The sequence below is a fragment of the Streptomyces sp. NPDC043867 genome (assembly GCF_056435845.1).
Genome location: NZ_JBWKDS010000035.1, coordinates 1 through 55909, shown reverse-complemented (window position 1 = coordinate 55909; position 55909 = coordinate 1). Strand labels below are relative to the sequence as shown.

At 70.8% G+C, this 55909-nt stretch carries 55 protein-coding genes and 3 pseudogenes (1 of these 58 cut by a window edge); 29 read left to right on the top strand and 29 right to left on the bottom strand.

Features of this window, described 5'->3' with window-relative positions; genetic code table 11:
* The 3 genes from AC069T_RS28885 to AC069T_RS28875 all read right to left on the bottom strand — a co-directional run.
* On the bottom strand, window positions 1-479 hold the beginning of the coding sequence (locus AC069T_RS28885) for a cysteine desulfurase-like protein (RefSeq protein WP_478785542.1). 733 nt of this gene lie to the left of the window's left edge; 479 of the gene's 1212 nt are visible here — the first part of the coding sequence; the start codon lies at window positions 477-479; the stop codon falls past the left edge of the window.
* Between the two features lie 176 nt (window positions 480-655).
* Window positions 656-2890 carry an MMPL family transporter gene (locus AC069T_RS28880; protein ID WP_478785541.1) on the bottom strand — a complete coding sequence of 745 codons (2235 nt, stop codon included), beginning with the start codon at window positions 2888-2890 and terminating at the stop codon, window positions 656-658.
* Between the two features lie 60 nt (window positions 2891-2950).
* Window positions 2951-3826: an alpha/beta fold hydrolase gene (locus tag AC069T_RS28875; RefSeq protein ID WP_478785540.1), complete on the bottom strand. Its 876-nt coding sequence runs from the start codon at window positions 3824-3826 to the stop codon at window positions 2951-2953.
* A 308-nt stretch (window positions 3827-4134) separates the two neighbouring features.
* On the opposite strand from AC069T_RS28875, the gene AC069T_RS28870 reads away from it, so the two are divergent.
* On the top strand, window positions 4135-4950 hold the full coding sequence (locus AC069T_RS28870) for an ABC transporter ATP-binding protein (RefSeq protein ID WP_478785539.1): 816 nt from the start codon (window positions 4135-4137) through the stop codon (window positions 4948-4950).
* An 18-nt stretch (window positions 4951-4968) separates the two neighbouring features.
* Here AC069T_RS28870 and AC069T_RS28865 read toward each other — a convergent pair whose 3' ends face one another.
* Complete coding sequence (locus AC069T_RS28865) at window positions 4969-6273, bottom strand: phytase (protein WP_478785538.1); 1305 nt, start codon at window positions 6271-6273, stop codon at window positions 4969-4971.
* A 765-nt stretch (window positions 6274-7038) separates the two neighbouring features.
* On the opposite strand from AC069T_RS28865, the gene AC069T_RS28860 reads away from it, so the two are divergent.
* Window positions 7039-7332, top strand: a complete 294-nt coding sequence (locus tag AC069T_RS28860) for a hypothetical protein (RefSeq protein WP_478785537.1) — start codon at window positions 7039-7041, stop codon at window positions 7330-7332.
* Window positions 7333-7423: 91 nt separating this feature from the next.
* On the opposite strand, the gene AC069T_RS28855 is transcribed toward AC069T_RS28860, so the two are convergent.
* On the bottom strand, window positions 7424-8365 hold the full coding sequence (locus AC069T_RS28855; protein WP_478785536.1) for a Rieske (2Fe-2S) protein: 942 nt from the start codon (window positions 8363-8365) through the stop codon (window positions 7424-7426).
* 263 nt (window positions 8366-8628) lie between these two features.
* Entirely contained in the window at window positions 8629-9006 is a 378-nt protein-coding gene (locus AC069T_RS28850) for an MBL fold metallo-hydrolase (protein WP_478785535.1), read from the bottom strand.
* Window positions 9007-9024: 18 nt separating this feature from the next.
* On the opposite strand from AC069T_RS28850, the gene AC069T_RS28845 reads away from it, so the two are divergent.
* Window positions 9025-9204 carry a hypothetical protein gene (locus tag AC069T_RS28845; RefSeq protein ID WP_478785534.1) on the top strand — a complete coding sequence of 60 codons (180 nt, stop codon included), beginning with the start codon at window positions 9025-9027 and terminating at the stop codon, window positions 9202-9204.
* A 213-nt stretch (window positions 9205-9417) separates the two neighbouring features.
* Window positions 9418-12699 carry an NACHT domain-containing protein gene (locus AC069T_RS28840; protein ID WP_478785533.1) on the top strand — a complete coding sequence of 1094 codons (3282 nt, stop codon included), beginning with the start codon at window positions 9418-9420 and terminating at the stop codon, window positions 12697-12699.
* Window positions 12700-12924: 225 nt separating this feature from the next.
* Here AC069T_RS28840 and AC069T_RS28835 read toward each other — a convergent pair whose 3' ends face one another.
* Entirely contained in the window at window positions 12925-14460 is a 1536-nt protein-coding gene (locus AC069T_RS28835) for an AMP-binding protein (RefSeq protein ID WP_478785532.1), read from the bottom strand.
* 173 nt (window positions 14461-14633) lie between these two features.
* On the opposite strand from AC069T_RS28835, the gene AC069T_RS28830 reads away from it, so the two are divergent.
* Both AC069T_RS28830 and AC069T_RS28825 read left to right on the top strand, forming a co-directional pair.
* On the top strand, window positions 14634-15563 hold the full coding sequence (locus AC069T_RS28830; RefSeq protein WP_478785531.1) for a carbohydrate kinase family protein: 930 nt from the start codon (window positions 14634-14636) through the stop codon (window positions 15561-15563).
* Window positions 15564-15783: 220 nt separating this feature from the next.
* Window positions 15784-16068: a hypothetical protein gene (locus AC069T_RS28825; RefSeq protein WP_478785530.1), complete on the top strand. Its 285-nt coding sequence runs from the start codon at window positions 15784-15786 to the stop codon at window positions 16066-16068.
* A 502-nt stretch (window positions 16069-16570) separates the two neighbouring features.
* Here the strand turns inward: AC069T_RS28825 and AC069T_RS28820 are convergent.
* The 3 genes from AC069T_RS28820 to AC069T_RS28810 form a co-directional block, all read right to left on the bottom strand.
* Window positions 16571-18955, bottom strand: a complete 2385-nt coding sequence (locus tag AC069T_RS28820) for a phosphoketolase family protein (protein ID WP_478785529.1) — start codon at window positions 18953-18955, stop codon at window positions 16571-16573.
* 248 nt (window positions 18956-19203) lie between these two features.
* Window positions 19204-19401 carry a hypothetical protein gene (locus tag AC069T_RS28815; protein ID WP_478785528.1) on the bottom strand — a complete coding sequence of 66 codons (198 nt, stop codon included), beginning with the start codon at window positions 19399-19401 and terminating at the stop codon, window positions 19204-19206.
* A gap of 192 nt (window positions 19402-19593) precedes the next feature.
* The gene (locus AC069T_RS28810; protein WP_478785527.1) at window positions 19594-20544 is read right to left on the bottom strand and encodes a DUF2382 domain-containing protein; all 951 of its coding nucleotides are present in this window, start codon (window positions 20542-20544) and stop codon (window positions 19594-19596) included.
* 208 nt (window positions 20545-20752) lie between these two features.
* Here AC069T_RS28810 and AC069T_RS28805 point away from each other — a divergent pair.
* The 3 genes and pseudogenes from AC069T_RS28805 to AC069T_RS28795 form a co-directional block, all read left to right on the top strand.
* Window positions 20753-21190 (top strand): annotated as a pseudogene (locus tag AC069T_RS28805) (NAD-dependent DNA ligase LigA); the annotation flags it as partial.
* A gap of 50 nt (window positions 21191-21240) precedes the next feature.
* A complete protein-coding gene (locus AC069T_RS28800; RefSeq protein WP_478785526.1) occupies window positions 21241-22533 on the top strand; it encodes a tyrosine-type recombinase/integrase in 1293 nt (430 codons plus the stop codon).
* A gap of 548 nt (window positions 22534-23081) precedes the next feature.
* Complete coding sequence (locus AC069T_RS28795) at window positions 23082-25010, top strand: tyrosine-type recombinase/integrase (protein WP_478785525.1); 1929 nt, start codon at window positions 23082-23084, stop codon at window positions 25008-25010.
* Between the two features lie 7 nt (window positions 25011-25017).
* On the opposite strand, the gene AC069T_RS28790 is transcribed toward AC069T_RS28795, so the two are convergent.
* A complete protein-coding gene (locus AC069T_RS28790) occupies window positions 25018-26022 on the bottom strand; it encodes a hypothetical protein (RefSeq protein WP_478785524.1) in 1005 nt (334 codons plus the stop codon).
* A 154-nt stretch (window positions 26023-26176) separates the two neighbouring features.
* Between AC069T_RS28790 and ligA the strand changes: the two are divergent.
* Both ligA and AC069T_RS28780 read left to right on the top strand, forming a co-directional pair.
* Window positions 26177-27844: pseudogene (gene ligA, locus AC069T_RS28785) on the top strand (NAD-dependent DNA ligase LigA); the annotation flags it as partial.
* A gap of 420 nt (window positions 27845-28264) precedes the next feature.
* Window positions 28265-28939, top strand: a complete 675-nt coding sequence (locus AC069T_RS28780) for a LysE family translocator (protein ID WP_478785523.1) — start codon at window positions 28265-28267, stop codon at window positions 28937-28939.
* 55 nt (window positions 28940-28994) lie between these two features.
* Here AC069T_RS28780 and AC069T_RS28775 read toward each other — a convergent pair whose 3' ends face one another.
* From AC069T_RS28775 to AC069T_RS28760, 4 genes and pseudogenes are all read right to left on the bottom strand, one after another.
* On the bottom strand, window positions 28995-29618 hold the full coding sequence (locus tag AC069T_RS28775; RefSeq protein ID WP_478785522.1) for a class I SAM-dependent methyltransferase: 624 nt from the start codon (window positions 29616-29618) through the stop codon (window positions 28995-28997).
* Between the two features lie 170 nt (window positions 29619-29788).
* Window positions 29789-30019 (bottom strand): hypothetical protein, encoded by a 231-nt coding sequence (locus AC069T_RS28770; RefSeq protein WP_478785521.1) that lies wholly within the window; start codon window positions 30017-30019, stop codon window positions 29789-29791.
* Window positions 30020-30377: 358 nt separating this feature from the next.
* Window positions 30378-30773 (bottom strand): annotated as a pseudogene (locus tag AC069T_RS28765) (DUF3662 domain-containing protein); the annotation flags it as partial.
* Between the two features lie 3 nt (window positions 30774-30776).
* Window positions 30777-30950 (bottom strand): hypothetical protein, encoded by a 174-nt coding sequence (locus tag AC069T_RS28760; protein ID WP_478785520.1) that lies wholly within the window; start codon window positions 30948-30950, stop codon window positions 30777-30779.
* A 241-nt stretch (window positions 30951-31191) separates the two neighbouring features.
* Here AC069T_RS28760 and AC069T_RS28755 point away from each other — a divergent pair, with 241 nt between their 5' ends.
* From AC069T_RS28755 to AC069T_RS28730, 6 genes are all read left to right on the top strand, one after another.
* Window positions 31192-31356, top strand: coding sequence for a hypothetical protein (locus AC069T_RS28755; RefSeq protein ID WP_478785519.1), 165 nt, complete (start codon window positions 31192-31194; stop codon window positions 31354-31356).
* 2 nt (window positions 31357-31358) lie between these two features.
* Window positions 31359-31631: a DUF4190 domain-containing protein gene (locus AC069T_RS28750; RefSeq protein WP_358855630.1), complete on the top strand. Its 273-nt coding sequence runs from the start codon at window positions 31359-31361 to the stop codon at window positions 31629-31631.
* 191 nt (window positions 31632-31822) lie between these two features.
* The gene (locus AC069T_RS28745; RefSeq protein ID WP_478785518.1) at window positions 31823-33430 is read left to right on the top strand and encodes a protein kinase domain-containing protein; all 1608 of its coding nucleotides are present in this window, start codon (window positions 31823-31825) and stop codon (window positions 33428-33430) included.
* Window positions 33427-34185: a hypothetical protein gene (locus tag AC069T_RS28740; protein ID WP_478785517.1), complete on the top strand. Its 759-nt coding sequence runs from the start codon at window positions 33427-33429 to the stop codon at window positions 34183-34185. Before AC069T_RS28745 ends, AC069T_RS28740 begins: the two co-directional genes overlap by 4 nt.
* Window positions 34186-34301: 116 nt before the next feature.
* Window positions 34302-34559, top strand: coding sequence for a WhiB family transcriptional regulator (locus AC069T_RS28735; protein ID WP_478785516.1), 258 nt, complete (start codon window positions 34302-34304; stop codon window positions 34557-34559).
* A 106-nt stretch (window positions 34560-34665) separates the two neighbouring features.
* The gene (locus AC069T_RS28730) at window positions 34666-35100 is read left to right on the top strand and encodes an ATP-binding protein (protein WP_478785515.1); all 435 of its coding nucleotides are present in this window, start codon (window positions 34666-34668) and stop codon (window positions 35098-35100) included.
* A gap of 92 nt (window positions 35101-35192) precedes the next feature.
* Here AC069T_RS28730 and AC069T_RS28725 read toward each other — a convergent pair whose 3' ends face one another.
* Entirely contained in the window at window positions 35193-35624 is a 432-nt protein-coding gene (locus tag AC069T_RS28725) for a hypothetical protein (RefSeq protein WP_478785514.1), read from the bottom strand.
* Between the two features lie 292 nt (window positions 35625-35916).
* Between AC069T_RS28725 and AC069T_RS28720 the strand changes: the two genes are divergently transcribed.
* Window positions 35917-36318 (top strand): SsgA family sporulation/cell division regulator, encoded by a 402-nt coding sequence (locus tag AC069T_RS28720; RefSeq protein ID WP_478785513.1) that lies wholly within the window; start codon window positions 35917-35919, stop codon window positions 36316-36318.
* A gap of 153 nt (window positions 36319-36471) precedes the next feature.
* Here the strand turns inward: AC069T_RS28720 and AC069T_RS28715 are convergent, their stop codons facing one another.
* The 4 genes from AC069T_RS28715 to AC069T_RS28700 all read right to left on the bottom strand — a co-directional run bounded on the left by AC069T_RS28715 (window position 36472) and on the right by AC069T_RS28700 (window position 38595).
* A complete protein-coding gene (locus AC069T_RS28715) occupies window positions 36472-36645 on the bottom strand; it encodes a CsbD family protein (protein ID WP_478785512.1) in 174 nt (57 codons plus the stop codon).
* 173 nt (window positions 36646-36818) lie between these two features.
* Window positions 36819-37160 (bottom strand): ANTAR domain-containing protein, encoded by a 342-nt coding sequence (locus AC069T_RS28710; protein WP_478785511.1) that lies wholly within the window; start codon window positions 37158-37160, stop codon window positions 36819-36821.
* A 148-nt stretch (window positions 37161-37308) separates the two neighbouring features.
* Entirely contained in the window at window positions 37309-38169 is an 861-nt protein-coding gene (locus AC069T_RS28705; protein WP_478785510.1) for an alpha/beta fold hydrolase, read from the bottom strand.
* Between the two features lie 33 nt (window positions 38170-38202).
* Window positions 38203-38595: a VOC family protein gene (locus AC069T_RS28700; RefSeq protein WP_478785509.1), complete on the bottom strand. Its 393-nt coding sequence runs from the start codon at window positions 38593-38595 to the stop codon at window positions 38203-38205.
* A 151-nt stretch (window positions 38596-38746) separates the two neighbouring features.
* Here AC069T_RS28700 and AC069T_RS28695 point away from each other — a divergent pair, with 151 nt between their 5' ends.
* On the top strand, window positions 38747-38938 hold the full coding sequence (locus AC069T_RS28695; RefSeq protein WP_478785508.1) for a CsbD family protein: 192 nt from the start codon (window positions 38747-38749) through the stop codon (window positions 38936-38938).
* A 257-nt stretch (window positions 38939-39195) separates the two neighbouring features.
* Here AC069T_RS28695 and AC069T_RS28690 read toward each other — a convergent pair whose 3' ends face one another.
* The 3 genes from AC069T_RS28690 to AC069T_RS28680 are packed head-to-tail and all read right to left on the bottom strand — an operon-like array spanning window position 39196 to window position 41647.
* The gene (locus AC069T_RS28690; protein WP_478785507.1) at window positions 39196-40254 is read right to left on the bottom strand and encodes an ArsO family NAD(P)H-dependent flavin-containing monooxygenase; all 1059 of its coding nucleotides are present in this window, start codon (window positions 40252-40254) and stop codon (window positions 39196-39198) included.
* Window positions 40251-41342, bottom strand: coding sequence for an ACR3 family arsenite efflux transporter (gene arsB / locus AC069T_RS28685; RefSeq protein ID WP_478785506.1), 1092 nt, complete (start codon window positions 41340-41342; stop codon window positions 40251-40253). The genes AC069T_RS28690 and arsB overlap by 4 nt, the downstream gene beginning before the upstream one ends.
* Window positions 41339-41647: an ArsR/SmtB family transcription factor gene (locus tag AC069T_RS28680; protein ID WP_478785505.1), complete on the bottom strand. Its 309-nt coding sequence runs from the start codon at window positions 41645-41647 to the stop codon at window positions 41339-41341. The genes arsB and AC069T_RS28680 overlap by 4 nt, the downstream gene beginning before the upstream one ends.
* Window positions 41648-42178: 531 nt before the next feature.
* Between AC069T_RS28680 and AC069T_RS28675 the strand changes: the two genes are divergently transcribed.
* Both AC069T_RS28675 and AC069T_RS28670 read left to right on the top strand, forming a co-directional pair.
* Window positions 42179-43495 carry a cytochrome P450 gene (locus AC069T_RS28675; RefSeq protein ID WP_478785504.1) on the top strand — a complete coding sequence of 439 codons (1317 nt, stop codon included), beginning with the start codon at window positions 42179-42181 and terminating at the stop codon, window positions 43493-43495.
* Window positions 43496-43562: 67 nt separating this feature from the next.
* Complete coding sequence (locus tag AC069T_RS28670) at window positions 43563-45221, top strand: catalase (RefSeq protein WP_478785503.1); 1659 nt, start codon at window positions 43563-43565, stop codon at window positions 45219-45221.
* Between the two features lie 227 nt (window positions 45222-45448).
* Here AC069T_RS28670 and AC069T_RS28665 read toward each other — a convergent pair whose 3' ends face one another.
* Entirely contained in the window at window positions 45449-46168 is a 720-nt protein-coding gene (locus tag AC069T_RS28665; RefSeq protein WP_478785502.1) for a GAF and ANTAR domain-containing protein, read from the bottom strand.
* Between the two features lie 498 nt (window positions 46169-46666).
* On the opposite strand from AC069T_RS28665, the gene AC069T_RS28660 reads away from it, so the two are divergent.
* Complete coding sequence (locus AC069T_RS28660; protein WP_478785501.1) at window positions 46667-47200, top strand: GNAT family N-acetyltransferase; 534 nt, start codon at window positions 46667-46669, stop codon at window positions 47198-47200.
* A gap of 157 nt (window positions 47201-47357) precedes the next feature.
* Window positions 47358-47507 (top strand): hypothetical protein, encoded by a 150-nt coding sequence (locus tag AC069T_RS28655; RefSeq protein WP_478785500.1) that lies wholly within the window; start codon window positions 47358-47360, stop codon window positions 47505-47507.
* A 36-nt stretch (window positions 47508-47543) separates the two neighbouring features.
* On the opposite strand, the gene AC069T_RS28650 is transcribed toward AC069T_RS28655, so the two are convergent.
* Complete coding sequence (locus tag AC069T_RS28650; RefSeq protein ID WP_478785499.1) at window positions 47544-48128, bottom strand: helix-turn-helix domain-containing protein; 585 nt, start codon at window positions 48126-48128, stop codon at window positions 47544-47546.
* Window positions 48129-48251: 123 nt separating this feature from the next.
* Between AC069T_RS28650 and AC069T_RS28645 the strand changes: the two genes are divergently transcribed.
* The 3 genes from AC069T_RS28645 to AC069T_RS28635 all read left to right on the top strand — a co-directional run bounded on the left by AC069T_RS28645 (window position 48252) and on the right by AC069T_RS28635 (window position 50247).
* Window positions 48252-49088, top strand: coding sequence for an EamA family transporter (locus tag AC069T_RS28645; protein ID WP_478785498.1), 837 nt, complete (start codon window positions 48252-48254; stop codon window positions 49086-49088).
* A 55-nt stretch (window positions 49089-49143) separates the two neighbouring features.
* The gene (locus tag AC069T_RS28640; RefSeq protein ID WP_478785497.1) at window positions 49144-49791 is read left to right on the top strand and encodes an FMN-binding negative transcriptional regulator; all 648 of its coding nucleotides are present in this window, start codon (window positions 49144-49146) and stop codon (window positions 49789-49791) included.
* Window positions 49792-49917: 126 nt separating this feature from the next.
* On the top strand, window positions 49918-50247 hold the full coding sequence (locus AC069T_RS28635; protein ID WP_478785496.1) for an ArsR/SmtB family transcription factor: 330 nt from the start codon (window positions 49918-49920) through the stop codon (window positions 50245-50247).
* A gap of 76 nt (window positions 50248-50323) precedes the next feature.
* Here the strand turns inward: AC069T_RS28635 and AC069T_RS28630 are convergent, their stop codons facing one another.
* From AC069T_RS28630 to AC069T_RS28620, 3 genes are all read right to left on the bottom strand, one after another.
* Window positions 50324-51337 carry a zinc-dependent alcohol dehydrogenase family protein gene (locus AC069T_RS28630; protein ID WP_478785495.1) on the bottom strand — a complete coding sequence of 338 codons (1014 nt, stop codon included), beginning with the start codon at window positions 51335-51337 and terminating at the stop codon, window positions 50324-50326.
* A 443-nt stretch (window positions 51338-51780) separates the two neighbouring features.
* On the bottom strand, window positions 51781-52053 hold the full coding sequence (locus AC069T_RS28625; protein WP_478785494.1) for a DUF3253 domain-containing protein: 273 nt from the start codon (window positions 52051-52053) through the stop codon (window positions 51781-51783).
* Window positions 52054-52144: 91 nt separating this feature from the next.
* Window positions 52145-52819 carry a DUF6629 family protein gene (locus tag AC069T_RS28620; protein WP_478785493.1) on the bottom strand — a complete coding sequence of 225 codons (675 nt, stop codon included), beginning with the start codon at window positions 52817-52819 and terminating at the stop codon, window positions 52145-52147.
* A 335-nt stretch (window positions 52820-53154) separates the two neighbouring features.
* Here AC069T_RS28620 and AC069T_RS28615 point away from each other — a divergent pair, with 335 nt between their 5' ends.
* Both AC069T_RS28615 and AC069T_RS28610 read left to right on the top strand, forming a co-directional pair.
* Window positions 53155-53736 (top strand): DUF488 domain-containing protein, encoded by a 582-nt coding sequence (locus tag AC069T_RS28615; protein WP_478785492.1) that lies wholly within the window; start codon window positions 53155-53157, stop codon window positions 53734-53736.
* 241 nt (window positions 53737-53977) lie between these two features.
* Complete coding sequence (locus AC069T_RS28610; protein WP_478785491.1) at window positions 53978-54436, top strand: DUF4383 domain-containing protein; 459 nt, start codon at window positions 53978-53980, stop codon at window positions 54434-54436.
* 84 nt (window positions 54437-54520) lie between these two features.
* Here AC069T_RS28610 and AC069T_RS28605 read toward each other — a convergent pair whose 3' ends face one another.
* Entirely contained in the window at window positions 54521-54946 is a 426-nt protein-coding gene (locus tag AC069T_RS28605) for a MarR family winged helix-turn-helix transcriptional regulator (RefSeq protein WP_478785490.1), read from the bottom strand.
* A 61-nt stretch (window positions 54947-55007) separates the two neighbouring features.
* On the opposite strand from AC069T_RS28605, the gene AC069T_RS28600 reads away from it, so the two are divergent.
* A complete protein-coding gene (locus AC069T_RS28600) occupies window positions 55008-55799 on the top strand; it encodes an alpha/beta fold hydrolase (protein WP_478785489.1) in 792 nt (263 codons plus the stop codon).
* Window positions 55800-55909 lie beyond the last annotated feature (110 nt).

Below are 55909 nucleotides of genomic sequence, written 5' to 3'. Positions count from 1 at the left end.
AGCCGGGTCCGCTCCGAGAGCAGGTCACCGACGGCGGACACGGGCAGCTCCCCGGTGGCGGGGTCGAAGTCCGCCCACCGCACCAGGACACCGGTGCGCTCCGCGGCCTGGACCCACGGGCGGATGTTGGCGTCGTGGTCCAGGCGGCTGACCACGACCTCGTCGCCCGGCTGCCAGGTCGCGGCGAGCGTGCGCGCGAAGTCGTACGTCAACTGGGTGGCGCTGCGTCCGAAGACGACCCCGCCGGGCTCGGCGCCCAGCAGATCCGCCATGGCCTGCCGGAACTCCCGCACGGCCGTCTCGGCGTTCACCTCACCCGGCACCGTGGTCCCGCGGATCGACAGGGGGTTGCCGAGGGCGTCCGCGATGGCGGTGATCACCGGGGTAGGCGTCTGTGTGCCGCCCGGCCCGTCGAAGTGCGCGGTTCCGGCCCGCAGTGCGGGAAATTGCGCGCGCACTGCGTCGACGTCGTACGTCACCTGGGGCTCCTCACGGGACGCGGCCGCGTCCGGGCGCCACCCGTCGCCGGGCGGTCGGGACGCGGCCCGTCCGACGTTGCGAACGGCTGCGGACAAGTGCTGCCGTCGATCATCGCAGGGCGTCGGAGCGAGCCGGGACCAGGGCCGACCGCGAGCGAACGGGCGGTGCCCCCGGTTCAGCCGGGCTCGCCCTCCGGGTCGACGTGCGGCAGCACGCGGTCCAGCCACCGCGGCGTCCACCAGGCGCGACTGCCCAGAAGTGTCATCACGGCGGGTACGAGAAGCAGCCGTACGACGGTCGCGTCGATCAGCACGCTCACGGCGAGCCCCAGACCGAGCATCTTCACCACGATGTTGTCGCTCACGATGAACGCGGCGAACACACTCACCATGATCAGGGCGGCACAGGTGATGACGCGGGCGGTGATCTCCAGGGCGTGCGCCACGCTCGCACCCGCGTCCCCGGTGCGCAGCCACGCCTCGCGGACGCGCGACAGCAGGAAGATCTCGTAGTCCATGCTCAGTCCGAAGATGATGGCGAACATCATCATCGGCACGTAGCTCTCGATCGGCACCTTGCCCGACACGCCCAGGGCGGGTCCGCCCCAGCCCCATTGGAAGACGGCGACGACGACGCCGTACGAGGCGGCGATGGACAGCACGTTGAGCACCGCCGCCTTGAGCGCGACCAGCAGTCCGCGGAAGACGATCAGGATGACGAGGAAGGCGAGCGCGACCACCACCGCGATGATCAGCGGGAGGCGGCCGGCGACGATGTCACGGAAGTCGACCTGAGCGGCCGTGGTCCCGGTGACGTAGCCCTTGGCACCGGTGCCGGACACGGCCTGCGGCAGGGTCTCGTCGACCAGGCGGTTCGTCAGGTCGGTGGTCACCGGGCTCTGCGGGGCCTCCGCGGAGAAGACGGTGCCCACCAGGACGTCTCCGTCCTTGGTGGCGGTCAGCGGCGTGACCGTGGCCGCGCCCGGTACGCCGGCGAGTGACTTCTGCGCCTGCGAGGCCAGTGCGGAGCGCTGGCCGGCGGGCACGGCGCCCTGGTCGATGACGACGGTGAGCGGGCCGTTCGAACCGGGGCCGAAGGCCTGCGCCATGGTGTCGTAGGCCCGGCGGTCGGTGAACGACTTCGGATCCGCGCCGTCGCCGATGTGGCCGAGCTGGATGGACAGCAGCGGAATCGCGAGCACCAGCACCACGAGGACTCCGCCGGCCAGGAACCACCAGGGACGCCGCTGGACGCGCTGCGCGTAGCGGTGCCAGGTGCCCTGGACCGGTTCGCCCGCGACCGCGTCGGTCTCCGCGACGGGGCGGCGCACCCGGTAGCGGTCGATGCGGCGGCCGAGGAGTCCCAGCAGCGCGGGGACGAGAGTGAGCGCGCCGACGACCGCCGAGACGACCGTCACGGCCGCGGCGACCCCGAGTCTGGCGATGAAACCGACGCCGGAGACGGACAGTCCGGCGAGCGCGATGATCACGGTACAGCCGGACACCAGCACGGCCCGGCCGCTGGTGGCGGTGGCCCGGCCCGCCGCCGTGACCGGGTCGGCACCGTCGATGAGGTGCTGCCGGTGCCGGGTGATGAGGAACAGCGCGTAGTCGATGCCGACGCCCAGCCCGATCATCGTGGCCAGCGTCGGTGACACCGTGGCGAAGGTGAACGCGGCGGCCAGCAGTCCGAGGCAGGCCAGGCCGCCCACGACGCTGATCAGGGCGGTCAGCAGCGGAATGCCCGCCGCGAGGACACTGCCGAAGCCGACCAGCAGTACGACGATCGCCACCGCGAAACCGATCAGCTCGCTGACTCGGTCGTCCGCCGCCGGCCGGGCCAGTTCGCCGAGCGGGCCGCCGTAGTCGACGTCGACGCCGGCGGCCCGCAACGGCTGCACGGAGCTGTCGACGCCGGCGAGGTACGCGTCGCCGAGCGTGGACGGCTGGACGTCGAAGCGGACGGTGATGTAGCCGGTCTTCGCGTCGCCGGACAGCGGTCCCACATTCTGCTGGGAGGACGGCGGCGGGGTCCCGGGCGGCGGCAGCGGGCTCTGCGCCGACAGCACGTGCGGCAGCTTCCCCAGATCGGTGACGGTCTGGTTCATCTGCGGTCCGAGCGAGGTCAGCGGTGTCTTCGTGTCGTGCAGGACGATCTGGCTGCTGTAGCCGCCGGCGGCCGGGTCGTGCTTCTCGAGGACGTCCAGGCCTTCCTGCGACTGGACGCCGGAGAGCGAGAAATTGTCCGAGTAGTCCCCGCCGAACGAGCGGTCGAGCACCTGGAGGGCGACGACGGCGACCAGCCAGGCCGCGATGACGACCGCGAAGTGCCGGGCGCACCACTCCCCCAGCCGGCGCAGCCTCCCGGCCCGTACTCGTCCGCCTCCTGGGGTGGATCGGGTGGCCGGCATGGGCTGCTCCTCCGTACGACGCCTCCGACCCACTCATTGAACGTCGCGCTGATCACGACGTCATCCGGAGCCCGCGCCGCCGCTCCCCCGCCTCCCGCCGCCCCGAGAGGCATCACCGCCGGGGCCGCGCGGCACGACCTGCGCGGCGAATCCGGCGATGTCCTGGAGGACGCGCTCGGGCTGCTCCCAGTACAGGAGATGGCCGGAGCCTTCGTGGACGACCAGGGTCGAGCCGGGGATCGTGTCCAGGATGAGCTGCTGGTCGGCACGGGACAGGAAGCCGTCCCGGTCGCCCCAGAGCAGCAGGGTCGGGACGAGGATTCCCCGCAGGGTCGCCGCGAGGTCCGTCTCCAGCAGGCCGCGCAGCGTCTCGCGCCACACGTACGCGGGCGGTTTGAGGCTCTCCTCGGTCATCGTCGCCATGAATCCGCGCCCCACGGGCCGGTTCACCATGCCGTCGAGCAGGTCCTCGACGAAGGAACGCGGCACCGGGTCCCGCAGTTCCCGGACGCTCTCCCACAGCGCCGCCAGGCGGGGTTTGTCGTCGAGCACGGCCGGTACGCCCATCAGCACCAGCCCCGCGACGCGGTCCGGGTGGCTGCCCGCGACCATCCGGGCGGGCACCCCGCCGCTGGACGCTCCGGCGAGGACGGCGCGTTCGATCCCGGCGGCGTCGAGGAACCGCACCAGGTCGCGGGCGAAGTCCTCCGGGCGGTAGCCGTCCGCGGGCCGTTCGGCGTCGCCGTGTCCCCGCTGGGTGGGGGCGAAGGCGTGCAGCGCCGCGGGAAGCTGTCTGAGCAGGGGCTCGAACGTCCACCAGGAGTCCCCGATGCCGTGCACGAAGACCACGGGGATGCCGTCGGGACGGCCCGCCTCGGCGTACGGCAGCAGCGGCCCTCCCGCCAGCTGTACGGACTTCACCGCGACCGTGTGCACGACGGCCTCCTGCCTCGGGTGGGCCCCCTGTGCGGCGGGCCGGGAAGGCGCGCGAAGATCACTCCCATCGTAACGACGGGTGGCGCGGCGCGCCCGCCGTGCCTTCGCCCTCCCGCGGACGGCGCCCTCGCTCTCCGGCGGACGGCCTTCGCCCTCCCGCGGCCGGCACCACCGTCCGAGGAGCGGACGCCCCGACTGGTGTGTGCAGCGCACAGCTACCCTGCCGCGCGCGGGGGATCCGACCCCCTGGGGACTGCCGCTCGTCGGCTGGGCGGCCGGCGACCCGCGCGGCACGGGGAGGACCGGGAGTGAGCGTGCACACCACGGACAACGGGCGGATCGTCGCCGCCCTCGACGGGGTGAGCGTGCGCCGCCTCACCACGGATCAGGTCATTCTCGACGGTGTCGACTGGCGGGTGCGTTCCGGTGAGCACTGGGCGCTGCTCGGTGCCAACGGGGCCGGCAAGACCACCCTGCTGCGGCTGATCGGCGCGCTGATGCATCCCACCGCCGGCACGGTCGAGGTGCTGGGGCACCGGCTCGGCCGGGTCGACGTACGGGAACTGCGTGCGCACATCGGCCTGGTGTCCTCGGCGCAGCGCGTGCCGCGGGACGCACCCGGGCTCACCGTGGTGCTCACCGGGCACAGCGGCACCGTGCAGCCGCTGTGGCGGACCTACGGCGCCGAGGTGCGGGACCGTGCGCACGCGCTGATGGCCGAACTGGACGTCAAGGAGCTCACCGAGCGGCCGTACGGCGTGTGCTCCGGCGGACAGCGGGCGCGGATCCTCATCGCCCGCGCCCTCATGGCGGACCCCGCACTGCTGCTCCTCGACGAGCCGTTCAACGCGCTGGACCTGCCCTCCCGGGAGGACCTCATCGACTCGATGCGCCGGCTCGCCGACGGCCGGCCCGGGCTGGCGACGATCACCGTCACGCACCATCTGGAGGAGCTGTCCCCCGCGATCGGACACGCCCTGCTGCTCCGCGAGGGACGGATCCAGGCGTCGGGCCCGGTCGCGGACGTGCTGACCGGGGCCCGGCTGACGGCCTGCTTCGGCCGCCCGATCGAGGTCGTCCGCCACGGCGGGCGCTGGACTGCGCGCTCCGGCCGGGCGGCCTGACGGGTGCTGTTCGGGGACTCAGTCGTCGAGACTGTCCTCGACCTTCTTCAGGTCGACGAACTTGAAGCCGGTTGCCTCGCGTTCGCCGACGGCGGGGGTCTCCTCGCCGTCCTGGACGACCAGCAGCCCGTTCGGGTACTTCGAGCCGAGGGACGCGTTCAGCACGGCGGCGCCGTCGCACTGCTCGGAGCCGTCCAGCTCCCTCGTGGCGGCGGTGACCCGGAAGCCGCCCTCGTACTCGTTGTCGTCCTCGACTTCGCGGTCGTAGGCGGCGAAGGTGTTGTCGCCCTGGCTCGACGCGAGGAGGTAGCCGTCGCCGTCGGACTCGGTCAGGAGCGTCAGGCCCTCGACGTCCGCGGTCAGCCGCGTGCCGCCGAAGCCGGGGTCGGCGCCCGCGGTGCACTCCTCGGTGGCTTCGTCGTACGTGCCGGGTACGCCGTACTCACGGACCTTCTCGACGAGGACCGGGGTGCCCGTGAGGTCGGCGGGCACGCGCCAGATGCCGACGTCCTCCTGCCCCGCGTACAGCACGCCGTCGGCCGGGTCGACGACCATACCCTCGACCTGGGGCAGTTCGCCGGGCTCCCCGCAGGGCGACCAGGAGGTGCCGTCGGGCAGCCGGAAGGACGACGGCAGGTCGAGGGTGCGCACCTTGCGGTAGCCGACCGTGCCACCGGACTTCGGGGTGAGCTCCAGCAGGGCGACGGAGGTGCGCTCGCGGCGGCTGACGAGTGCGTAGGAGCGCCCGGTCCTCCGGTCGGTCCAGGTGGCCAGGCCGTACGCCGTGCGCTGGTCGTTGACCTCGGCCTGGTCCGCGGAGAAGACCGGCGGCGCGTCGGGGGCGGTGACGTCCTGGAGGGGGCCGCCGGGGGCGTCGCGGTCGATGCGGTAGAAGCGGAGCCGGTCGTGTCCGCGGTCGCTGGTGACGGCGAGATCGGCGCGCCCGGAGGAGAGTTTCAGGCCGCTGACGAGATCGACGTTGTTGAAGCGTCCGGGGGCGTCGTCGGGCGACTGCGCCGGCGGCGCCGGGACGGACTGCACGGGGCGGGCGTCCAGGTCGTAGACGCGCAGGCCGCCCTGCTTGGCGGTGGCGATCACCAGACTGCGGCCCGGCTGGGCGTTGTTGCGCCAGATGGCGGGGTCGTCCGCGTTGGCGTCTCCCCCGGCCGCGTCGTCGTACAGGGCGGGTGTCTCCGTCGTGGGCGTGATCGCGGGCAGTGTTCCGCCGTCGCCGTCCGCCTGCGCGGGCAGGGTCGCGCCGAAGGCGACGAACACGGTGGACAGGGCGAGGAAGACCGGACGGATGGGCCGGGACCTGGTCACGCGACAACTCCCTTTCGTCAAGAGCAGGACAGTCGAGGACACTCGACTTCGCGATCTTGGAAGCGTGCAACGGCCCCCGGACGTCACGCGCGCGAAGTGGGCATGTACAGAACGTGAAGGTACCGCCGCGGGGCGGTGGGCCGGGAGGGGCTGCGCGGCACCGAACCGCCCGCCGACCGGGCCGCGCGCTCGCCGCCGCATCGTCCCCGGCCAACTCGACGCCGAGCTGGCCCAGTTGTCCCCACAGAAGCTGTGGGAGCTGCGCCTACGCCTGCGCCTGCGCCTGCGCCACTACAACAGCGGACGCCTGGCCCAGCAACAGTCGGCAGAGGAACTCGACGAGGCGCAGCTGTCCTGCCGGTTCGTCATCTCCTCGGACGGACGACAGCTGGCCCGGCCCTGGCCGACGTCGGCCCTGACTGTCTGTGGGCCTGTGGGTCCGCGGGCCCGGCACCGCAGCGAGCGGAGCGATGCCCGGGGCCAGTGCCGACGGTTTTTCCGCGCTGGTGCGCGCGGGGATCCTCATCGAGGCCCTGGACCACCCAACGTGCCCCAACCTGGCCTCAACACCTCGGATGCAGACACCGATAGCATTCTGATTCGACACCAGGGCACGACTGCTGATGCGGAGAAGGAAAGGAAGAAGCGCATGGGTCTGTCCCGCGTTTTCGAGAAGTCCTACGCACCGATGCTCGAGCACCTCGGATGACCGTCCAGTCGGCTCGAGCCCCAGTCGGGGCCAATGTTCTTCTGGGCATCCTGGCCATGGTGCCGTTGCACAGCGCCTGGTGGCTGCTGAACCACCACATGTTCAAGGACGGCTTCGCCGATGGGCAGCCCAGCGCACTCATCGAAGTCTGCGGAGCCGACTGCGACCGGACGGGACTGGCCGGGCTCGCACTGGCTGTCACCAGCGTGCTGGTCCTGCTGGCGGCCGTCGTAGTTGACGTCCTCATCCCGTCTCATCGCCGCAAGCCACTGCGGCCCTGGCTCGTGGCCTCACTCCTCATTCCCGTCCCGTATGCCTTGTTCCAAACCGTCTCTGCCGTCCTCTCGTGAAGCGGATTCACCCCATGAGCGCTGACAGGGCGTGTGGGGTTATTGCATCCCGCACGTCGGGCAGCTCGAGCAGGCGTCGTTACGACAGCTGTCAGCCGTCGTGCCCAGGGACGTCCGTCCGATCGTCGTCAGGGGGCTCCTCCTGGTCCCACAGGCGCAAGCGGATCTCGACGTGACCCTCGACGATCCGGGTGTCGAAGGCGGGCTGAGGCGCGGTGGCAGGGCCGCGCACGTTCCAGCCGTCGGAGAGCCGGAAGACGCTGCCGTGCCAGGGACACTCCACGCATCCGTCCGCCACGGTGCCCTCGGACAGCGGTCCCGCCAGGTGACTGCACCGCTCGGCCAGCGCATGAATCGTCCCGCCGGTTTCGCGCACCACCAGGATCGGGACGTCGTCCACGCTGCGCCGTACGGGTTCACCGGCCGGGAACTCCTCGACGGTCCCGATGCGGTGCCAGCCGGCCGAAACGACGTGTGGGACCTCCTCGGCATGGTTGGCGCCCGAGGCCTGCCGGTACGCCATGTGCCCGCCCAGCATGCCGCCCAGTCCGACGGCCGTGAGACCCAGGAAACCGTACGTTCGGCCCGCTGCGGGACGCCCCTTGATCCGGCATGCGAGCGAGGCCGCGTACAGGGCGACGCCCACCGCGTTGGAAGCGGCGTGCACCAGGCCGACGCGCTGCTGCTGGGGGTGCAGCTCCGCCCAGTCGACGGCACCGGCCAGCGCCGCGGGCACGGCTGCGGCCACTCCGACACCGACCAGCAAATCCGCTCCACGGGAGGATCCCGGGCGCAGGTCCAGTACCGCCGCGGACAGCCAGCTGCCGATCGGTACCTGCACCATCAGCGGATGGACCGGGTGTCCCAGCCAGCGGCCGTGCAGCGCATCACGGCCGGGCCCCAGCGGCAGGGACCGCACACGTCTGCGGAGGGCGTCGATCACCCCGTCGGCCCGCGGGTCCCGCTCCAGGCGGTCCAGCAGCCACAGGGCCCGGTTCTGCCGCATCACGGGGCGGCTATGCGTTGTACTCATACGCAAGCGGGTCTCCACCTGTGATGACGGCAAACGAGACGCCAACACGCCCTGCGCGGCTTCTGCCGCAATCGCAGGCACGCGAGCGCAGCACCACACTCACTTCCCATGATGAAGATGTGATCTTCAGGCGCGCAAGGGGTACCCGGGAGACATGTTCTTCTTCAGCAACCGCGTCGGCTGCCTGGGCTCCCTGCTCATCAGTGCGGTGGCGACCGTCATCCTTCTCATGCTGCTGAACCGCTGACGGTGAGCGGCCGGACCTACAGGGCACAGGTGGCGCCCCGATGCACCACCCGCACCAGACGGGCCAGCCCACGGCGTTCCACGTGATCCAGAAAGTCCGACAGCGGTGACTTGAAGACCCCGTAGTCGTCATAGTGCACCGGCACCACACAACGAGGCTGGAGCAGTTCGACCAGTTCGGCGCCTTCCTGTCCGTCCATGGTGACGACCAGGCCGCCGGGCAGCGTCGTTCCGCCCAGGTGCACGACGGCCACGTCGAGGTCGGGAAAGCGCCGCGGCAGCTCGCGCAGGTCGTCGATCAGCAGGGTGTCGCCGGTGAGGTACAGACGGGTCGCGAGAGCGCCGTTCGGCTCCCTGTGCTCAAGAACGCTGCCCATCACCGGCGGCAGCAGCACGCGGGCGCCGCCCCTCGCGTGACGGGCGGGAACGGCGGTGAGAGTGAGTACGACCGGCGCTGGGAGCTGCCGGCCCGCGGGGCGGCCGTCTACGACAACGAGCTGCACTGCGTCCACCGCGGCTACGGCAGGCGTGCCGCCGGCACCGACAGCGACGAGACGCAGGCACGGATCGCCGCCGAGGAAAGCGCCGGCTGAACCACCGGCGCGCCCCGCCGACCGGCCGTGATCACCGTCCGGCCGTGATCACCGGCCGGCGGGAGCATCACCCGCGTCGGCCCACCGGACAGTCGCCGCCCAGGGGTCGGCAGTCGGCGTGACGGGGTGCCCCCAGTGCGAAGCACGACCATCGGGGGCGGGGCGCATGGTAGACCGGACCTGAAACGTGCCGAGGCAAGCCCGGGGGGACGAGTGCGCGGACGCCAACTGCTCAGCTACCGGGACGCGGTGGCCATTCTCACCGGCGACGGCGACGCCCTGGTCGCGGCCGACCGCGCACTCGGCGGTGTCCTCTCCGCGGCCACGGGCGGGCTCAGCGACACGGTCCTCACCGTCCTGGACGTACAGGGCCGCGTACTGCGGGCCGGACGTGACCTCATCGCGGGGCTCAGGGACAGCCGCGGAACGGGGAACCGCGCCACACGCACGCAACGGCTGGCCGCCGGACACGCCGTGCTGGTGACCACCGCATTCTTCGAGGCAATCGCGGAGCTCGAACTTCCCTTCTCCTTGTCCGAGTTGGAGCTGACCCGGCAGGAGCAGCTCGCGATCGCCGGTGACGGCACCGGCGGCCGCGACCTCATGGCGTCGCTGCTGGACTCCGGAACACCGCAGCCCGCACCGCACCAGCCGCACGAGCTCGTCGTCGCCGACCTCCGCACCTGGTACGCCGGCCGGGCGGGGCAATTGCTGCGGTTCGTCCAAGGGTTAGCCGTGTGGGACCTGCTCGACGACACGCGGCGCGCGGCGCTCCAGAGCGAGGTGGGCCGGCTGCATGAGCCGGCCGTCGTGCGGTATGAGGAGCTGTACGCGCAACTCGCTCAGGAGGTACCGGAGTTCGGCTTCTGGTCCGGTCAGGTGGAGCACCAGGCTACCCGTCTCTCCCTGCGCCAGGCTCTCGCCGGTATCGAGACGGCCCTGGTGGGACTGAGCTTCCCGAGCCCGCTCACCCATGCCGCCGAAGCGCTCGTACGCGGCTACCGGGCCTCACTGGACCGGCCGATCCTCTCCGACGGGCAGGCCCCCGCGGGCATCGTCCTGCCCACCCTCGGCGAGGGCTACGTCGACCCCGACTTCAGGGTCCGGGCCGTGCTGGCGGGCACCCACGGTCCGGCGGAGGAGGACTGGTGGGAAGCCCAGGCGGTACGGTCCGACCTCACCGAGTACCTCGCCGGTGTCCTCACCTCCCTCGCCGCCACGACCGCCCCGGTGGTCGTCCTCGGCCAGCCGGGCGCGGGCAAGTCCGTCCTGACGAAGATCCTCGCCGCCCGGCTGCCTGCCGCCGGCTTCCTGCCGGTGCGGATCGTGCTCCGGGATGTGCCAGGCGACGTGGAGGTCCAGGACCAGATCGAGGCCGCGGTCCGCGCCGCGACCGGAGAGCGTGTCTCGTGGCCGGAGCTGGTGCGCGCCGCCGACGGTGCCGTTCCGGTGCTGCTCTTCGACGGCTTCGACGAACTGCTGCAGACCACCGGTGTCAGCCAGTCCGACTTCCTGGTGCGGGTGGCCCGCTTCCAGGAGCGCGAGGCGGACCAGGGCCGGCCGGTGTTCGCCCTGGTGACCAGCCGGACGGCGGTCGCGGATCGGGCGCGCTACCCCGACGGCGCGGTGGCGCTGCGCCTTGAGCCCTTCCGGCGACGCCAGATCGGACGTTGGCTCGACCTCTGGAACGACCTCAACTCGCCCTATCTCGCTGAGCGCGGCCTGCGGGCCCTGCCCGCGGAGGTGGCCGTCCGCCACCAGGTCCTCGCCTCCCAGCCGCTGCTCCTGCTGATGCTCGCCCTGTACGACGCCGCGGACAACGCCCTGCAACGGGTCCGGGACGACGATCCCCTCGAAGAAGCGCAGCTGTACGAGGAGTTGCTGGTCTCCTTCGCGGTCCGCGAGGTCGGCAAGGCGGCCACCGCCTGGCAGGAGGGAGAACTGAGCGGACGCGCCGAGCAGGAGCTGCAGCGCCTGTCGCTGATCTCGTTCGGCATGCTCAACCGGCGGCGTCAGTGGATCACCGCGACGGAGGCTGAGCAGGATCTGGCAGCACTCCTGGGACGCCCCGAACCCGCCCGCGACGGCTTCCGCGCTCCGCTGGACCAGGGCGAGATCGCGCTGGGCCGGTTCTTCTTCGTCCAGCGAGCGCAGGCCGTCCGCGACGACCGGCGGCTGGCGACGTACGAGTTCCTGCACGCCACCTTCGGCGAGTACCTCGCCGCCCGGCTCGCGGTGCAGCTGCTGGAAGGGCTGCTGAGCCAGCGCCCGGCACTGACTCTGGGCCGGTCGGCCGTCGACGACGACCTGATGTACGTCCTTCTCTCCTACGCTCCCCTCTCGGCACGTCAGATGCTGCGGTTCGTCGGCGCGCGGATCAGGCGGATCCCCCAGGAGGGGCGGGAGCGGCTCGGCGGCCTCCTGGTCACCGTCATGGCCGCCCAGCGCACCCGGACCGAGCACCGCTTCGCCGACTACCGCCCGGCTCTGCGGGCCACGTCGTCCCGTCACGGCGTCTACGAGGCGAACCTGCTGGTGCTGACCCTTCTGGTGACCGGCGGGCGCAGGGCGAGCGAACTCTTCCCGGGTGCCGACGATCCCGCGGGCGTCTGGCACCGGCGGGTGCTTCTGTGGCGGGCGGCCTTCACGGAACCGGAGTGGACCGAGTTCGCGCAGGCCCTCAGCCTGCGCCGCATCTGGGCCGGGAACCGGCGCGACCTCGACGTACGGCCGGCGCACGACCTGCTCGACTCCCCCGAGCCGGTGGACGCCTACTGGCTCTACGGACGACCGCCGGGCAGCGAACACCGCAACCGGTCGATCAGCTGGGCGCGCCCCTACCCGGACGCGATCCGGCACAAGATGGCAGTGTCGGCCGGTACCAACGACGGCGTCGTCCTGCACGCCGTCGACCCGCTGTTCCGCCGGCTGGGGTTGGCCGTCACCACCTTCGTCGGCTCCGAGGAGGGCACGGCCACCTCGGTCGCAGGCGGCCTCACCGCCCTGTGGCTCGCGGGCGGGCTGGACACCCCGGAACACGAACTCGCCGCGCTCTACGTCCACTGTGCCGCCTTCCTCGAACCGTGGTGCGCGCTGGACGAGGACTCCCGCCGGCAGGTCGCGCGGCTCGTGCTCGGCCAGTTGGCGTCCGATGCCGCCCGGCTCCCGGCCGCTGTGGTGGCCACGGTGCTCGAAGCGCCGGACCTCGAAAAACTCGACACCGAAGGGCTCGCACGAGGGGTGACGGCCGGTGTGACCGCCCTGCGCACGCACACCTCCGACGAGGCGCTGCGCCGGGGGACTCGCGCCTGCACCGAGGCGCTCGCACGCGCGCATCCGGCCCGGCTGTTCACCCTGTGGTCCACCGACGAGCACTTCGCACGCGAGCTCGGCCCGGAAACCGCGCGGCTCCTGTCCGTCATGTCCGATGACGACCTGAGTGCCGTCCCCGAGGACGTCCTCGCCCGCGCGCGCAGGTCGGTGGACGGCTGGTGAGTCGCGGGCTGAAGAACCTTCCCGAAGCGGGACTGGAGCAGATTTCGCAGAAGCTCAAGAGGGTGGCCGCTTCACCGGCAGGGTGGAGCTGGCGCCCTTGTGACTCCGCAGGGGCGGTTCACACCACTTCGCTGAGAGAAGGTCACTGTTCCCACCGTCACAGCGTCGTACCCGGCCCGCCGGGCCCAGCGGACGACGGCGACGGCAACGGCCCGGCGTGAAGCGTCAGTTCACGCCTCGCTCGTGCCCCTTCCAGTACGGCTCGCGCAGCTTGTACTTCTGCAGCTTCCCCGTGGCCGTGCGGGCCAGTTGGCCGCGGAACTCCACCGAGGTGGGCGCCTTGTACCCGGCGAGGCGCTCCTTGCAGTGGGCGATCAGCTCCTCCTCCGTGACCTGCGCGCCGGGGGCGAGGACGACCAGTGCCTTGACCGTCTCACCCCACTTCTCGTGCGGCACTCCGATGACGGCGGCCTCGGCGACCGCGGGATGCCCGAAGAGGACGTCCTCCACCTCGATCGAGGACACGTTCTCACCGCCGGTGATGATCACGTCCTTCTTGCGGTCGCTGATCGTCAGGTATCCGTCCTCGCCGACGGATCCGCCGTCCCCGGTGTGGAACCAGCCGCCTGCCAGGGCTCGCGCGCTCTCCTCGGGCTGGTCCCAGTAGCCCTCCAGGACCACGTTCGAGCGGGCGAGGATCTCGCCCTCGTCGTCCGTGCGCAGGGTGACGCCCAGCGCGGGAGCGCCGGCCCGCACCAGCTTCTCCGCGCGCGCCTGGGGGTCGAACGCGTCCCATTCGGCGCGGGTACGGTTGACCGTGAGGAGCGGCGAGGTCTCGGTGAGACCGTAGATCTGGATGAACTCCCAGCCCAGTTCGGCCTCGACGCGTGCCACGGTCTTCGTGGGCGGTGGCGCCCCGGCGACGATGATCCGCACCCGGTCCCGGCCGGGGATCTCGCCGTCCCATGCACGCGCCGCGGCGAGCACGGCGTTGACGACGGCGGGCGCCGCGCACATCACCGTCACCCCGTGCTCGGCGACCCGGCGCAGGATCTCGGCCCCGTCGACCTTGCGCAGCACGACCTGCCGCACGCCCAGGGCCGACATCGCGAACGGCATGCCCCATCCGTTGGCGTGGAACATCGGCAGCGTGTGCAGATAGACGTCCCGGTCGGTGACACCCGCGTGCAGTGCGAAGGTGACGGCGTTGACCCAGATGTTGCGGTGCGTGATCTGCACGCCCTTGGGACGGGCCGTCGTACCGCTGGTGTAGTTGACGGTGGCGGTGGCGTTCTCGTCCGCCTGCCAGGGCCGCGGCTCCGTCCCGAACCGGTACAGCTCGGTGTCCGCGGCGGATCCGAGCGTGAACCGGTGCTTGCAGTCCACACCGGCGAGGCGGTCCGTCAGTTCGGGGTCGACGAGGAGCACGCTCGCGCCGCAGTGGTCGACGATGTAGCCCACCTCCTCCGCCGTCAGGCGGAAGTTGACCGGCACCAGGACCCGGCCGTGGCCGCTGACCCCGAAGAACGAGGTGAGCAGCCGCGCGCTGTTGGGCGAGACCACGGCCACCCGTGCGCCGTGCGGCACCCCGAGCGCGTCGAGCCCGGCGGCCTGGGCACGCGCCAGCTCGCCGACCCGTCCGTACGTGAGCCCCTCCCACGGCTCGGCGGGCTGGTCGGGTTCGTCGACGATGCCGATCCGGTCGGCGTACACGGTGGTGGCGCGGTCCAGGAAATCCCGGGCCCCGAAGGGGACGATCATCTTGGCTCCCGTAGCTCGGACGGTGTACGGCTTCTATCCGGCCATGGCGCGCGCGTTCCGACAACCCCGCATGGCCGTCGCTCCGCCCGGCCCGCAGTGCCCTCGGACGGGTGGCCCTGCCCACCGGCGGGGGCCCGCCATACTGGGACCGGCGGGAACGGAGAGGCGGACAGGTGACGCAACAGCAGTGGCAGTACGACGTGTTGGTGGTCGGCGGCAGCGGGGTGGACACCATCGTCCGCGTCGACTCCCTGCCGGTCCCGTTCGCCGACTCGGTCCATGTCGGCCCCATCAAGGAATGGCCGGGCCATACGGGGGGCAACGTCGCACTGGGCACCCGCGCGCTCGGCCTGGAGGTGGGCTTCCTCGACTGCATCGGCGACGACCGGACCGGTGCGCAGGTGCGCGAGCGCCTGGCCGAGGGAGGCGTGGACTTCGTCCCGTCGATCTCACCGGCGGGCACGCGCCGTGCGGTGAACCTGGTCGACGCCACCGGCCGGCGGATGTCCTTCTACGACGCCCGCGACCCGGACGACCTGCGGATGCCCCGGGACTTGTACCTGCCCCGGCTGCGAGGCACCCGGCACGTCCATCTGTCCATCATGAACTTCACGCGCTTCCTGTTCGACGACATCGAGGACCTCGGCGTCCCCGTCTCGACGGATCTGCACGACTGGGACGGGCTGGCCGAGCACCATCGGGAGTTCGCCCTCCGCTCCGACCTCGTGTTCCTCAGCGCGGCGGGCGCGGGTGACGGCACCCCGGCCCTCATGCGGGAGATCCTTCGTGCCGGGCGTGCCCGCACCGTCGTCGCCACGGCGGGCGCGGACGGCTCCTACGTCCTGACCCGCGACGGCGGCTCCTCCCCGCACCACGTCCCGGCCGCCGCCCCGCCCGCCCCGGTGGTGGACTCCAACGGCGCGGGCGACGCGTACGTCAGCGGCTTCCTCTACGGGCGGCACAGCGGCCGGGACGTTCTCGGCTGCGCCCGGCTGGGCGCCGTCGCGGGAGCCCACGCGTGCACCGCCCCGGGCTCCACCGCGCTGATCACCGCAGACGCCCTCCTCGCGGCGGACCGAGCCGCCGAAGCCGAGGGCGCCTGACACCCGGGGCCCGCGGACAGTGAGGGGCCGGGCCCCGTACCCGGTGACGGGGGCACCGGGTCCGGGCCTCGGCTCCCGTCGGTGCGTGCGACTCCGGGCCCACGGCCTCTCGCCGCGGCAGTCCGACACGGACGGTGACGCGCGCACCGTGGTGACACCCGGGCGTACGCACCACGTGTCGCGGCGGGCGCGCGCGATGGCGCGCCTAAGATCCGTCGCTGTGGCAGACACCTTCGACGAGCTGGTCGAGAAGCAGCAGGTAGCCGACGAGGCGCACGCGAAAGTCCTGGAGCTGCGGGACAGGTTCGGGGCGCCGATGCAGCAGGGAGGCTGGACGGCGCGGCAGTCCGAGACCTACGAGACGGCATGGCGCGCGTGGCGCGACCTCACCCGGGACGTCCAGGCCGCGGCGACCGAGTACGCGAAGGCCACCGGCCAGGAGCGCTCGGAGGTCGAGGCGGCCGTACGGCAGCGGGCGGGTTCCCCCGAGGCGCAGGACCAGTAGCCGACGTCGGGTCTCGGCCGGAAGGCGCCCACGGCCGGCCCGGTGGCCTCCCGGGTGGCCCGCCCGTACGGGGTTCTGCTCGCCGGTTCACGCCGGCCGGTGCACGGCGACCGCGGACGTCGTCACGGACAGGTGCGGGGCTCCACGCTCGGCGGGCCGCCCTCTCCCGGTCTCACCGGACCCGTCCGGCCTCTCCCGGTCCCGTCCGGTCCCGGCGGGACCCGATGCTCGCACTTCTGCCGTGCCTGCGACTCCTCGGGCACGGCAGAAGTGTCAGCCGGCTAGGGTCTGTCGTTTGGATCAGGCTGGCTGTGACCGACGGTTCGTCCTGACCGACCCGAGCGGGGTCTGGCGCGTGCAGCTGCAAGGCGGAGGAGGGAGTCGACGCGGAGCGTCGGCGACCGACGACAACGCCGCAGATGTGCGTGCCAGACCCCGCGACGCCGGCATGATCCAAACGACAGGCCCTAGCCCTCGCACCCGGAGACGGACGCAGCGGGTCTCAGCCGTTCCAGGACCAGTCGGCGACCTCCGGCAGGTCGGTGCCGTGTTCGCGGATCCAGGCGTGGTGCCGGGTGCGGACGTCGACCATCTGCTGGCGTACGGAGGCGGCGCGGACGGCGAGGCCGGGGACGCGGTCGATGACGTCCATGACGAGCCGGTAGCGGTCCAGGTCGTTGCGGACCACCATGTCGAAGGGCGTCGTCGTGGTGCCCATCTCCTTGTAGCCGCGCACATGGAGGTTGGCGTGGCCGGTGCGCCGGTAGGTCAGCCGGTGGATCAGCCACGGATAGCCGTGGTAGGCGAAGACGACCGGCTTGTCCTCGGTGAACAGCCCGTCGTACTCGGCGTCGGGCATGCCGTGCGGGTGTTCCCCGCGAGGGAGCAGGCGGGTCATGTCGACGACGTTCACGACGCGCACCGCCAACTCGGGCAGATGCCGCCGGAGCAGGGCGGACGCGGCGAGGACCTCCTGGGTGGGGACGTCACCCGCGCAGGCGAGGACGACGTCCGGTTCCCGGTCCCCGTTCTCGGAGCCCGCCCACTCCCAGATTCCGGCACCACGGGCGCAGTGGGCGCGGGCCTGGTCGAGGGAGAGCCAGTCGAAGCAGGGCTGCTTGCCCGCGACGATCACGTTCACGTAGTCGCGGCTGCGCAGGGCGTGATCCGCCACGGAGAGCAGGGTGTTGGCGTCCGGAGGCAGATAGACCCGGACGACGTCCGGGCTCTTGTTGAGGACATGGTCCACGAAGCCCGGGTCCTGGTGGGAGAAACCGTTGTGGTCCTGGCGCCAGACGTGCGAGGTGAGCAAGTAGTTGAGCGAGGCGATCGGCGCGCGCCACGCCAACTCCCGCGAGGTCCGCAGCCACTTGATGTGCTGGTTGACCATCGAGTCCACGATGTGCACGAAGGCCTCGTAGCAGGAGAACAGTCCGTGCCGCCCGGTCAGCAGGTACCCCTCGAGCCAGCCCTGGCAGAGGTGTTCGGAGAGGATCTCCATCACCCGGCCGTGCCGGTCCAGGTCCTCGTCCACCTGGAGGGTCTGCGCCTGCCAGGCCTTGCCGCTGGCGCCGTAGACGGCGTCGAGCCGGTTGGACGCGGTCTCGTCCGGGCCCACCAGGCGGAAGTCACGGCGGTCCGCGGAGTCACGCATGACCTGTTCGAGAAGGTCGCCGAGGATCCGGGTGGGCTCGTGCACGGACGCGCCCGGCTTGTCCACGGGCACGGCGAAGCGGTCGAGCGGGGCGATGGGCAGATCGCGCACGAGCAGACCGCCGTTGGCGCGCCGGGTCGCACCGAGGCGGTGCGCTCCGTCGGGGACACAGGCGAGGACGTCGGAGGTCGGCCGTCCGTCGGCGTCGAAGAGTTCCTCGGGACGGTACGAACGCAGCCAGGTCTCCAACTGCCTCAGATGGTCCGGGTTCTCGCGCACCTTCGACAGGGGTACCTGGTGGGCGCGCCAGGTGCCCTCGACGGGCAGGCCGTCGACCTCGCCGGGACCGGTCCAGCCCTTCGGCGTGCGCAGCACGATCATGGGCCAGCGCACCCGCTCGGGCACGCCGTCCACGCGCGCCGTGCGCTGCATCAGGGCGATGCGGTCCAGCACCTGGTCGAAGGCGTCGGCCATGGCGCGGTGGACCTGGCGGGGGTCGTCGCTGGTGACGTGGATCGGTTCGTGGCCGTAGCCGCGCAGCAGTTCGTCGAGTTCGGACTCCGGGATGCGGGACAGCACGGTCGGGTTGGCGATCTTGTAGCCGTTCAGGTGGAGGATCGGCAGGACGGCGCCGTCGTTGACCGGGTCGAGGAACTTGTTGGAGTGCCAGGAGGCGGCGAGCGGGCCGGTCTCCGCCTCGCCGTCCCCGATGACGCAGGCGACCAGCAGGCCGGGGTTGTCGAAGGCGGCTCCGTAGGCGTGCGCGAGCGAGTAGCCCAGCTCACCGCCCTCGTGGATCGAGCCGGGCGTCTCCGGGGCGACGTGGCTGGGCACTCCGCCGGGGAAGGAGAACTGCCGGAAGAGCCGGTCCATCCCGGCCGCGTCCCGTGAGACGTCCGGGTAGGTCTCGCTGTAGCTGCCCTCCAGCCAGGAGTTCGCGAGCACGGCGGGGCCGCCGTGGCCCGGCCCCCACACGCACAGCGCGTCGAGACCACGGGCCTTGATCACGCGGTTGAGGTGGGTGTACACGAGGTTGAGGCCGGGCGAGGTGCCCCAGTGGCCGAGCAGCCGCGGCTTGATGTGCGCGGGCGTCAGAGGCTCGGTGAGCAGCGGGTTGGCCAGCAGGTAGATCTGGCCCACCGCCAGGTAGTTGGCCGCCCGCCAGTGGGCGTCCAGGGTGCGCACCTCCTCGTCGCCCAGTACGGTGCTTCCCTGGTGTTCGGCCTTGGTCATCGTGACTCCGTACGTCATCGGGCGGGCGGGGCGGAAGGCGGCGACGGCGCCGACGTGCGTCCAGCTTTACGCCGGGCGTCTGCCCGCTGCGCGCCGTTTCGTGCACTTCGGCCGGAACCGGACTGTTCGGCGCGGCGGCCGGTGGCGTCGCACGGTCCGTCGTGGACCCGGTCGTGCCGCACGTCCTGGAGGAACAGAGAGCCGATGCGGTGCGGGAGTTCTCCGGCGGCTCCTGTGCGAGGGGCGTCTCAGGCGGCTTCCGTGCCCGGACGCTCCCGCTCGGCCGACGGCTTGGCGGGTCCGGCCTTCGGAACGAGCCACAGATGCCCGCGGCGCCGCGCGTGCCGCGCAGCCCGCACGGGGCGGAACATCTTCTCCTCGTACCGGTCCATGAGCAGTAACAGGCCGAGCAGCAACGGCGGCACACCGACCGCGACGAAAACCATGCCAAGTCCCCCTTCGGCGCCCTCGTGTCCGAGTAGCCCGGTTCTCGCCCGGCGAAAGCCGCGGACGGTGAAGGACGCGTGACCATCCCGTGGAGAGGAAGCGGCCGTGAGTCTCCCTCCCCGGGACAGGGGGGTCGCGTCCGTCCGGTGCCCTGAGGTCACCGGACGGACGCGCGGCACAGGGGCCTACACCTACCGGCGCGGGCCGCCCTCCTCCTCGTCGTCGTCCATGACGCCCTCGGTGGCTATCTCCTCACGGCGGGCCTTACCCGTGACCGTCTCGTTCTCGGTCTGCTCCTCGGTGCTCAGCCGTACGCGTTCCACCGGGACCGTTTCCGTCTCGATCACGGGGCGTTCGGCGTGGAGGGTGACCTCGTGCTCGGCCTCGGTGATCTCCGGGCCGGACATCGCCGCGTCCCGATTGGCGTCGGTGATGGGTTCACGCTCGATACGGACCTCTTCGTGCCGCAGCGGGACGGTGCGCTGCACCTCTTCCGTCACCACGTACTTGCGCAGGCGGGCGCGACCGGTCTCGTACCGTTCGGCTCCGACGTGCACCTGCTCCTCGGAGCGTGTCATCGCGTCGTCGCCGCGCATGTCCTCGCGTTCACCGGAAACACCGCCCGCGGCGCCACGGCCGGTACCTGCCGTCCCCGGCCTGCCGGCCATGCCCCCGGAGCCGGTGGTGTCGTCCATTCCGGCCGTGTCGGTGGTGCCGGCCATCCCCGTGGTCCCGGTCGTGCCGGTCATCCCCGCGGTGCCGGTGGTCCCGGAGTGGGCCCAGCCGTCGCCGCCGGGCTGGTTGGCCTGCTGCCATGCGTCGTCCCAGTCGATGCCGTAGTGCTCGTAGAGACGGTGCTCCTCGGCTTCGGACAGATGCCCGCCGCTGTCCACGTCGACATTGGGCGCGTCCTTGACCATGCCCTTGGCGTACGGCACCTCGAGGTGATCCTCCACCACCACCGCCTCACCGATCGGCACGAAGGACTCGCTGGTGCCGAACAGTCCCGTCTTGACGCTGACCCATTCCGGCTGACCGGTTGCGTCGTCGTAGAAGACGTGCTTGGCCTCGCCGATCTTGTTGCCCTCGGAGTCGTAGACAGGGTGTTCCAGAACCGTCGAGATCTGCTCCTGCGTGATCATTCCTCAGCACCTTCCCTCTGTGCTTCTCAGCGTGCTCTTCAGCATTCGGCTCTTGCACGGGTCACCGGGACCTATGGGTACGAAACACGAAGAAAGGAACTAATGTGTCAGTCCGCTGATCGCGCGGCGGACGATCGGTGACCGACGCAGCGTGTGACGGGACGTCCACACCGCGGCATTGTCAGTGGTGGCGGGCAGGATGGCGGCCATGACCACACCTGCTGCAGTGATCGTCGATGCCGCCGGCTACGCCGAGGCGGTCGAGGAGGCCGTGAAGGCATCGGCCGCCTATTACACGGGCGGCACCTCCGCGCTGGACGACGACGCCTACGACCGGCTGGTGCGCGGCATCGCGGCCTGGGAGGCCGAGAACCCGGACCGGGTCCTGCCCGGCTCTCCCACCGGAAAGGTCGCCGGTGGCGCGGTCGACGGCGACGTTCCGCACACGGTGGCGATGCTGAGCCTGGACAACGTGTTCTCCGCCGAGGAGTTCACCGCGTGGACCGCGTCGCTGGCCCGCCGGATCGGCCATGACGTCACACGGTTCAGCGTCGAGCCCAAGCTCGACGGGCTGGCGATCGCCGCCCGTTACGCCCGGGGACGCCTGGTCCGGCTCGTCACGCGCGGCGACGGTATGTTGACCGAACTAAAGTAGGCGTTTATGCAGGTCAGAGGCATATCTGCTAGCTTCCGGTCATGCCTGATCGAAGAGGTCCCGCGAGAGACCTGAAGAGATTCATCCTGCCTGAGACCGGTCAGCTTCAGCAGACGCAAGACCCGTGGGAGCCGTACCGGCTGGTGGACAGGGACGGGTCTGTGGTCGAGCCGGTTGCCGTGTACTTCAAGGACTTGATAGCGGCGGACAGCTCAACCTTGACGCCGCGCTCGTACGGGATGGATCTGTTGCGTTGGTGGCGGTTCCTACAGGCGTTTGAGATCGCGTGGGACCGCGCTGTTCGCGAGGATGCTCGGGACTTCATGCTGTGGATGAAGCTGGCGGACAAGCCGGTGCGGACGCACTGGCGCTATCGTGGCAAGGATCCCGCCGAGGTCCCACAGCCCAAGGAAGGCGTCGGCAGGTCGCCGCTGGGGACGCCGAATCCGGTGACCGGCAAGCTCAGCGTCGGCACGAAATATGCGGTCACCACCCGGGCTCACTGCGAGACGGTCCTGAGGACTTTTTACGACTTCCACCTTGAGCGCAACACCGGATCACTGTTGGTCAACCCATTCCCGCTCGATCGCAGCCGCCGTTCTTCACGGGCTAACGCGCATCACAACCCGGAACGTGAGCACCAGAACCCGCGCACGGGTCTCTACCGGCCGAAAGTTCCCCAGCGGATCCCGCGGCGTATCCCCGATGAGAAGTACACCGAGGTTTTCGCTGGCCTGCGCTCACACCGTGACCGGGCCCTGTTGGCTTTCTGGGTCTCTACCGGAGCCCGCTCGGAGGAGCTGCTCACTTCCCATCAGTGCGACGCGGCCGTCGGTCAGCAGACCATTGGTGTGATCCGTAAGGGCACCCGCGAATACCAGGAACTGCGCGCTTCCCCTGACGCGTTCGTCTGGTTGCGGCTCTATCAGGAGGAAGCCTGGCGCAAGGGCGTCCCACGCGGTCGCAAACAGCCTCTGTGGTGGACGCTACGGCGCCCCTGGCGGCCGCTTAACTACGACGCGGCCCGCGCCATGTTCAACCGCGCCAACGACCTTCTGGGCTCCAACTGGACTCTTCACGACCTCCGCCACACTGCGACGTTCTTGATGCTCGACGACCAGGAAATGCCGCCCGTCTACGTTCAGCACATTCTCGGCCACAAATACCTGTCGACCTTGGACATCTACAACCGGCCCGGCAAGCAGGACGTCATCACGGCCGGCCTCGCCCACCAGGCCCGGCAGGAAGGCAAGAGGAGCAAACCGCAGCCGGTGTCCTCGCCCGCCTACAACCCCGCCTCCCTTAACGTCCTGTTCGGAGGTGCATCCACGTGAGCGTCGACATAGCTCCACGGGCAGTCGCGGCTCAGCGCCAGGCAGGAAGCACGGAAGCCGTCCTGCTCGAGCAGCAGTTCCCAGCGCGGCCTCGGCCCACCTCATGGGCTGAGACCGATGCCTCCCGCGAGCATGTCCTGGCACGGCTTCAACAGCCTCCGTGGTGTGCGCCGGGGGATTCAGCACAATGCACGCGAATGGTTGGGGCTCGCATCCTGCTGCGCTGGCTGGAGACCTTCCCCGGGGAGACCTGGCAGCAGCGATGGCTGGCTAGCCCGGCATCTCTCCCGTCGAGCCAGCCATTCCAGGAGATAAAGAACTGGGCTTACTCGATCGGCCGGAAACCGTCACCGAGTGTCGTTTCGGCGGGGTGGCTCGCTTTGATCAGCGCGGATGTTATTCGCCCTGACTTGCCCTGGCTCGTCACGCACCAGACCCGGTACCTACGGTTCGCCGCCATGCGGCAGCGTGATCCCGAAGGGTTCAAACGACTAGAACAGGCTCTGTCCCCCCAGGTCCGCGGCACCCGAACCGCGGACGCGGGGCTCATGGCTGTCGCGCGGATCCTGATGGCATACGGGGGCGACGTGCGCGACCTCGTGGTGGGCGACTTCCTTAGCCTGCTCCGCGCAGGGAGTACTCCGGCTGCCCGAGGAGGGCGTATCGCTTACAGCTGGCTTCGCAAGTCGGGTCATTTCCCAGCCAACGCACCCGTGACCTTGCGTACCATCGAGCACCGCGCGGGACAGGCCAGCCCGGCCGAGCTGGTGGGCCTATACAACCTGCAATGCACCCCCGTCCGTAATCTCATCATCGACTACCTCACCGAACGTCAACCCAGCCTGGACTACGTCTCCTTGACCGGGTTGGCCAAGACCTTGGCTGGTTACTTCTGGTCGGATCTTGAGCGGCATCATCCGGGGATTTCCACCCTGCGCCTGCCCTCGGAGGTGAGTACGGCCTGGAAAGTCCGCGTCGCCCAAAAGACAGTCCGGCACAAACAGGCCGACGGGTCTGTCCTGGTGACGTCCGAATCCAGGGTCGCCACGCCTGCAATCAAGATGGTTATTCGGGCGTTCTACCTGGATCTCGCCCAGTGGTCTATCGACGAGCCCGAACGGTGGGGTCCGTGGGCCGCTCCGTGCCCGATCGCCGAGTCAGAGTGCTCGCTCAAGAAGCTCGAGCAGCGACAGAAGGCCCAATCAGACCAGCGCACTCGGGAACAACTGCCTGTCCTGCCTGCTCTGGTCCGCGTCGCCGAACGCCGGCTGAAAGAGGCGAAGATTCGTCTCGATGCCCGTCATGCTGCGGCCCCCGGTGCCACCTTCAGCGTGCTGGGGGAATCCTTCAGCGCGACACGGAGCACCAACATCACTGCGGACCGCTCGGGCAGGGTGTTTGACGCCACGGGCCGCCGACGAGAGTTGGGGTCGGAGGAGAAGCATTCCTTTTGGGCGTGGGCCACGATCGAGATTCTGCGCCACACAGGAATCCGGATCGAGGAACTGCTCGAACTTGGCCATCACAGCATCGTCAGCTACACGCTGCCCAGCACTGCAGAAGTAGTTCCACTCCTGCAGATTGCGCCTTCCAAAACAGACAAAGAGCGCCTCCTACTCATCAATCCGGAGCTCGCCGACGTGCTCAGCGCTGTTGTCTCGCGCGTGAGAAATGGTAGCGGGACGCTTCCGATAATCCCGAGTTATGACATGCATGAGAAAACGTGGAACGCCCCTATGCCGCTGCTCTACCAATGGACTGTCTCGGGTGAGAATCGGCCGATCTCGGCGCACACCATCCGCGAAGCGATCCACAATACGCTCAAAGCTGCAGGCCTGACCGACAACTTCGGCAGCCCACTGACGTTCCGCCCACACGACTTTCGGAGGATTTTCATCACGGACGCGATCCTCAACGGACTGCCACCGCATATCGCCCAAGTTATCGCTGGCCACGACAGCTTGAACACCACAATGGGATACGCGGCCATCTACCCGACAGACGCCATAGAGGCTCACCGGGCTTTCATCGCCCGCCGTCGCGCAGTCAGGCCGACTGAGGAGTATCGGGCCGTTACACCAGCAGAGTGGGAGGAGTTCCTCGGGCACTTCGAGCGGCGGAAACTCGCCCTAGGTGACTGCGGTCGGGCCTACGGCACGGACTGCAGTCATGAACACGCATGCGTTCGATGCCCAGTTCTCATCGTGGACCCCAGCGAGAAGGCACGACTGGTCGAAATCCGAGACAACCTCAGAGACCGGATTGCGGAGGCTGAACGGGAAGGCTGGCTCGGTGAAGTGTCGGGACTCTTGGTCAGCTTCACTGCCGCTGAGGAGAAGATCGCTCAACTCGATGCGAGAGAGAAACGGAAATCCTCACCTGTTCTCCTCGGAATTCCTGCTTTCGGCCATATTGCCGGCCGAAGTCCCGCGCCCGTGCTTCCGGCGGAAGATCACGATCTACGGCCGGAGTATTAATTGACGGTCAGAACGGAGGCTCCGCCGGAAAAGGTGCCGCACTCGGCCACGCTGCATTGGGCAGAGGAAGGTTAGTTACGACGAACAGGTTGAGAATGTCCTCGCGATCCATAAAGAGGATCTGACTTCGCCTCGAAGCATCCAACTTGTTGCCAAGCCAGTTACGCGCCGCTTTAGTTATCTCTCCACCAGCCACAATGAAAGCGTGGTCGACAAGAACTCGCTTGCCGATTTCAGGGTCGAAGATTTCATGACCGAGCATCATCAGGGCCTGGTTATGGATCTCAGCCATGTTGGCATTTGATCCCTTAGTCACTCCAGACGCGTCCAACTTTCCCTTCTTCGCCTGGAGGCCAAAATAGATCAGATGCTGGGATGGCAAGGTGTATCGCATCCATACATCTTTACCGTATTCCAAGGCCTTGTCCTTGTGGCCTGCGGCTGTGATGCGGTGATAGCCAAGCTGGCGAAATAGTGGGAGTAGTACTTCTTCGATCAGCGAGTCCTCTGAAGCTGAATCAAGATACTCTGCCAACTTCTCGCGACGTTCCATCTCGGCCGTGGAGAATGGGCGATGGGGATTGGGTGAGGGTGTCAATACCGTGTTCGTGCTCAAGTTGCGAAAGTAGCATTGCCTGTCATCCGCATAGAAGGCTTCCATGCCCTCTCGGGATAGGGTACGGTTCAAGTCTGCGAGTGCCAGAGGCCTTTCTTCGCCCTCATTTTTCGCGTCATCGCGGTCCATGAGCCTGGAAATCACGCGAGCAAATGTCTCTGGAACCGCATGAGCGCTGGAATGTGGTTCTGCAAGAATCTTTTCCAGTACCTCTGCCACCCAGATCTTGCGCGTTGACCCATCGTGCTGAAAGTCAGTTTCTATGTCAGCGAAGAATTCGGTCAGGTACATGCTGCTACGGTATTTGAAGTAGTTTTCCTCATGAGGCCTACCGTCGGGCGTATTTCCGCAGATCATGTCGGCGAGCTGCATAACGGATCGCTTCTTGAAGGTCAAGGTGATGTCTCCGCGTCTCGTAGTGCAGCACACCGACGCAGTGTGCTGGGGGCGGTCGTTTGGCCCGGGTCCAGCTTGTTCCACGTGGCCGGCCTTCGTCTGCTGCCTGCAGAGTTTCGCTACTGCGGACTTGTGATCACAGAGCGCGTAGTTCGGAGAAGGCACGGCCGGTGAGGACGTCTCGCACGCGATCGGCACCGTCGACGGCCTGCCGGTCCGGCTCGCCGAACCGGTCACGGTGGAGGTGCGCGGCGAAGTCCTCATGACCACCGGCCAGTTCGAGCACGCCAACGAGCTGCGCACCGCCCACGGCGGGCAGCCGTTCGCGAACCCGCGCAACGCCGCCGCGGGCACACTGCGCGCCAGGGACCGCGCCTACACGGTGCCGATGACGTTCTTCGGCTACGGCCTGCTGCCGCTCGCCGGCACCGACCCGGACCTCGCGGCGCGACTGGGTGAACTCGCCCACGGCGACCTCATGTCTGAGGCCGCCCGCCTCGGGGTCAACACCCCTGATGGCACCGCCGTGTCGGGCGTCGTGGTCGACACGGCCGAACAGGTCCTGGTCCGCGTCCGGGAAATCGCCGCGCTGCGAGCGGAGTTGCCGTTCGGGATCGACGGAATCGTCGTCAAGGCCGACCTGGCCGCCGACCAGCGGGCCGCGGGTTCGGGCTCGCGCGCTCCTCGCTGGGCGATCGCCTACAAACTCCCCGCAGCCGAGAAGATCACCCGCCTGCTGGGGGTGGAGTGGAACGTGGGCCGCACCGGCATCATCGCCCCTCGCGCGGTCCTGGAGCCGGTCGAGATCGACGGCTCCGTCATCACCTACGCCACCCTGCACAACCCGGCCGACATCACCCGCCGCGACCTGCGCCTGGGCGACCATGTGATGGTCCACCGCGCCGGTGACGTCATCCCCCGCATCGAGGCCCCCGTCGCGCATCTGCGCACCGGCGAAGAGCAGCCGATCGCCTTCCCCACGGCCTGTCCGCGGTGCGGCTCCGGCATCGACACCGGCGAGCAGCGCTGGCGCTGCGAGAACGGCCGCAACTGCCACCTGGTGGCCTCCCTCTCGTACGCGGCCGGACGGGACCAGCTCGACATCGAGGGCCTCGGAGCCATTCGCGTCGTCCAGCTGGTCGAGGCGGGCCTCGTGTCCGATCTCGCCGACCTGTTCACCCTCACCCGGGACCAGCTCCTGAGCCTGGAGCGCATGGGTGAGACCAGCACCGACAACCTCCTCGCCGCGATCGCCGCGGCCAAGGGGCAGCCCCTGTCGCGGGTGCTGTGCGCGCTCGGCGTACGGGGCACGGGCCGCTCCATGTCCCGGCGCATCGCCCGGCACTTCGCCACGATGGACGCACTCCGCGCCGCCGATGCCGCGGCGGTACAGCAGGTCGAGGGCATCGGCACCGAGAAGGCCCCCTCCATCGTCGCCGAACTGGCCGAACTGGCCCCGCTCATCGACAGACTCACCGCGGCCGGGGTGAACATGTCCGAGCCGGGAGCCACCCCGCCGGCCCCCGCGGGCGGTGACGCCGACGACGAGGTGGCCGTGGAGCCCGCGACCGGGCCACTCGCCGGGATGACGGTCGTCGTCACCGGCGCGATGACCGGCGCCCTGGAGAAGCTCAGCCGCAACCAGATGAACGAACTCGTCGAGCGCGCCGGGGGGCGCTCGTCCTCCAGCGTCTCAGGGAAGACCGGTCTCGTGGTCGCCGGCGAGGGTGCCGGGTCCAAGCGCGCCAAGGCAGAGGCGCTGGGGGTGCGCCTTGCCACTCCGGCCGAGTTCGCCGTCCTGGTCGCCGATCTCCTCGACTGACCAAGCCGGGAAGTGCCATGGCGCACGTCACATCCGACCGGGAGTGGCGCGGGAACTCCCCGCAACGGTTTATCGTTCATCTATACGTGGCTGCGGAGGGGACAGTGTCCCCGGGCCTCACCCATGGCCCTTGGGGACGATGGTCCGGCTGAAGCCCCATGGCGCCTTTCGCCGCGAGGCGACCGCCCTCCGCCTGTCACCCCGTACGGCCCCGGCTGGTCTCCCCCGTCCAGCCGGGGTCTTTGCCGTCCGCCCCCTCCGGTCCGACTCGGCTCCTCCGCGCGCGCTTTCGCGGTGTCGTCCACGGACGAGGAGGCGTGGATGCCGCCTCCCGGGACACACAGGGAGTCTCGACGGTCTGCACCAGCCGGTCCGTCAAAGTGCCGCCACGACCGTCGGCCGGGAGAAGCGGAGCAAGGCATGTCGATCGACCTCATGGGATTCCTCGGCGTCGTGATGCTCGCCTATCTGATCCCCGGCCCGGACTTCTTCGTGATCGTCAGAGCCGCCGCGTTACGTCCGTCGCTGGGGCGGATGGCCGCGCTCGGCGCTCAGACCGGTCTCTGCGTCCACATGCTGGCGGCCGCTCTCGGTCTGTCCGTCGTCGCCGCCCGCTCCCCGGCCGTCTTCACGGCCATCAAGCTGGCCGGTGCGGCCTACCTCGTGTACCTGGGCGTCCGGGCCGTGGCAGCCGCCCGGCGCGCCGCTGCGGAGCACCGCCGAGGGGCCGCACAGGGCGGGGACGGCCGCGCCCTTGGCGAAGGGGCAGCTCAGGAGCCGGCGACGAAGCCGGAGCCGAGCCGTCGGGACGGCTTCACCCAGGGCTTCCTCACCAACGTGCTCAATCCGAAGGCGGCGCTGTTCTTCCTGAGCATCGTGCCCCAGTTCGTCGACGGCCACGGCTCGATGACCGGGCAGATCCTCTTCCTCGGCGTGCTGGACGTCCTTGTCGGTGTCCTCTACTGGCTGGTCCTGGTGAGCGCGGCGGCGCAGTTGCGGACGCTGCTCGGCCGGCCCGCCTTCCGCGACCGCTGGGACATGACGACCGGCTGGCTGTTCATCGCCATCGGTATCGGAGTCGCGGCCGTCGACTGAGCCCCGATGGACGGGGAGGGCCGCAGCAGGGGCGGACCCGGTCGCGCGCGTGAGGCTACGGAGCGAGGGCCGAGCCCAGGGAGTCGGCGCCCACCGGCTTCGGGGCACCCTTCTCGTAGAAGACGTCCAGCTGCGTGATCGTGAAGCCCGCGGCCGTCACCAGGTCCGCGGTGGGCCTGGTGAGGTGGCAGCCGCCGAAGAGCCGCTTGTTGACCGGCTCCAGGCGATGCTGCCAGCGGCGCACGCCCGGGTCCTCTTCCGGGGCGAGACCGTGTTCGAGGAAGTGGAGCGTTCCCCCGGGCCTCAGGACCCGCCGCAGCTCGCGCAGAGCGGCCCCGGCGTCGGGGATGGTGCACAGCGTCCAGGTGGACAGGGCGGCGTCGAAGCTGTCGTCCACGAACGGCAGCGACTGGCCGTCCAGCCCCGCGCGCCGGACCGGGACGCGTGCCGCCCTGACCCGTTCGCCGGCGAGCCGCCAGCCGAGGTCCGAGGGCTCGATCGCGGTGACGCCGGTGACCGTCGGCGGGTAGTACGGAACGTTGTGGCCGGTGCCGAACCCGATCTCGATCACCTCGCCCGTCAGGCCCTCGCAGACACGACGGCGAAGCGGTCCCGCGGTCTTGACCCCGCACGCGACGTTGATGATCCGCGGCAACACGCGGTCGGCATAGCAGCCCATGGCAGCCTCCGTGTCCTGTCTTCAGGATGGCACCGCGCACCACCCCCTGCATACTCACTCGGCGGCGGCCGACAGCGTCCCTTCGGAGGGGCGTGCATCGACCGTCGACGGACCCCGCCAGGCGGGCAGAGCGGCAGGACCACGGCCTGTCACCCGCCTACGGACAGGGACTACAGGGGTGCCATGGCGACCGCGGCGGCGATCACGAGGACGGCCACGGCGACCGCGACGCCCCGAAGTCCCGGACCGCGCACTCCCGAGCCGCGGTCCCGGCGGCTCCCGCTCACCTGGAGTGCCAGGCGCTCGCAGCAGACGCAGTGGTCGTGCGGCAGGACCGGCGAGTCGAGCCAGTAGGCGCCCAGCAGTCGGGCATGGCGTTGCGGGACGGAGACATCGGTCATGACGGGGAGAACGAGCCGCGTTCCCGCCCGCCACGCCCCGGTCAACGTATTCGGCAGACCTTCATACATCCGGGCCATGTCGCGCCCGAGGAGGTTTGTTCGGCCCCGCGCTGGGAGAGACGAGTCCACCACGAACGGCCGGGGAGACGCGCGGCACCTCGCAGGCGGCAGCAGCGGGCGTCCTTCGATCCGGTCCGGCGGGCTGCCGACCGGATCGAAGCACGCCCGCGGCACGCCGGGGGCAAGCGCCCGTGTCTCAGATCCCGGGTTCCGGCAGCAGTCCGCGCCGGGGAGCCACGGGCGGCGCGTCGGCCGGAACGGGCGCGTGCGCCGGAGTTGTTGTCGGGGCCGGGTCCGCTGCGGCGCTCTGGAACGCGTCGGCACGCACGTGCCGCATGACACGGCTCGTCACCCGGTACCGGCCGTTGGGCAGTTGGCGGGACTTGGTGACGTGCACCGCGAGCGGGCCGGCCCACTCGTACCCCATGCGCTCGCCGTGGCGGGCCAGGCTGTCGGTGAGCAGCTGGCCGACGCGGTCGCCGTTCCGTTCGAGTTCCTCGATGGCGAACTCGGCCAGTTCGACGTCGTAGGCGTTGGGGACGACCACCCGGGTCTCGCTGCACACGACGGCGTTGTCGTCGCATTCGCGGTGCAGCGCGCCGAGCAGCTCCACGGGTTCCTTGTGGCGGATGTGCGCGAGCAGTGTTCCTCCGAAGCGCTCCAGCGCTCGTTCCAAGCCGGTGAGTGAGCTCACGCCCTACTTCTCCTCCCTCTCCGCGAAGTCGTCCGGGCGCACCTGGGCCTCCTCCAGCGCCTCGCGCAGTGTCCGGCCGGTGCCGCCCTGCTCCTGCGGCTTCTCCGCGCCGGCCCGGCCGCCCAGCACCTGATCGGTGCTGTCGGTCTTGGCGCGGTTCTCTTCGGGGACGGTCATGACAGAAGGCTCCTTGTTTCCGGGGCGTGCCGCTTCCTCACTAGCGGGTGCCCGGCCTGCGGAGGTCGACTCATGCCGAAGCGGAACTACGGGAGGTCGCGCGGCACCGACTCGTCCGAGGCGGCGCCCGAGTGCCCGGATGCGCAGGTGTGACGGCGAGGACACGGGACACCTGTATGCGCATGTTCCCACCGAGGCGATCCCCGCTGACGCCCGTGCCCGCCCGCGAACGGAGGTAGCCGTGCTGTTCCTTGTCGTGGCCGTACTCTTCCTGGCCGTCGTGCTCGGATCGGCCGCCTACCTTCCCTTGCCCGTGACCGTCGTGGGCGGTGTGGTCATCGCCGCGTGGCTGGCGGTGTTCGCCGTCCGTGAGCGCCGACGGCGCGGCCGAACCGGAAGGGCGTGACCATGAAGCTGACCGCACCCCCGCGGCGGGAGACCGGCAGGCGGGACACCGAAGGAATGGCGGTCGCCTCCTTCGTCCTCGGCCTGGTCGGACTCCTCGTCCTGAACTTCGTCCTCGGCCCGATCGCCATCGTGCTGGCCGTCATGGCGCTGCGCCGGAACACCCCGCGCCGCTTCCGGGCTCGACTGGGACTGGCGCTCGGCATCGCGGACATCGTGGTGCTCGCCGTCCTCATGGCGGTGAACGGCACCACGTCGTGGAGCATCCTCGGCTGACCGCGGCCCGGCCCCGTCGCAGGGCATCCATCCGGCAGGGCCGGACGGCCCGCCGCGCATGCGGCGGGCCGTCGTGCCGTCCCGGCCCGCCCCGAGTGCAACCGTCATGGCCGAAAACGTGTCTCTGTGCACACGACTGGAAGCGCGGGGCCTCGGACACTCCCGCGCCCCGCGTCTCGGGGGGACGGGCCATGAACACTTGGGCAGTGCCGGGCTACACGGAGACACGTGAGCTCGGCTCGGGAGCGAGCGGGCGGGTCGCGCTGGCCGTCCACGAGGAGACCGGGCTTCCCGTCGCGGTCAAATACCTCAGTGAGTCGCTGCGCACCCGCCCCGGTTTCGTCGCCGAGTTCCGCGCGGAGGCACGGCTCCTGGGCGGGCTCGGGAGCCGGTACGTGGCCGGTCTGTACGAGTACGTCGAGGGCCCGGACGGCGCGGCGATCGTGATGGAACTCGTGGACGGTCTCTCCCTGCGCCGACTGCTCATCCAGGAGGCTCCTCTCGCCCCGGAAGCCGCACTCACGCTGCTCAAGGGCTCGCTGCTCGGGCTCGCCGACGCGCACCGCCTCGGCGTGGTGCACCGCGACTACAAACCGGAGAACGTCCTCGTCACCGCCGACGGCCGCTCGAAACTCGTCGACTTCGGGATCGCCGCCGCGGACGGCACCACGGCCGGCATCGCGGGCACTCCCTCCTACATGGCCCCGGAGCAGTGGACCGGCGCTCCCGCCTCCCCCGCCGCCGACGTCTACGCGGCGACCGCGACGTTCTTCGAGTGCCTGACCGGCCGTAAGCCCTACGCCGGCGACAACATGGCCGAACTGGCCCTGAAGCACGTGGACGGTCCCATCCCGGCCCACGAGGTGCCCGAGGCGCTACAGCCCCTCGTCCTCCGGGGTCTGGCGAAGTCCCCCGGACAACGGCCGCCGGACGCCGCGGACTTCGTGGCGGAACTCGAGACCGCCGCGGGTGGCGCGTACGGAGCCGACTGGGAGGAGCGCGGACGCGGCCGGCTCGCCGCGCTCGTGGCCCTCTCCCTCCTGCTGCTGCCGTCCGCTCCCCGCGCGTCGCACAGCACCACGGACACGGCGCGCACGGTCCTTTCCCAGCACCCCGGCGGGTTCCGTTCCTGGCTGCCGGGCGGGCGCGGCCTGCTCGTGTCGGGTGCGGCGCTCGTCGCGGCCCTCCTGCTGGCGCACGGCGTCGGACCGGGCACCGCGGACGCTCCGCAGCAGGCGGCGCAGGCTCTCGCCACGACGAGTACGCAGCCGGATGTCTCCGAAGGGCCGACGGGCGCGACGGAATCCGGTTCACCCAGCTCCTCCGCGGCGGACGGGACTCCCCCGCCCCCCGCGTCCGGAACGGCCGACGGCTCCTCCGCGCAGCCCTCGGCGTCCGCCTCCGCCGGGGGCGGGGCGGTGACCCCGACGGCGGGGACGACCGGCGCCCCCACGACGCCTCCTGCGGCACCGGCGGCGGTCAAGGACGTCACGCTGACCGGCTTCCAGCAGACGGGTTCCGCGACGGGCACGGCGACCGTGACCGTCACCACCGACGGAACGGGACCCGTCACTCTCGGCGTCACCTGGTTCACCGGGGACACCCGAGGACAGTCCGGCACTCAGGACGGGGCGGCCTCGACGTACGAGCGGAGCGGCTCGACCCAGTACACGCTCCCCGTCGAGCACACCTTCCAGGGGACCGGCTGCTACTGGGGGGTGCGGGCGACGACGGACCCGGCCCCGGCGGGCGGCGACGCGTGGCAGCAGCTTCTGACCCGGGCGTGTGACCTCCGGTGAACGACGACTCCCGGGCCCACGGCGACCGCCGCGACGCGGACGACGACTACAGCGCGACCGCGCTGGCCAGTCACTGGATCCAGCGGCCGGACTCCCACAACACGCGGGCGGACGCGGACACCCTGGTGGCGGCCCCGTCGGACACGACCGCCGGGACGAACCTCCTCGGTCCCGCCTCGCGTGGTGAGAGCGCGCGTCCCGACCCCGCCCCGCATGCCGACGCCACGCGCCTCGGCCCCGGCGGGCATCCCGACCGCGTCGACGGCACCCTGCTGCGCTTCGGGCCCGGCGTGAACGCCGACACCGTACGCCGTGCCCACGTCGACCTCCATGCGCAGCCGACGGCAGGTCCGAGGCCGCGGCACCGTGCCTGGCGCGGACACGCACTGCCCACGCTGGTGGTGCTGGGCGTCCTCGCCTTCCTCGCCTGGGACCGGGCCGCGCCGCCCGTCGGCGTGCGCGACGTCACCGTCTCCGTCGAACGGCCGGCACCCGGCTGCGACGGCACCGCCGACATCGTCGCCACCGTCACCACCGACGGGGGACCCGGCACCCTCTCCTACCGCTGGGTGCGCAGCGACGGAACGTCCTCCGAAGTCCTGCGCGAGCACGTGCCGGGCGGCCGGCGCACGGCCCGGCTGCACCTCCTGTGGTCCTTCCGCGGCGAGGGCCGCTACACGGGTCGCGCGGAGCTGCGCCTGCTCTCCCCCGAGCGACGTACAAATGCGACGCATCTCACGTATGTCTGCCCTTGACCGCCCCTCGGCGTGCACATCGGACCCGAGTTGGTTGTTTCACCCCCGCGTCTGAAGGTGACCCGGACAACGAACGAAGTCCCACCGACCGGACGATTCGATCGAAGGAGACTGCCATGGAGAGCTGGCGGGACGCTGCGGCATGCCGGAGCGTCGACCCCGACCTCTTCTTCCCCGTCGGCAGCACGGGGCCCGCGGTGCTGCAGATCCGGGAGGCCAAGGCCGTGTGCCGACGCTGCCCGGTGCGCGACGCGTGCCTGCGGTGGGCGCTCGACACGGAACAGACCCTGGGCGTCTGGGGCGGTACGAGCGAGAACGAGCGGCGAGCGCTGAAGCGCCGCGTGGGCAGTCGCCGCGGTGATTCCGCGGCGTAGACCGCACGGCGCGGGCAGCGCCCGCCTCACGCCCGGTTTCAGCACGCGGCCGGGGAGGACCGGAGCACCGCACGGCGTCCGGTCCGCACGACACCGGGAAGGCGAGATGACGACCGAGCCCCAGTGGGACAACGACCTGGCTTCCGCCAGGATGACCACCCTGACCAGCACCTTTGCCGGTGACTTGCGCAACGTGACCGATGCCAGGATCGCTGCGGAGGACTACCTGCGCGCCTTTGCGCGGGTGTCCCCGCCCGGCGCGCCCGAGCATCTGGACGACATCCTGCTGGTGGTGACGGAACTGGCCGCCAACGTGGTGCAGTACGCTCCGGGCGCCTTCCGTCTGGAGCTGCGACCCACCTTCGACGGCGTCCACGTGACGATGCACGACACGAGTACGGTCCGGCCCACACCGCGGTCCTTCAGTCCGGACGGGGGCGGCGGGGGCATCGGCTGGCATCTGATCCAGGCGCTGAGCGACCAGGTCAGCGTGGTCCGGCAGCCCGACGGCAAGGACGTGCACGTCTTCCTGCCCTGGTGACGCCGGGGCGACCCGTTCCTGCTCTGGTGACGCCGGGGCGGCCCGCCGGAAGCCGGCGGGCGTCACGGCCGGACGGGAGGCCCGGCAGCCGTTCAGACGTCCGTGGGCAGGCCGCTCACCTCCGCGATGCCCCGCAGTTCCTCGTCCTGACGATGGCGTTCGCCGATGAATTCGGCGATCTCCTGGCACTTGGCGGGATCGGCCGCGGTTCCCGAGTCCGTGACGACTCTGACCGGCCCCTGTTCCTCCGTCTCGATCTCGACGATCTGGTTGTCCAGACGGCCGGTGACGGCGACGGCGACGACGAGGGAGGCCTCGTCGCGGACCTCCTGCGAGACGTTCTCGCCGTCCGCGCCCTCCAGACTCAGTTCGATCGGTCCTGCCCGCTGCTCCTGGATGGCCTCCAGCACTGGTTCGACCATGCGCAGCAGCAGCGCATAGTCCGAGGGGGTCATGCGCAGGCGGAGCAGGTCGAGGTACAGGTCGACGGGCCGGCCTTCCGGCGGAAGCTCTGATTCGCTCATGGCACTCGACTTCCCCGATGTAGGCGACGTGATCGCATCTGCATCCAGAATGGTGCGCTCGCGCGCAGGCCGCCGCTCGAGAGGTCTCGCCGGTACGGCGCCCGGGTGGCCGCGGCCTCCCGGCCGCCCGCGTCGGGCGCCCGCCGGCGCGGCGAAGCAACGGGCGTCCCGTCACTTCTGTGTGAATCCCCCATTTGCGTGAGCATCATGCGCGGAACGGGGGTAGTAGGGGGCTTTAGGTCCGTTCCCCCGGAGGCTTCCCTTGATCCCGATCGTGCACAGGACGCTCGTCATGCAGCTCGAGGCAGGCGGCACCGGCCGCTTCTCCGTACTGGCCCACATGACGTACGAAGCCGACGATCCGTTCGCCGTCACCGTCGTGTTCAGCCACGACGGCCGGGTCCTGGCCCGGTGGAGACTCGACCGCAAGATGATGGCCGACGGAATGGAACGTCCGGTCGGCGAGGGGGACGTGCGGATGGGTCCGCAGGCCACCGGGCTGTGGCGGGAGCTGCGCATGGAGTTCCTCGGCGAGCCCCACACCGACGGGGGCCGGCACCACGCCGTGATCCTGGCCTGGGCCCCGGCCGTCATGTCCTTCCTGGACGAGACCTACGAGGTCGTCCCAGCCGGGCAGGAGAAGGTCTCCGTCGACGATTTCCTCGCCGAACTCATCGCGGGCGCGGAGGGCTGACGTCCGGATCGGTGAGGGACGACGGGCACCTCTGACTCCGGGGAGCCATTGCCCACAGACACGGAACGGCCGCACGACATATCGGGAACGGGAACGCAGCAGGGTCCGCCACACGTGATCTCGGCGGACCCCGTCTGCGTCCATGGGTAGCGGTCAGTGGCGCAGTGCGTCCTTCACCTTCTCCTTGGCCTGCCGCGCGTCGCCCTTGGACTGTCCTGCCGCTCCTTCGGTGGTCATGCGTTCATTGCCCACCGCGCGTCCCACGGCTTCCTTCGCCTTGCCCTTGGCCTGCTCCGCCTTGGCCTTCGCCTTCTGGTCCTTGGCCACCGCAGCTCACATCCTTAGTCCTCCAGCAATGCGGATCCATTTTACGACTGACCGCACCAAATGGCCCCAAACCCATCCCACCGGGTGGTCGATGACGCCGGGCGTGCCGTGCCCAGGGGCCTGCCGCCGACGCCGCCGTGACGCTGGAGCGCTTCCGTGGCGGCACCGCGCCGTCAGGAGTACGGACCGTCCATCCGACGCCGGGCCCGGGCCGACCGGATCCCGCGTTCCAGCTCGTCCCTGACGGCGTCGGGCAGCTCTCCCGTGCGAGCCCACTCCAGGACCGCTTCCGCCACCTTCCGCAGCTTCACATTCGTCCGCTGGGAGACCTCGCGCAGCACGTCCCAGCCCTCGGCGGGTGTCAGCTCCCCCCTCGCCAGGACGACACCGATGGCCTGGTCGATCGTCGCGTGCGAGTGGACCGCCCGCTTCAGCTGGAGGTTCTCGTCCTCCAGTTGCACGAGCCGCTCCGCGTCCTGCTCCCACCCCTGGGGAGCGAGTCGCCTTTCAAACATGTCCGACGTCAAGGTCGCCTCCGGGATCCGGGGAGTCCGGCGCCAAAGATCACTCTCCAGTGTGCCCCTGCTGCCGGGCGCGATGCAGCCCGGACTCCGGGACCCGCACGGCGGCGGCTCGCCGTGCGGGCCGCCGCCGGACGCCGGGTCAGCCGCCGAAGAAGTCACCGAGGCAGGCCGCGAGCTCGTCCGGGGCCTGCTCGGCCACGTGGTGGCCGGAGTCGATCCCGTGACCTCGTACGTCGGGCGCCCAGTCCCGCCAGATCTCCAGCGGATCCCCGTAGAGGTCCTCCAGGTCGTCCCGGAGGGACCACAGGACCAGCGCGGGGCACTGGATCCGCACCCCGTCGGCCCGGTCGGCTTCCTCGTGGCGCCGGTCGACGGTGAGCCCGGCCCGGTAGTCCTCCAGCATCGCCCGCACCACGTCGGGGTTCCTGGTGGCCTCGCGCCACTCCTCGTAGTTCTCCTGCCCCATGACCGCGGGATCGCCGCGGTACCAGCGGTCCGGGTCGGCGTTGATGACCCGCTCGGGAATGTCCGGCTGGGCGAAGAAGAACCAGTGCCACCACTGCGTGGCGAACTTCGCGGTGACACGGGACAGATGCTCGCTGATCGGCAGACAGTCGAGCAGTGCCACCCGGGACACCGCGTCGGGGTGGTCGAGGGCGAGACGCAGGGCGACGGCACCTCCGCGGTCGTGTCCGGCGAGCGAGAACCGGGAGTGCCCGAGCGAGCGCATGACCGCCATCAGGTCGTCGGCGACCGCCCGCTTGGAGTATCCGGAGTGGTCCGGTGTCGGCTTAGGCCCCCGGGACCGGCCGTAGCCCCTCAGGTCGGGGCAGACGACCGTGAATCCCCGCCGGACCAACTGCGGGGCCACCCGGTGCCAGGTCGCCGAGGTCCGGGGATGCCCGTGCAGCAGCAGCACCGGCGGGCCCTCCCCGCCGTGACGTACGAAGAGGGACGCTTCCTTCAACTGGACCGTTTCTGCTTCGAAGTCTTCGAACATGGTCACCGCGTCCCTCGAACCCGCGTCGGCAAACTACCGGGAGGCGGCGGCGCGCACGAAAAGGCAGAACGGGTGACCCGCCGGATCGAACAGCACACGGACGTCGTCCTGGGGCTGAAAGTCGGCCGGGCGGGCGCCGAGGGCGGTGGCACGCGCGAGGGCCGCGGGCAGGTCGTCCACCTCGATGTCCAGATGGAGCATCATCTGCTGCTCGTCTGGAGTGGACGGCCAGCGCGGCGGGACGAACCGCGGCTCGGTCTGGAACGACAGACCTGCGCCGCCCTCCGGGGGCGCGATCATCACCCAGTCGGGCCCGTCCTCCCGCACCTCCCAGCCGAGCAGGCCTCGGTAGAACACCGAGAGCTCACGTGCGTCGGGCGCGTCGAGCACGGTCGCGGCCAGCGTGAGCCGCGGTTGTCCGGTCATGCGTCAACTCCCTTGTCGCTGCGGCGTTCCACGTCCTCACCGACGATGATGCCGCACGGCGTGGTGACGGTACGTGACGCTTCGACGGGCGGGAGTTCCCGCCACCCCCTTACGTTGGGCGGGCAAGCGACCCCCCACATCAGGAGGAACCATGGCGGACAAGGGCGGTATGGACAAGATGAAGGGCAAGGCCAAGGAGATGGCCGGCAAGGTCACGGGCAGCCGCGAGCAGCAGGCGGAGGGCAAGCTCGAGCAGGCCCGCGGCGAGGCCAAGAAGGTCCGGGGGAAGGCCCAGGAGCGCACCCAGGAGACCGGGCGTTCCATGAAGCGCGACCGCACCTGACGCCGCAGGTGGGGAGGGCCGCCGTCGCGGCGCCTCCCCACCGGGCCGGAAAGCTCCCTCGTGTGCCAGGCCTAGGGCCTGTCGTTTGGATCAGGCTGGCTGTGACCGACGGTTCGTCCTGACCGACCCGAGCGGGGTCTGGCGCGTGCAGCTGCAAGGCGGAGGAGGGAGTCGACGCGGAGCGTCGGCGACCGACGACAACGCCGCAGATGTGCGCGCCAGACCCCGCGACGCCGGCATGATCCAAACGACAGGCCCTAGCCGCGTACGAGCGCCGCGATCTCGCGGGCCGCCTCCTTCGCGGGGCGTCCGACGCCGATGAGGGTCGCGGAGGCCGGACCCGTCCAGTCGCCGTATCCGAGCAGATGCAGCCGCGGCTCGTCCGCGGCACGGGTGCCCGCGGTGGCGACGTGGCCGCGCCGGCCGCGCAGCCCGAGGGGCGCCAGGTGGGAGAGGGCCGGGCGGAACCCGGTGCACCAGATGATCGCGTCGGCCCCGGCCCGCGTGCCGTCGGCCCACTCGGCACCGTCGGGGAAGAGCCGCGTGAACATCGGAGCGGCGTCGAGGAGCCCAAGGTCCCGGGCCTCCCGCACGGGCGGTACGGCGACGACGTCCCCCAGCGACGCGACGCCTCCGGTGTTCGCGCGGCCGTCGTCGAGGGCGCGGCGGCGGGCGGTGGCTGCGTCGAAGAGGACGCGGCCGTCCACCTCGTCGGCCAGATAGCGGGGCGGCCGCCGGGTGACCCAGGTCAGTTCGGTGATCCGGGCGAGGTCGGCCGCGATCTGCGCGCCGGAGTTGCCGCCGCCGACGACGAGCACACGGCGCCCTTCGAAGTCCCGAGGGGTGCGATAGCCGACGGTGTGCAGTTGCTCCCCGCGGAAGTCCCGGTGTCCGGGCACGGCGGGCTGGAAGGGGCGCCACCAGGTGCCGGTCGCGCTGACGACCGCCCGCGCGGACCAGCTCCCCGCGTCCGTGTCCACGCGCAGCACCCCATCGTCCCGGTGCACGGCGAGGACGGTCACCGGCCGCTGGACCGGCAGGTCGTAGCGCTTCTCGTAGTCCCGCAGATACGACATGACGTGCGCCGCGTCCGGATACTCCTGGTTGGCCTGCGGGGGCATGAGCCGGCCGGGCAGCGAGGAGAACGCGGCCGGCGAGAACAGGCGCAGCGAGTCCCACGTCAGCCGCCACGCGCCGCCCGGGGTGGGGCCGGCGTCGAGGACGACGAACTCCAGGCCGAGGCGGCGCAGGTGGTAGCCGGCGGCGAGCCCGGACTGGCCGCCGCCGATGACGACGACGTCGACGGGCCGGCTCATGTCCCCGGCCGGCCGGTCGCGAACCTCTTCCGCCAGCCCAGCGACACGTACACGAGGGCCACCAGGACGGGCACCTCGATCAGCGGGCCGACGACACCGGAGAGCGCCTGGCCCGACGTCACCCCGAAGGTGGCGATGGCGACCGCGATCGCCAGCTCGAAGTTGTTCCCCGCCGCGGTGAACGCGAGGGTCGCGGTGCGGGCGTAGGACAGGCCGACCGCCTTGCCGAGCGCGAAGGTGCCGAACCACATCACCGCGAAGTAGACCAGCAGGGGCAGTGCGATCCGGGCGACGTCGAGCGGCCGGGAGGTGATCGTCCTTCCCTGCAGGGCGAAGAGGACCACGATGGTGAACAGCAGCCCGTACAGCGCCCACGGACCGATCCTGGGCAGGAACCTCGCCTCGTACGACTCGCGTCCCAGCTTCGTCTCGCCGAGGCGGCGGGTGAGGAATCCGGCGAGGAGGGGAATGCCGAGGAAGATGACGACGTTCAGAGCGATCTTCCCGGTGGAGATGTCGAGGCGGTCGCCGTCGTCGAGGCCGAGCAGGCCGGGCAGCAGATCGAGGTAGAACCAGCCGAGCAGGCCGAACGCGAGGACCTGGAAGACCGAGTTGAGGGCCACGAGGACGGCGGCGGCCTCCCGGTCGCCGCAGGCGAGGTCGTTCCAGATGACGACCATGGCGATGCAGCGCGCCAGCCCGACGATGATCAGGCCGGTGCGGTACTCGGGAAGGTCGGGCAGGAGGATCCACGCCAGCGCGAACATCACCGCCGGGCCGACGATCCAGTTGACGACCAGGGACGAGACCATGAGCTTCTTGTCGCCGGTGACGGAGTCGAGCTTGTCGTAGCGGACCTTCGCCAGCACCGGATACATCATGACCAGCAGGCCGACGGCGATCGGCAGCGAGATGCCGCCGATCTCCACCTCGGCGAGAGCGTCGTTCAGGCCCGGGACGGCGCGGCCCAGGCCGAGCCCGAGTGCCATCGCGGTCAGGATCCACACGGCGAGGAAGCGGTCGAGGGTCGAGAGCCTGGCGGCGACCGGCTGCTCCTCGGCGGTCGCGGGTGCTCCGGCGGACGTCATGGGCAGGTCCTCTTGGTGTCGGCGGCGGTGCGGGCGGACGCGGCGAGGGCGGCGAAGCCGTCGGCGAGCCGGGCGATGACCTCGGGGCGCAGCCGGTAGTACGTCCAGCGCCCGCACGGCTCCGTGTCGACGACGCCGGCCTCGCGCAGCACCCGCAGGTGGTTGGAGAGGTTGGTCTGCCTGGCGCCCGTCTCCTCCACCAGATGGGTGGTGCACAGCGTCTCGCGGGCGAGCAGGGTCACGATCCGCAGCCTGAGCGGGTCGGCCAGCACCCGCATCAGGTCAGTGTCGACTGACGTCATCATGGACTGATGCTTTCACATCGACGAAGCCGATCCCGACCGGACCGGACCGACCGGGCGGACAGCGGGCGGGCGTTGCGGACGCACCGGCCACTGCGGGACGCGCGGGAGCGGCGGGACGTACCGGCGTCGCAAGACGTGCGGGAGAGCGGGACGCACGGGTATCGCGGGACGTGCGGGGACCCGCCGGGTCAGACGAGAGCCCCGACCGGCTCGGGGGACAGCCGGCCGGGGCCGATCGATGGTGGACGCGGAGGGCGGTCGCCTCCGGCAGGAGGCTCCACGAGGCTTCAGCCGGACGATCGTCCTCGTGGGCTATGAAAATGAGGCCCGGGGACACAGTTCCCTCCGCGCCCACGTCCGTGACAACACGCGGACCTGGCTGGATATTTCCTGTTTGTCCAAGAGGCGTCCGCGGGCGCGGCCGACCCGCCGACCAGCTCCGGGCATGCCGTGCCGGGTGGCGCGGTCGCATCCCGGGCATCCACCGGGCCCGAGCGTTTTTCGGGACGTCACGTCGGGCACCCGGGCCCCATGCGCACCTCACCCGGCCCTGTCGCCGACCGCACCGGCTCTCTGCCGCCGGAGGGCCACGCCTGGCCGCCGGACAGGGTGCGCCACGCGGCGAGCCCGGCCGTCAGGACCCGGCTGCCCGGACGGCACGCCGGGGGCCTGCGGGGTCCGGACGCCGTCCGGTTCTTCTACGACGAGCGGCACGTGCACCGGCACAAGGCCGCGCCCGAGCGCGTGCGGAGCACGCTGTTCGGCCAGGGTGCGGCCCATACGCCCGACGGTGCGGCGCACCGGGTCCGCAAGGCGCTGCTCCTCTCGCTGCTGACCCCGCCGGCCCGTGTCGCCCTCCTGGTGGAACACGTCACGGACGCGTGGGACGAGGCCGTGGACGTCTGGCGGGTGCGGCCGGAGATCGTCCTTTTCGAGGAGGCGGCGAAGGTCCTCACGGCCGGTGTGTGCCGCTGGGCCGGGGTACCCCCGGACAAGGACCGGGTGGAGGCCACGGCGCAGGACCTGGTGGCGGTGGTGGACGGCTTCGCCACGCCGGGGGCGCGGCACCGGCAGGCACGCCGGGCTCGCGCCGGGTGCGAAGCCCGGATCACGGACCTGGTCGGGAGGATCCGCGCCGGGGAGGTCGAGGTCCCGGCCGGGTCGGCCGTGTCCGTCGTGGTGCGGCACCGTGACGCCGACGGGCGCCCGCTGGACGCCCGTACGGCCGCCGTGGAGCTGCTGAACATCGTCCGGCCCACCGTGGCGGTCTCCTGGTTCGTCACGTTCGCGGCTCACGCCCTTCATCGCTGGCCGGAGAACCGCGCGCCGCTGCTGGCCGGAGACGCGGCGTACGGCGCTGCCTTCGCGCAGGAGGTCCGACGCTTCTACCCGTTCGCCCCCTTCACCGGCGGGCGGGCCGCCGCCGACCTGTACTGGAGGGGCGAGCACGTGCGGGCGGGGGGTCCCGTCCTGCTCGGCCTGTACGGGCAGCACCGCGACGCGGAGCTGTGGGGCGACCCGTACCGATTCCGCCCCGAGCGCTTCCTGGCACGTCCGGCGACACGCGGCGAACCGGTCCCGCAGGGCGCCGCCGATCCGTCCGGCGGCCACCGGTGTCCCGGCGAAGCCGTCACGACCGCTCTGCTGGAAGCCCTCGGCGTCCGGCTGTCGCGGCTGACGTACGGCGTTCCGGTCCAGGATCTGACGATCCCGCTGCGGCACATCCCGACGCGGCCCCGCAGCGGGTTCCGGATCACCGGGGTCCGCCCTGTCGCCTGGGCACGGCCACCCGGGGGACTCGAGGGCGACGACAGGGGTACCCAGGGGCCGTCCTGCCGTAGCGGATGACCGCATAACTGGAAATAGTGGTACATCGGGATAGAACCGCACATACGGGTCGAAGGAGTCGACGATCGTGACGGACGTGTCAAGCAAGGGTCCCGCCCCGGACGACGAGCGGAAAGCGCTCACCAACCGGCAGGGCCACCCGGTCTACGACAACCAGAACCAGCGCACCGTCGGAGCCCGCGGCCCGGCCACGCTGGAGAACTACCAGTTCCTCGAGAAGATCAGCCACTTCGACCGTGAGCGCATCCCGGAGCGCGTCGTCCACGCCCGCGGTGTGACCGCCTACGGCTACTTCGAGTCGTACGGCTCCTGGGGCGACGAGCCCATCAACCGCTTCACGCGCGCGAAGGTCTTCGCCGAGCGCGGCAAGCGCACCGACCTCGCCGTCCGGTTCTCCACCGTCATCGGCGGCCGGGACTCCTCGGAGGCGGCCCGCGACCCGCGCGGTTTCGCGGTGAAGTTCTACACCGAGGACGGCAACTGGGACCTCGTCGGCAACAACCTCGGGGTGTTCTTCATCCGGGACGCCATCAAGTTCCCGGACGTCATCCACGCGCTCAAGCCGGACCCGGTCACCTTCGAGCAGCAGCCGCGCCGGATCTTCGACTTCATGTCGCAGACCCCCGAGTCCATGCACATGCTCATCAACCTCTTCAGCCCGCGCGGCATCCCGGCCGACTACCGCCACATGCAGGGCTTCGGCGTCAACACGTACAAGTGGGTGAACCAGGAGGGCAGCACCGTCCTGGTCAAGTACCACTGGATGCCCAAGCAGGGCGTGCGCAGCATGACCGAGGAGGACGCGGCGAACGTCCAGGCCCAGGGTCTCGGCCACGCCACCAAGGACCTCTACGAGGCGGTGGAGCGCGGCGAGTACCCGGAGTGGGAACTGCTGGTCCAGATGATGGAGGACCACGACCACCCGGAACTGGACTTCGACCCCCTGGACGACACCAAGACCTGGCCGGAGCAGGACTTCCCGCCCCGGCCGGTGGGCAGGATGGTGCTCAACCGGATGCCGGAGAACTACTTCGCGGAGAACGAGCAGATCTCGTTCGGCACCGGCGTGCTGGTGGACGGCCTGGACTTCTCCGACGACAAGATGCTGGTGGGCCGGACGTTCTCCTACAGCGACACCCAGCGCTACCGGGTCGGCCCCAACTACCTCCAGCTTCCGGTCAACCGGGCGAAGAACGCCGACGTGCGCACCAACCAGCGTGACGGGCAGATGGCCTACCACCAGGACGGCGGCGGCGAGAACCCGATCGTCAACTACGAGCCGTCGATCACCGGCGGCCTGCGTGAGGCGCAGTACCCGTCCCACGACGAGCAGGGGCCGGAGATCCACGGCCGGGTCACCCGCAAGCGCATCCCCCGCACCAACGACTACCTCCAGGCGGGTCAGCGCTATCAGCTGATGGAGCAGTGGGAGCGGGACGACCTGGTGAAGAACTTCACCAACCTGCTGTCCCAGTGCGACCGGCCGGTGCAGGAGCGGATGGTGTGGCACTTCCTGCTGGTGGAGAACGAGCTCGGTCTGAGGGTCGGTGAGGGGCTCGGCATCAGCCCCCGGGACGTCGCCGGTCTCGAGCCGCTGGCCAGCCAGGATCTGACCGACGACGACCGCAAGCGGCTCGCCAACCTGGGCGAGAACGCGCCCCGGGACGTGTCCGGCCTGACGATGACGCACTGCGTCCCCAACACCCGCCACGAGGTCGGCCGCTGACGGCTCGTCAGTGAACGAGCGGCCTGGACGACCGGGCACGTGCCACCGCGCAGGGATCATCGGACATGACGCGGCTCCGCGGCCGGTCGTAGCGGGAGCTGCGACGGCCGCGGAGCCGCGTCACGGGAGAGCGGCAGGCGGCCGTCTCACTCCTGTTCAGGGCGACGACGGACTGGTCGTCGGCCAGGTCGGTGTCCGCGGCCGCGTCCCACCGCGCGGCCGTCTCGTCAGCCCGCCTCCGGCAGCGCCGGCCGCCGTGTCGCGAGGCTCTTCTGCAGGTGATGGCGGATGTCACTGGCCAGATGTCCCGTCTGGGCCCACTCGACGATCAGCTCGGCAACGTGCCGCATCTTGATGTTGGTGTGCTGGGAGATCTCCCGTATGACGTGCCAGGCGTCCTCGGTACGCAGACCGGCCAGCGCGACGACGATGCCGATGGCCTGGTCGACGACGGCGTGCGAGGACACGGCCTGCTGGAGCTGAGCCAGCTCGTCATGGCGCGCCGCCGTCCGGCCGCCCCTGTCGGCGGCCGTGCCGCTTCCCGGGACGCCGGTCGCGTCCGCGGGCACGCGGCTCACGCACGCGTGGACCGCCGCCCCCAGCGTCGCGAAGACCGGGACCGGGGCGAGGCCGAGAGCAAGCCTCAGCAGCGGGTCGACGTCCTGGGCCGGGCCCGCCAGCAGCAGCCGGCCCCGCGCGGCCTCCAGCGTGTGGGCGCAGTCCAGCAGTTCCCGGACGGCCGCCGCCGACAGGGCACGTACGTGCGAGAGGTCGACGACGACCGCGGTGCCGGCACGCTCCCCCGCCGTCCGGATGGCCTCGAAGAGCGGATGGCCCGCCCGGTCGACGGTGCCGACCGGGCGTATCAGCCACGCCGACCGCCCGCTTCCCGCCTGGACGGGCAGTTTCTCCACCCACACCTCGGGCGCTGTCTCCGCGTGCTCCATCGCAAACGCCTCTCTCCCCTGAAAAGCCCTCTGCCGATGCCGTCCCGGTCGCGCACGCGCCCCCTTGACCTGATGTGAGGGAAGCGCGAGCACGCGGCGCGCCGAACTTCGTGTAGATGCCATCTGTGCGGCCGGGCGCGGCGGGGCGAAGCACGGGTCCGTGTGAGGTGGGTCCGTATGAGGTGGGTCCGCTCTCGGCAGCAGGCAGTGCGGTGCGCGGTCCGGTCCTGGACACCGCGGTCCCGGTCACGAGGTGACGTACGTCGTGAAGCAGTCCGCACTGGCCTTGTCCGCACTGGCCTTCACGACGCTGGGAAACCGGGTCGTCCGGGGCCGCTTCCCGACCGCTCCGGGTTCTTGCCCGTTTTGCCACGCGTCGATGCATCATTCGCCCGCGACACGTGCTCCCCCGGCCCGGCCCCGTGGCGAAGAGCCGACCCCCCGCCGGGTCCGGCCCCAGGTCAGCCGTGGCCTCGTACGTCAGGCAGGATGTGCTTCATGACCGAGATCCGCACCCCCCGCCTCGTCCTCCGCCGCTGGACCGACGACGACCTCGCGCCCCTGGCCGACATCAACGCGGACTCCCAGGTGATGCGATGGATCGGCGACGGGTCGGTCCTCGGCCTGGACGAGACGGCCACCGAGATCGAGCAGTGGGAAGAGGAATGGGACGAGGAGGGCTTCGGCATCTTCGCCGTCGAGCTGCTGGCCTCCGGTGAGCTGGCCGGTTTCGCGGGCCTGTCGGTGCCCGAGTTCCTTCCCGAGGTGCTGCCCGCCGTGGCGATCAGCTGGCGGCTCGGCTCCTCGTTCTGGGGGCAGGGATACGCGTCCGAAGCCGCCCACGCCGTCCTGGAGTTCGCGCTCCAGGACCGCGGCCTTGACCGGGTCATCAGCATCAACCAGATGGGCAACGACGCCTCCGAGAACGTCATCAGCAAGCTCGGACTGACACTGGAGCGCGAGACCGAACACCCGGTGTACGGCTATCCGTTGGGCGTGTACGGCATCGACCTGACGGAGTACGAGGGGTGAGCGGGCCGCGCGGGCGGCGGGTCGACGTTCATCAACGGCCGCTACGGGCAGGAGGGTTGACGGAGAAGGAGATCGCGCATGAAGCAGCGCTCCGGTTCCCGTGTTCCGCCGGCCTCGACGAGGCCCGGCAACCGGTGGGGCCCTCGGGTGTAGGCCGATGTTCTGTCTGGGCATCGGCCTGCTGGTCTGGAAAGTGATCGACGGCGCCGGCGCGGGCCGCATCGCCGTCGTGGTGTGCATGGTCCTCGTGTGGCCGTGCCTGCTGGTCACCAATCGGAAGAATGCGCGCCGTCGGCAGTCCCTCTGACTGGTGTGGCTCCGAGCCCCTTGGCCCGCTGTCAGGTCAGGCCGGTGAGCCCGGGCCGGGTGGGATGTGGACGGTCATGATCAGGTGGCAGGTTCCGGTACCCGAGCCGCGGTAGGTGTGGGCGGTGTCGCCGTCGAACGTGGCGGTCTGCCCGGCCTCGACCGGATGCTCGGTGCCGTCGACGACCAGTGTCATCCGGCCGGAGGTGACGCTGACGGTCTCCACGACGCCGGCCTGGTGGGGGTGACTGGGGTACTCCTCACCCGGCTCCAGTCTCCAGCGCCAGACCTCGACCGGAGCCGGCCCCGCGGTGGTCAGCATGAGCCGGGCTTCGCCGCCCCGCTCACCGGCCCACAGAGGCATGCCGGCGTCGGCGGACACCACTCGGACGCGGCCTTCAGCGGGCCCCTCCATCAGGGTCGACACCGAGACACCGAGAGTGTCGGCGAGGCGGACCAGGGTGGAGAAGTTCGGGTTGCCCTGGGCCTTCTCCAGCCCCACCAGGGCGCCCTTGCTGACCCTGGCGCGCCGGCCCAGCTCGTCCAGGGACAGGCCCGCCCGTGTCCGTGCGGCTCTCACGTTGTGCGCGAGCGTGCGCAGGGCTTCTTCTGCCTCGGGCACCTGATCACCGTCCTGTCCCGTCCCGCGGATCACTGGAATGAACCGTCCGGTCGTTTGGTTGACAACCCGCGGTCGGTTCATTGTACGGTCGAGTCGTTCCACTGTGAAACATAGGGAAGTACCGTGATCGCTCTTCTGCTGGCCCTGGGCAGCTCTCTCGCCTACGGGTGTGCCGACTTCCTCGGCGGCCTCGGCGCCCGCAAGGCTCATGTGCTGCGCACCGTGATGGTCGCGGCCCCCGCCAGTCTCGCGGTCGAGCTGCTGCTGTGGCCCGTCCTGGGCGCTTCGTTCACCCCGGCGAGCATCGGCTGGGGCGCGGCGTCCGGGGTGGCGTCCGCCGCGGCGTTCGCCCTGCTCTACAGGACGCTCGCGATCGGCCCCATGAACGTCCTGTCGCCCGTCACCGCGCTGGTGTCCGCCGCCCTGCCGGTCACGGTCGGCCTGCTCCAGGGCGATCGTCTGGGGATGGGCGGCCTGGTGGGTCTGCCGCTGGCGCTCGTGGCGGTGGTCCTGGTCAGCGCCGGGCACGGCGCCGGCTCCTCGCGTCCGTCGCGCACGGCACTGCTGCTGGCCCTCGGGGCGGGCGCCGCGATCGCCCTTCAGCTCGTCTGCCTGCACCAGGCGCCCTCCGACAGCGGCGTGGCCCCGCTGATCGTCGGCAGGGCGGTCTCCTCGGCCGTCACGCTCGCCGCGGCCGCCGTGATGTTCCGCCGGCTCGGTACGGAGAAGCCCGCCCTCGCGATCTCGGCGGCGGCCGGGGTGCTGGACTCGCTGGCGAATCTGCTGTTCCTGCTCGCCGCCCGCAGCGGAGACCTCACCGTCGTCGCCGTGATCACCGCCCTGTATCCGGCGGGCACCGTCCTGCTCGCCCGCAGCGTCCTCGCCGAACGCATACACCGAGGCCAGCTCATCGGCCTGGGCGCCGCCGCCGTCGCCGTCAGCCTCCTCGCCCTCACCTGACCCGCCCCACCCCGCACGCCCGCCCACCCGCACGCCCGCACACAGGGAGCACCTGATGTTCATCCAGCCCTGGGACGCCGCCCTGGACGACGCCGAGTGGCAGGCCTGGATCGCCGACGGCCACGACTTCGGCCAGCTCAGCGTCAACGGTCCGCCCGGCGAGGCCCCCGCCGTCGTCCCCACCCACTTCAGCGTCGACGACGGCCTGCTGCTGATCCATCTCGCTCGCCCCAACCCGGTCTGGCAGGCGATCGAGCACGACGCGAACGTCACCTTCACCGTCGTCGGCGACTACGCCTTCATCCCCGGCACCTGGCGCGCCAAGCCCGCCACCCCGCCCACCGACGGTGTCCCCACCAGCTACTACGCGGCCGTCCAGTTCACCTGCCGCGCCCACATCGTCGACGACCCCGAGGCCAAGGCCGATCTGCTGCGCCGCCAGATGGCGCACTTCCAGCCCGACGGCGACCACGCTCCCATCGACCCCGACGGGCCCCCTTACGGACGGATGCTCCCCGGCATCCGCGGCCTGCGGCTCGAAGTCGTCGGCGTCCGGGCCAAGTTCAAGTACGACGACCACAAACCCGTGGAACACCGCGCGGGCGTCGCCGGTCGCCTCACCGAGCGTGGCCGGAGCCTGGACGCAGCCACGGCGCGCCAGCAGTCGCGCCGCCTGGACCGCATCGGCCCCTGGAAGTCCTGACCCGGGGCGCCGGCACACGGGCGGGAACAGGCACTCGCCCCACGCGTTCCAGGGCCGGCGCGACACCCAATTTTGACGGCAGTCGTACTATGGAGCTGCACGCTCATGCCGTTCCGAGGAGTCCCCATGGCCCGCCCCCGTACCGCCGCCCGGACGGTGGAGCACCCGGAGTTGTCGCAGGTGTCCCTGCAGCAGGTGCTGGAGGCTCTGGTGGACCCGGTGCGGCGTGGGGTGGTCTGCCAACTGGCGTACGCCGGTGAGGACATGAGCTGCGGGACGTTCGAGGCGCCGGTGTCGCTGTCGACGCTGACCCACCACTTCAGCGTGCTGCGTGAGGCCGGGCTGATCCGCCAGTACTACGTGGGGACGACGAAGATGAACACGCTGCGGACCGAGGAGATGGAGGCCCGCTTCCCCGGCCTGCTGTCGGCGGTCCTGGCCGCTTCCGCCGCGTAGGCGGGCCCGGCGGCAGGGCACCCGGGTCGCCCGGCGGGACCGCGTCCTGGACGGGGGGCCGTGATGACCGCGGACTTCAGGCCGCGGGCCCGTCCGCGTCGTGCGTGACGGTGACCACGATCTTGCCGAGGTGGGTGTTGGCCTCCATGTAGCGGTGGGCGTCGGCGATGTCGGCGAGGTCGAAGGTGCGGTCGACGAGAGGGGCCAGCGAACCGCTCTTCAGGCCCGCGTTCACGAAGGCGACGCCGCGGCGCAGCCGTTCGGGGTCGGTGGTGACCTCGTGGAGCGTATAGGTGCTGGTGGTCAGGGCCGGGTAGGACCGGGCGTGCGGCAGGGGGGTGGGGCGGGGGTCGAGCGCGCCGTAGACGATCAGGCTGCCGCCGGGGGCGATGGCCTCGGCCAGCGTTTCGACGCCGGGGCCGGCGACCGGGTCGAAGGCCAGCCGGACGCCCTGGCCGCCGGTGATCTCCCTGACACGCGCGGGGAGGTCCTCGTCGTCGGTGCCGATGACGTGATCCGCGCCGGCGTCCAGCAGTGCCTGCTTCTTGCCGGCGCCGCGGGTGGTGGCGATCGCGACGGCCCCCAGGTGGTGGACCGTCTGGATCGCGGCGACGCCCACGCTGCTGGAGGCGGCCGTGATCAGTACGTGGTCGCCGGGCCGCACCTGGCCCCTCTCGGCGAGGGCACCATAGGCGGTCAGGTAGGCCATCCACACGGCCGCCGCGGTGGTGGGGGCGAGGGATGCGGGCCGGGGGACGAGGGCGGTGGCCGGGAGGATCACCCGGTCGCCGTAGGTGCCGTACTCGGTCAGCAGGAACGCGGGGATCACACCCACAAGGTCGCCGGCCTCGAAGCCGGTCACGCCCTCGCCGGTCGCCTCGACGGTTCCGGCGGCCTCGTAGCCGAGCGTGGAGGGGAGGACGGGCTGGTAGAAGTAGGCGCCCTCGCGGTACATGATCTCGGCCCGGTTCAGGCCGATCGCGTCCACGCGGACGCGCACCTCGCCGGCTCCGGGATCGCGGGTCTCCACGTCGCGCAGGGTCAGGACCTCCGCGCCGCCGAGCCGGTCGAACTGAACGTTCTTCGCCATGGGGATCTCTCCTGAGAACGGGTGACGGTGCCGAGACAGGACTCCTGCGCCGCCCCGGCCATGTCCTGGCCAGGGAGGCCCGGCGCCGGGTGGGAGTCAGTCCGCGACGCGGATGACGATCTTGCCGAAGGCGCCGCGGGCGAGGTGCTCGTACGCCTTGTGCGCGTCCACGTGGTCCTTTCCACTGAGGTGAATCCGGCGCAAACCCGTGGCAGTGCGCCGGGCGGCGGGTGGGCCGCGGGATCCATGGAGCAGGCCGGCGACGCGGAACGGACGCCCGGCAGTACGGCCACGGCGTCGGCCGCCCGGCCGTCCATGCGCCAACGAAAACACATCTTTCGACGACCGTCAAACTTCGACTGCCATCGTAATTAGGAAGGCGGCGGGCCGTCCGCGGGGTGAAGGAAGCTCTTGACCCCGCCGTGGTGGACGCGCGCGTGGTGTCAGCGGGCGCGGCGGATGCGGATCGGACCGCGAGCCTGCTCCGGATCGACGGGACGGCCGCCCTGCGTGATGTCCACCTCGCCGGCCGCGACCAGCCGCCGGGCCGCGCGGCGGGCCGGCTCCATGAGCGCGCGCCAGCCGTCGTCGTCCCCTTCGTACACCGCCCGCGCAGCGTCCGAGGGGCAGATCGTCGCAGTCGGGCCACGTCGCTCCAGGAGCTCCAGAATGGCTCGCTCCAGGCGCCGGTCCGTCTGCCTTTCGCCGTCCGTCACTCCACCAGTGTCGCAACGTTGACGGCAACGGGGAGTGGTGCGGTGACAGGCGTCGTCCCGCGGGTCCCGTGTCCGGGGTGGGCGCCGCGCCTCACGTACCGGGACCCCTCCCCCGTACCCGCTCCGCGGCCCGCGCCGTCCGGTCCGCCGTCCCGGTCTCCTCCCGTCCGCGCACCCAGAAGCAGAGGACGACCGAGCACAGGGCGGCGAACGCGCACCAGGTCGAGACGAACTCCAGCCGCCACAGCGCCCAGCAGACGATCGCGCCCACGGCGACCAGTATCCCGAGCGCTGTCAGCCCCCGGTCGCCGGACAGCAGCAGCGAGCCCACGGTGGCCAACAGGTAGCCCCCGATGAGGAGTTGGGCGTGAGGCAGGTCCAGTACATAGCCGAGGGTGTGGCCACGGACCTCGGCGGTCACGGGACGCACGGCGAGGGCGTGAGCGAGGGCCGTCGCCGTCACGGCTCCCGCCACGAAGGGTGTCGCCACCCTGCGCCGGGCGCTTCGGGGCACCGCGCACATCACGCCCGTGGGCACCCACACCGCCAGCAGCGGAAGGGCGATGACGGCCCAGGCCACGGTGGCGGGTCCCGCACCGCCTCCGGCGTGCCAGACCACCGACTCGACGATCTGGTGGGTCCCGAGCAGTACCGGCAGGGCGGCCATGGGCAGATCCCGACGCCGCCGTGAACGTACGAGGCAGGCGGCTCCGAGCGCCGCGATTCCGGCGCCCGCCACGAGGTCCGCCTTCGCACTCCAGCACATCACGCCACCTCGGGGTCGGCCGTCGCCGGGTGCCTCCGCGGTCGGCGCGACCCACGCTACGACGCTTGCGGCGGGCTCCCCGGCTGACACGGCGGCGGCAGCTCATCCGGCCCGTGGCCCGGCCCGCATCCTCGCGTGCCCGGCGTACGGGCGTGACGGGTGGTGGATGCGGGATGCCTCCGCCGGTGGAGGGGGCCGGCCCCGCACTACGAGGTGCCGGCACCTCGGGGCGGTCCTCGCCGCCGGGATGGCGCAGCGGACCGTCGAGGCGCCGGCCGGATGACCGGCGCACTCCAGCAGGGGACATGCCGGCCCGAGGCTGCTGCACTGGACGTATGGACCACGACCGGGCCGCCCCCGCGGACGGATTCACGGCGCCCCCGCGGGAGCTGCTGACCTTCGGCCACAGCACCGCGGACCGGACCTCGCTGGCGAAACTCCTCCGGGGAGCCGGCGTCACCGCCGTCGTGGACGTCAGGACCGCTCCCGGCAGCCGCCGGGACCCGGACGTGTCACGGCAGCGGCTGGCCGAGTGGATGCCCGAGGAGCACCTCACCTACCGGTGGGAGCCGCGCCTGGGCGGCTTCCGCAAGCCGCCGCCGCACTCGCCCGACACGGTCTGGCGCAACGCGTCCTTCCGTGGCTACGCCGCCCATACCCGCAGCCCCGACTTCGTCGCCGCCATGGACGATCTCGTGCGCCGGGCGGCCGGGGAGCGCACCGCGGTGATGTGCAGTGAAGCGGTGTGGTGGAGGTGCCACCGGCGTCTGATCGCCGACTTCGCCGTCCTGGCCCGCGGCGTGCCCGTCCACCATCTGATGCACGACGGCCGACTCACCCCGCACAGTCCGACGCCGGGCGTGCGACTTCGCGAGGACGGCCTCCTGGTGTACGACGACGCGGGTCCGCCTCCATGACGGGATCTGCGGTGTCGGCGCCCCCCAGGAGTCCGCATCACCACCGGCGGGGACGCGATCCGCTCCCGCCGACGGCCGGCATCCGCGGCACCCGGCCGGTCGCCGCAGACGCCCCGGTGACGGGCCCGAGCGGCCCGAAATCACCCGCCGTGAGCCGAATGTTTTCCTCACCGTGGGTACTGGCCAAGGCACACAGCCCGGGGCGGTTTCAGCCCGACGCACGGACGAAGGGAACAGGCCCATGACCGCGCACACACCCTCCAGAGCCCCCACCCGCACGCGGGTACAACAGGCCGCGATGCTCGTCGGCGCCGTCTTCCTGCTCGTGGGCATCCTCGGCTTCATCCCCGGTGTCACCACCCACTACGACACGATGGAGTTCGCCGCCCACCACTCCGGTGCCAAACTCCTCGGCATCTTCCAGGTGTCCGTCCTGCACAACATCGTCCACCTGCTGTTCGGCATCGCCGGCCTCGCCCTGGCCCGTACCCCCGGCACCGCCCGCAACTACCTCGTCGTCGGCGGCGCCATCTACCTGGTGCTGTGGCTCTACGGCCTGTTCATCGACCGTGCCAGTGACGCCAACTTCATCCCTGTCAACACGGCCGACAACTGGCTCCACTTCGTCCTCGGCATCGGCATGATCGCCCTCGGCTTCCTCCTCACCCGCGACACCAGCACCCGGCGAGCGACCCGGTAGCCCCAGGTCAGCCGGGGACCCCGCCGCCCGAGTGTCGCGAGCCGGAGCGAGCGCCGGAGCAGGAGCCCGGGCCGACGGCCCGGGCTATACCTCTGGCTCCGCGGTGAGGTGCTGGAGCAGGTCCAGCAGGGACGCGCGATCCGCGGCGGACAACCCGGAGAAACAGCGGGCGAGCACCTCGTCCGCGACCTTGTGGCCGGCCGCCAGCAGTTCTTCGCCGCTGGGCGTGAGGTGGTGCTCGATGCGTCGGCCATGACCTGGCCGCCGCTCCACCAGGCCTTTTGCCGTCAGGCGGCCGACGAGCGCCCCGAAGGCCTGCTCGGTCTGAAACGTCGCCGCGGAGAGCGCGCGGGCCGACGCCCCGGGTGAGCGGCTGATCGCGCGCAGCGCGTCCCACTGAGCCAGCGTCGTACCGACGGCAGTCAGTGCGCTGTCGAGCGCCCTGTGCTGGCGGTACTGGGCTTGCTTCACCGCTCTGCCCAGCTCCTGGAGATCCAGATCCTCATGCATGGGCCGAGTCTACTTTGCGACCAAGCTAGCTTATATAAAGAACTTTAGTTACTCTGAACGGGTGCCTACAGACGCAGCAGCAGCCGTGTACCCCGACCTGTCCCTCGCCCTCTCCGAGGCCGGAGCCGGCAGGCCCGTCCTGATCCTGCACGGCGGCGGGGGCCCGGCCACCGTCGCCGGCCTCGCCGAGCACCTCTCCCGAAGCGCCCACACCCTCACCCCCGTGCACCCCGGCTGGGACGGCACCCACCGGCCCGACTGGCTCACCGGTGTCGACGACCTCGCCCTCGCCTACCTGCATCACCTGCACGACCGACGGCTGCGCGACGTTCTCGTCGTCGGATCCTCACTGGGCGGCTGGACGGCCGCCGAGATGGCCGTGCGCGACACCGCGGGAATCATCACCGGTCTCGTCCTGATCGACCCGGTCGGCGTGCACATCGAGACGGAACCGATCACCGACTTCTTCGCCCTGGACGCCCGCGGCGTCGCAGAGCACTCCTGGCACGACCCGGACCGGTACCACCTCGACCCCGCGGACATCCCGGCCGCCCAACTCGCCCTCCGGCAAAGCAACATGGCCACTATGCGCATCCTGGCGGGTGACCCCTGCATGCACGACCCCCGGCTGCTGCGCAGGCTCGGACGCGTGCGAGTGCCCTCTCTCCTGCTCTGGGGAGAGAGCGACCGCATCGTCACCCCCGCCTACGGCGCCGCGTACGCCGGAGCCTTCGGCGACGGCCGGCTGGAGGTCATTCCGGGGGCCGGCCATCTTCCGCAGATCGAACAGCCGGAAGCCACCTTCGCCCTGGTCGACGCCCACCTCCACCGCACGAGCACCCGTCCCGCGTAGTCTCCCCGGGCGCGACCCTAGGGCCTGTCGTTTGGATCATGCCGGCGTCGCGGGGTCTGGCACGCACATCTGCGGCGTTGTCGTCGGTCGCCGACGCTCCGCGTCGACTC

Excerpts from the sequence above, each read along its gene's own strand:
- AC069T_RS28880 (WP_478785541.1), bottom strand. The coding sequence starts at position 2,890 with ATGCCGGCCACCCGATCCACCCCAGGAGGCGGACGAGTACGGGCCGGG.
- AC069T_RS28860 (WP_478785537.1), top strand. The coding sequence starts at position 7,039 with ATGGTGCCGTTGCACAGCGCCTGGTGGCTGCTGAACCACCACATGTTC.
- AC069T_RS28855 (WP_478785536.1), bottom strand. The coding sequence starts at position 8,365 with ATGAGTACAACGCATAGCCGCCCCGTGATGCGGCAGAACCGGGCCCTG.
- AC069T_RS28835 (WP_478785532.1), bottom strand. The coding sequence starts at position 14,460 with ATGATCGTCCCCTTCGGGGCCCGGGATTTCCTGGACCGCGCCACCACC.
- AC069T_RS28820 (WP_478785529.1), bottom strand. The coding sequence starts at position 18,955 with ATGACCAAGGCCGAACACCAGGGAAGCACCGTACTGGGCGACGAGGAG.
- AC069T_RS28815 (WP_478785528.1), bottom strand. The coding sequence starts at position 19,401 with ATGGTTTTCGTCGCGGTCGGTGTGCCGCCGTTGCTGCTCGGCCTGTTA.
- AC069T_RS28810 (WP_478785527.1), bottom strand. The coding sequence starts at position 20,544 with ATGATCACGCAGGAGCAGATCTCGACGGTTCTGGAACACCCTGTCTAC.
- AC069T_RS28800 (WP_478785526.1), top strand. The coding sequence starts at position 21,241 with ATGCCTGATCGAAGAGGTCCCGCGAGAGACCTGAAGAGATTCATCCTG.
- AC069T_RS28795 (WP_478785525.1), top strand. The coding sequence starts at position 23,082 with ATGGCTGTCGCGCGGATCCTGATGGCATACGGGGGCGACGTGCGCGAC.
- AC069T_RS28780 (WP_478785523.1), top strand. The coding sequence starts at position 28,265 with ATGTCGATCGACCTCATGGGATTCCTCGGCGTCGTGATGCTCGCCTAT.
- AC069T_RS28775 (WP_478785522.1), bottom strand. The coding sequence starts at position 29,618 with ATGGGCTGCTATGCCGACCGCGTGTTGCCGCGGATCATCAACGTCGCG.
- AC069T_RS28770 (WP_478785521.1), bottom strand. The coding sequence starts at position 30,019 with ATGACCGATGTCTCCGTCCCGCAACGCCATGCCCGACTGCTGGGCGCC.
- AC069T_RS28760 (WP_478785520.1), bottom strand. The coding sequence starts at position 30,950 with ATGACCGTCCCCGAAGAGAACCGCGCCAAGACCGACAGCACCGATCAG.
- AC069T_RS28750 (WP_358855630.1), top strand. The coding sequence starts at position 31,359 with ATGAAGCTGACCGCACCCCCGCGGCGGGAGACCGGCAGGCGGGACACC.
- AC069T_RS28745 (WP_478785518.1), top strand. The coding sequence starts at position 31,823 with ATGAACACTTGGGCAGTGCCGGGCTACACGGAGACACGTGAGCTCGGC.
- AC069T_RS28735 (WP_478785516.1), top strand. The coding sequence starts at position 34,302 with ATGGAGAGCTGGCGGGACGCTGCGGCATGCCGGAGCGTCGACCCCGAC.
- AC069T_RS28730 (WP_478785515.1), top strand. The coding sequence starts at position 34,666 with ATGACGACCGAGCCCCAGTGGGACAACGACCTGGCTTCCGCCAGGATG.
- AC069T_RS28725 (WP_478785514.1), bottom strand. The coding sequence starts at position 35,624 with ATGAGCGAATCAGAGCTTCCGCCGGAAGGCCGGCCCGTCGACCTGTAC.
- AC069T_RS28720 (WP_478785513.1), top strand. The coding sequence starts at position 35,917 with ATGCAGCTCGAGGCAGGCGGCACCGGCCGCTTCTCCGTACTGGCCCAC.
- AC069T_RS28710 (WP_478785511.1), bottom strand. The coding sequence starts at position 37,160 with ATGTTTGAAAGGCGACTCGCTCCCCAGGGGTGGGAGCAGGACGCGGAG.
- AC069T_RS28705 (WP_478785510.1), bottom strand. The coding sequence starts at position 38,169 with ATGTTCGAAGACTTCGAAGCAGAAACGGTCCAGTTGAAGGAAGCGTCC.
- AC069T_RS28700 (WP_478785509.1), bottom strand. The coding sequence starts at position 38,595 with ATGACCGGACAACCGCGGCTCACGCTGGCCGCGACCGTGCTCGACGCG.
- AC069T_RS28695 (WP_478785508.1), top strand. The coding sequence starts at position 38,747 with ATGGCGGACAAGGGCGGTATGGACAAGATGAAGGGCAAGGCCAAGGAG.
- AC069T_RS28690 (WP_478785507.1), bottom strand. The coding sequence starts at position 40,254 with ATGAGCCGGCCCGTCGACGTCGTCGTCATCGGCGGCGGCCAGTCCGGG.
- arsB (WP_478785506.1), bottom strand. The coding sequence starts at position 41,342 with ATGACGTCCGCCGGAGCACCCGCGACCGCCGAGGAGCAGCCGGTCGCC.
- AC069T_RS28680 (WP_478785505.1), bottom strand. The coding sequence starts at position 41,647 with ATGATGACGTCAGTCGACACTGACCTGATGCGGGTGCTGGCCGACCCG.
- AC069T_RS28675 (WP_478785504.1), top strand. The coding sequence starts at position 42,179 with ATGCGCACCTCACCCGGCCCTGTCGCCGACCGCACCGGCTCTCTGCCG.
- AC069T_RS28665 (WP_478785502.1), bottom strand. The coding sequence starts at position 46,168 with ATGGAGCACGCGGAGACAGCGCCCGAGGTGTGGGTGGAGAAACTGCCC.
- AC069T_RS28660 (WP_478785501.1), top strand. The coding sequence starts at position 46,667 with ATGACCGAGATCCGCACCCCCCGCCTCGTCCTCCGCCGCTGGACCGAC.
- AC069T_RS28655 (WP_478785500.1), top strand. The coding sequence starts at position 47,358 with ATGTTCTGTCTGGGCATCGGCCTGCTGGTCTGGAAAGTGATCGACGGC.
- AC069T_RS28640 (WP_478785497.1), top strand. The coding sequence starts at position 49,144 with ATGTTCATCCAGCCCTGGGACGCCGCCCTGGACGACGCCGAGTGGCAG.
- AC069T_RS28635 (WP_478785496.1), top strand. The coding sequence starts at position 49,918 with ATGGCCCGCCCCCGTACCGCCGCCCGGACGGTGGAGCACCCGGAGTTG.
- AC069T_RS28630 (WP_478785495.1), bottom strand. The coding sequence starts at position 51,337 with ATGGCGAAGAACGTTCAGTTCGACCGGCTCGGCGGCGCGGAGGTCCTG.
- AC069T_RS28620 (WP_478785493.1), bottom strand. The coding sequence starts at position 52,819 with ATGTGCTGGAGTGCGAAGGCGGACCTCGTGGCGGGCGCCGGAATCGCG.
- AC069T_RS28615 (WP_478785492.1), top strand. The coding sequence starts at position 53,155 with ATGGACCACGACCGGGCCGCCCCCGCGGACGGATTCACGGCGCCCCCG.
- AC069T_RS28610 (WP_478785491.1), top strand. The coding sequence starts at position 53,978 with ATGACCGCGCACACACCCTCCAGAGCCCCCACCCGCACGCGGGTACAA.
- AC069T_RS28605 (WP_478785490.1), bottom strand. The coding sequence starts at position 54,946 with ATGCATGAGGATCTGGATCTCCAGGAGCTGGGCAGAGCGGTGAAGCAA.